The organism is Streptomyces ardesiacus, assembly GCF_003112575.1.
Lineage (GTDB): Bacteria > Actinomycetota > Actinomycetes > Streptomycetales > Streptomycetaceae > Streptomyces > Streptomyces ardesiacus.
The window spans coordinates 114899-172261 of record NZ_BEWC01000006.1 but is presented as its reverse complement, the minus strand read 5'-3'; the positions used below and the strand labels follow the sequence as shown (position 1 = coordinate 172261).

The window sequence follows — 57363 nt, the reverse complement described above, 5'->3', positions numbered from 1 at the left end:
TACGAGCGACCCCGCCGCCCTCGAGTCCGAGGGGTTCTGGGCCGTCTGCGTGGACTTCGAGGGCCGCCTGACCTGCGCACGCTTCGCCGACGTACGCACCGCACCGGTGCCCGCGCCCGTGCCCGGGGCGTGGCGGGGCCCGGCCGTCGGCGACTGGGCGTCCTCCCTCGACCGCGCCGCGTACACGGAGGGCGTACGGCGCATCCGCGCGCACATAGCCGCCGGCGAGGTCTACCAGGCCAACCTCTGCCGGGTGCTGTCGGCGCCGGTCGGCCCCGGCGCCGACGTGGACGCGCTCACCGCCCTGCTGGCGCGCGGCAACCCGGCGCCGTACGCGGGAACGATCCGGCTGCCCCGGCACGGCGTCGAGATCGCCACCGCCTCGCCCGAGCTGTTCCTGCGCCGGGACGGCCGGACGGTCGAGTCGGGCCCGATCAAGGGCACCGGGCGGACCGAGGCCGACCTGCTGGAGAAGGACCACGCCGAGAACGTCATGATCGTGGACCTGGTCCGCAACGACCTGGGGCGGGTCTGCGCCACGGGCACGGTCTCGGTGCCCGACCTGTGCGCCGTGGAGAAGCACCCCGGCCTGGTCCACCTGGTGTCCACCGTGCGCGGCGAGCTGCGCACGGACGCCGGCTGGCCGGAACTCCTGGCCGCCGCCTTCCCGCCCGGTTCCGTCACCGGCGCGCCCAAGGCGAGCGCCCTGCGGATCATCGACGCGCTGGAGACCGCGCCCCGGGGCACCTACTGCGGGGGCGTCGGCTGGGTCGACGCCGACCGGGGCACCGGCGAGCTGGCCGTCGGCATCCGCACCTTCTGGATCGACCGGGCCGCCGACGGTCCCGCCGCCCGGCTGCGCTTCGGCACCGGCGCCGGCATCACCTGGGGGTCCGACCCGGAGGGCGAGTGGCGGGAGACCGAACTGAAGGCTTCCCGGCTGCTCGCGGTAGCGTCGGGAGTGTACGAGGCGAACGTGAGTGGAGAGGCGCTGGCGACGTGAAGATCTGGCTCGACGGCGGATTGCAGGACACCGAGGGCGCCCGCGTCTCCGTGTTCGATCACGGGCTGACCGTGGGCGACGGCATCTTCGAGACGGTGAAGGCGGTGGACGGCAGGCCGTTCGCGCTGACCCGGCACCTGGACCGGCTGACCCGCTCGGCCCGCGGCCTCGGCCTGCCCGACCCGGACCTCGACGAGGTGCGCCGCGCCTGCGCCGCCGTCCTCGAGGCCAACCCGATGCCGCTCGGCCGGCTGCGCATCACCTACACCGGCGGCCACGGCCCCCTCGGCTCCGACCGCGGCGAGCAGGGCACCACCCTCGTCGTCGCCGTCGGCGGGACCGCCCGCCGCCCCGACTCCACCGCGGTGGTCACCGTGCCGTGGACCCGCAACGAACGCGGCGCGCTCACCGGCCTGAAGACCACCTCGTACGCCGAGAACGTCGTCGCCCTCGCCCGTGCCCGTGAACGGGGCGCCACCGAGGCGCTGTTCGGCAACACGGTGGGACGGCTCTGCGAGGGCACCGGGTCCAACGTCTTCGTCGTCCTCGACGGCGAGATCCACACCCCGCCGGTCGCCTCCGGCTGCCTCGCCGGCATCACCCGCGCCCTGGTGGTGGAGTGGACCGGGGCCCGCGAGACCGACCTCCCGCTGGACGTCCTGGACCGCGCCGACGAGGTGTTCCTGACCTCGACACTGCGCGACGTCCAGGCCGTGCACCGCGTCGACGACCGCGAACTGCCCGGCGCCCCCGGACCGGTGACCGCCAAGGCCATGCGCGTCTTCGAGGAGCGGTCCGGGGACGACCTGGACCCCTGATCCGGGCCCGGGTGACGCACCCGGCCCCGCGAAGTCGCCGATATTCGGCTGCCGTTCCGGTCGGCGGTGGGTAGAACTGCCGTGATGACAACGACCCTGCGGCCGACCGAGCCGCTCCAGCGCGCCGCCGACGGGACCCGTTCGCGCCACTACCGGGTGTGCGTGAACAGCCGCCCCGTCGGCGAACTGCACCTCGGCACCTCACGCGACCTCGGCGACACGGTGGCCGTGATCCACAAGCTGTGCGTCGACGGGCCGGACCGCCGGCGCGGCCGCGGCACGGTGGCCGCGCTCGCCGCCGAGGAGGTGGCACGCGGCTGGGGCTGCCGCGTGATGGAGGCGGCCGTCGCCGGTGAGGCCGAGGCGGGCACCGGCCTCGCGGCGGCGCTCGGCTACGTCCTGCGCAACCGCACCATGACCAAGCCGCTCGGCGACACCCCGCCCGGCCTGCCCGCGGGCAGCCGGGCGCGGTCCATGACACCGGAGGAGTTCACCGGCTGGCAGGCGTACGAGAGGGAGCACTACGCGCGGACCTGGATGGAGCGGGGCGTGCCCGAGGCCGACGCGCACGCCAAGGCCCGCCGCGATCACGAGGTGCTGCTCCCCCAGGGGCTGGACACCGAGGGCATGCTGTTCAGCGTGTTGGAACACGAGGGGGAGCGGGTCGGGATCCTGTGGCTGGCGCTGCGGGAGGACGGGGCCTTCGTCTTCGACGTCGAGGCCGACGCGGCCCACCGGGGCCGGGGGCACGGCCGCACCCTGATGCTGCTGGCCGAGGCCCAGGCGATCGCCGCTGGCCGCCCGCTCGTCGGCCTCAACGTGTTCGCGGGCAACACCCCGGCCGAGCGGCTCTACGAGTCGCTCGGCTACCGGACCACGCGGGCCAGCTACAGCAAACCGCTGCTGTGACGGGGGCGGCCGGTCCTCAGCCCCGCTGCTCCGCGAGGAGCCGGTCGGCGATCTCCTCGACGCGCTCGCGCAGCCCTTCCTGGCTCTTGCCGCCGTCGAGGCGTTCGCCGCCGATCACGTACGTGGGGGTGCCGGTCACACCGATCGCCTTGCCCTCGGCCTGGTCGGCGTCGACGATCAGGATGTGCCGGCCGTCGACGAGGGCCGTGTCGAACTCCTCGGCGTCCAGTCCCAGCTCCCGGGCCACCTCGACCAGGAAGGTCTCGCCCTTGCGGTCCAGCTCCGCGATCCGGTCCAGGACGGCCTCGACGTACGGCCGGCCCATGCCCTGGGCGACGGCCTCCTCGGCGGCCTGCGCGGCGGCGAAGGCGTGCTTGTGCTTCTCCAGCGGGAAGTGCCGCAGCCGCACCTCCAGGCGGTCGCCGTAGCGGGACCGCAGGGCGCGGAGGTCGTCCAGGGCGGTGCGGCAGTCGGGGCACTGGAGCTCGCACCAGAAGTCGAGGACGGGCGCGGCGGGACGGGCGGGGGAGGAGTCGCTCATGCCCCCATCCTCCCAGCCCCCGGTGCGCGGCCCCAACCGGCGTCGTGTGTCCCCCCCACCGGCACCTGCGGAGGAGCCGACCCCGAGCCGACCCCGAGATCTACCTGATCTCCGGCTCCCGGCATGGCCTCACGGCGGGCGGACGGTGCAGGATGGAAGGGACGAAGTACTCACGCCCGACCGAGCCCAGCCTGGAGGACCGGATGATTGCCGAGACCGTCTGCTCCGCGGTGTCCGCGGCGGGCCTGGGCATCGCGGCGGTCACCGCGTACCGCAGGCGTTTCCTCACCGCCGCCCGCATCGCCGCCTACTCGCTGGTCCCGATCGGCCTGGTGATGACCGGCGTCGTCGAGTGGCTCGCCGACACCGCCTTCAGCCCGGTGGCCTGGGCGGGCTTCGCAGTGCTGGGCGTGGCCTGGGTGCTCTTCATGACGACACGCGCCGTGGAGCGCCGCCGCGGTGGCACCCGCAAGGAGCGCAAGGCGGCCCGGGCCGCCGCACAGCGTGACGCGGTGGCTCCGGAGGCGTCCGCGCCCTCGCTCGGCCAGGCTTCCCGCCCGGCCGCCCGGCCGGAACCCGGGCCCGCCAAGGCGTCCCGGGGCGGCGACGACGACTTCAGCGACATCGAGGCCATCCTCAAGAAGCACGGGATATGACCGCCGGCCCGGGACGAGGGTCCTGGGACTGAAACGACACAGCGGTCGCAGCCCGACAGCGCGCGCTCCGGAATGATCACGATCCGACCGGACCCTGCGACATTCAACGAACACCCGGTCTCAGCTGGCGTGTTGATCGCGCGGACCAGGCCCGTTGCGTCATCATCGCGGCGAGATGCCGGACACCACTCGGCTGGAGCCCCAGCCGGACACGAGACAGAGCGAAACCGCGCGGACGCAGGACGAACCACGCGGCTGCCTCTTCGCCCTATCCCAGCCACCGCTCATGATCTTCCTTGCGGTGATCGGGTGTCTGCTGCTCATGGCTTCGTTGCACGACCTGCTGTTGCTGTGAGCCGTACCCGCGCTCCCCGGCGTCACCCGCCGGGGGCCGCGTCGCCGTCCGTGTCTCCGCCCCCTCTCGGGCCGAAGGCGGGAGGGTCAGCCCGCCGCCTCCTTGCGCCGCGCCCGGTAGGCGGCCACGTGCAAGCGGTTACCGCAGGTGCGGCTGTCGCAGTACCGCCGCGAGCGGTTCCGGGAGAGGTCGACGAAGGCGCGCCGGCAGTCGGGGGCCTCGCAGCGCCGCAGCCGCTCCTGCTCCCCGGCGACCACGAAGAACGCCAGGGCCATCCCGCAGTCGGCGGTGAGGTGGTCCGCGACGGAGGCGCCGGGCGCGAAGTAGTGGATGTGCCAGTCGTAGCCGTCGTGGTCGGTGAGCCGGGGCGTGGTGCCGGCCGCCGCGACCAGGTCGTTGATCAGTCCCGCCGCCGTGCGTGCGTCGGGGGCGGCGAAGACCGCCGCGAACCGCCCGCGGATCCTGCGCACGGCCGTGAGGTCCACGTCCGAGAGCACACCGACGTCGCTGATCTCGTGCGTTCCCACGAACTCCTGGAGGGCCGCGACGTCCGGCAGCCCGTCCGGGGCCGCTTCGTCCTCCGGCACCGTGTTCACCAGATCCACCACGGTGTCGAGCGCGCACCGGGTGTCGTGGGTGATCAGCACGTTTCGCTCCCTGGCCTGGGGGTCGGGCGGGCGCCCGCCGATGCTGGCCGATGGTAGTGGCTGGCGCGGCGGGCGAACCGGCCCTGATCCGGTCCCGGTCGTGGATTGCCCCGAAGACTGCCCCTACAACGGCGGCGGGCCCGCCTTCGTTCCCGGCGCCACCCGAGCCGCTGCGCCACGCACGCGGCGGCGCCGCCCCCGCGGAGGACCGCGGCGACGACGCCGGTGTGTGCCGTATGCGGTTGTCCTGGCCCGTGCCGTCACCCCGAGTCGACGGCGACGGGCGGCTTCACGCGGGGTCCCGCCCTAGCTTTCCGCCAGGATGTGCGAGAGCTCCTGATCGAGATCGAAGTGCCGGTGCTCCGTGCCGGGGGGCACGGCGGCGTCTGTGCGCTTCAGGAAGGACTCCAGGGCCCGCGCCGGGGCCTCGAGCAGCGCCTCGCCCTCCGGGGAGCTGAGAGCGATGCACACGACGCCCTGGCCGTGACTGCGCGACGGCCAGACACGGACGTCGCCGGTTCCGGTGGGGCGGTGGAGACCTTCGGCGAGGAGGTCGCGGGCGAACACCCACTCGACGGTCTCCTCGGCTCCGGTGTGGAAGGTGGCGTGCACGGCGTAGGGGTCGGCCGTGTCGTACCGCAGGCCTGCGGGGACAGGCAGGGAGGACTCGCTCGACACAACGAGGCGCAGGTGCAGCTCGCAGCTGACCGTGGTGTTCATAAGCGCCAGGGCCTTTCGCTCAGTGTGCGCTCGGGGATTCGCACGTCGGCGAAATCGACATGCCACCTACGGTGCCGTTGTAAACCCCTCTGCGTGTTTTGCGTGCGTTTACGTAACTCTTCCGGCCGAGAGATCGTTCGGGTCGTACACCCATTCCGGTGACAGGTTTCGCTCCGGTAGTGTTTGGCCGTATGAACACGGGGAGTAACAAGCCCGGCGAGGCGGCCGTGACGGCAGACCGTACGGGGACGGACGAGGTCACGGCCGGGGCCACGGACGAGCGGGCGCTCGGCTCCAGGGCGCCGGAATTCGTCAAGGCACGCCGTGCGCTGCACCTGAGCTGGCAGGTCGGCGTCTTCGTCGTCGGCCTCGCGGTCGTGGTGGCCGGCATCATCATGCTGCCGCTGCCCGGGCCGGGCTGGGTCGTGATCTTCGGCGGCATGGCGATCTGGGCGACCGAGTTCGTCTGGGCCCAGCTGGTGCTGCGCTGGACCAAGCGCAAGGTCACCGAGGCGGCCCAGCGTGCCCTCGACCCGAAGGTGCGGCGCCGCAACATCATCCTGACCTCCGTCGGCGTGGTGATCATCGCCGTGCTGGCCGGGATCTACCTGTGGAAGTTCGGCCTCGAGATGCCCTGGAAGATCAAGGACCAGTGATCGTCCGCGGGGGTGCGCCGTCGCGGCCCCCGTTGGTCACGGGCGCCTGTGACATGGGGTAATGTTCTTCCTGCGTCCGGGCGATTAGCTCAGTGGGAGAGCGCTTCGTTCACACCGAAGAGGTCACTGGTTCGAACCCAGTATCGCCCACCGGATCAGCAGGCGGCCCCGTTCACGATCGTGAGCGGGGCCGCCTTCGTGTGCGGTGCCCGCGGGCCCGCGGCCGCCCGGGTCCGGCCCGCCTTCACCCAACCGTGACCTTCCCCGGCGCCGCCCCCGACGGCCCGCCGCGCGTTCGGCCCGTCGGTCACGCCGCGCCGACCTGTGGGTTCTTCGCGGAAGTCGGCCGCCGCATTCCTGATGGCTGACAACTCCGTCCCCGTCGGTGCCCGTCAATTCCTGTCCGAATCATTGACGCGCCCCCGACCCCTCCGTACCTTGTGCCAGCAAGCGCTTACTTGAAACGATTCATGAGGCGGACGCGACGTCGCGGGGAGGCTCGTATGCAGCAGGGCGGGAATGTGGAGAGGCGCACGGTTCTCAAGGCGGCGGGGGCCTCGCTGGCCGTCGCGGGACTGGGGGCCACGGCCACCGCGTGCGGCGGCGGCAGCGGCTCGGGGGACGGGACGGTGACGATCCGTTACTCCTGGTGGGGCGCCGAGGACCGGGCGCAACGCATCAACAAGACCATCGCGCTCTTCGAGAAGAAGTACCCGAAGATCAAGGTCAAGACCGACTTCCAGCCGTACACCGACTTCTGGAAGAAGTTCAACACCCAGGCCTCCGGCGGCAATCCACCGGATGTCTTCCAGAATGCCATTGGATTCCTGCGCAAATACGACGCCAAGAATGTCCTGCTCGACCTGAGCGGACAGGTCGAGGCCGGAAATCTGTCCATGGACGGATTCCGCGCGGGGCTGGAGAAGTTCGGCGAGATCGACGGCAAACTCCTCGGTGTGCCCGTCGGTTCCAACTCGATGGCGCTGGTCATCGACAAGCCCGTCTACACCCGGGCCGGCGTCAAGCCCGAACAGGGCTGGACGTGGGACGACTTCGACGAGGCGATGACGAAGGTCCGGGACAGGACGGGCCGGGCCGGCGACAGCGGCATGTACGGCGTCATGTACCTCTACGACCTGTACCTGCGTCAGAACGGCAAGGCCTTCTTCACCGAGGACGGACTCGGCTTCACCGAGGCGGACCTGACCACCTGGTGGACCAAGGCGGAGAAGCAGGTGAAGTCCGGCCTGTTCGCCGATGCCAAGAAGGTCGCCCAGATCAAGCCCAAGTCCGCGCTCTCCGCCGAACTGGCCGGCAGCGAGTTCACCTGGGACAACTTCACCGTCCGCTACACCTCCGAGGGCAAGAGCGAGTACGGACTCGCGCCGATCCCCACCACCGACGGCAAGCGGACCGCCCAGTACCTCGGCTCGCTGATGCTCAGCGCCTCCAAGCGCACCCAGCACCCCAAGGAAGTCGCCCAGTTCATCGACTTCATGGTCCACGACCCCGAGGTCGCCAAGATCATGGGCTACGACCGCGGCGTCCCCACGACCCAGGCCCAGTACGACGCGTACAAGCCGGCCGACCCGGTCAACCAGGCCATCGCCGCCTACGAGGAGTCGCTCGTCGCGGCCGGCGTCCTGGAGAAGATCACCCCGCACCCGAACGGGGCCGACATCTGCGAGGCGGCCTTCCTGCGCATCGCGGAGGAGATGGCGCTCGGCTCGCGGTCCGTCGGGGAGGCCGTCAAGCAGTTCTTCACCGAGTCGAAGACGGCTCTCGCCGGCTGAGGAGAAGCGCCGTGACACACGCCCCCGCGATGGAGGGCCCGACGGTCTCCGAGCCGCGGCCCGACCCGGTGAAGCCCTCGCACCCCGCCGGACCGAAGCAGCGGGGCCGCCGGGAGAACCTGGCCGGATACCTCTTCATGTCCCCCTGGATCGCCGGATTCCTGCTGCTGACGGCGGGACCGATGGTCGCCTCCCTGTACTTCGCCTTCACCGACTACAACCTGTTCGACGCCCCGCGGTGGATCGGCCTGGACAACTTTTCCGAGATGTTCGGCGATCCGCGCTGGCGGCACTCGGTCCGCGTCACCCTGCGGTACGTCGTGATCGGCACGCCGATCAAGCTGCTCGCCGCGCTCGGCGTCGCGCTGCTGCTCGCCCAGAAGCGGCGCGGACAGGCCTTCTACCGGGCCGCCTTCTACGCCCCGTCGCTGATCGGCGCGAGCGTGTCCGTCGCCATCGTCTGGAAGGCCATCTTCTCGGACGACGCGGTCGTCGACCGTACCCAGCAGCTCTTCGGGATCAACGCCGGCGGCTGGACCGGCGATCCGGAGCTGATCATCTACAGCCTGGTGGCGCTCACCGTCTGGCAGTTCGGCGCCCCGATGGTCATCTTCCTGGCCGGCCTCAAGCAGGTGCCGCGCGAGCTGTACGAGGCGGCCGACGTGGACGGCGCGGGCAAGCTGCGCCAGTTCTGGAACATCACCCTGCCGATGATCTCCCCGGTCCTCTTCTTCAACGTCCTGCTGGAGACCATCCACTCCTTCCAGATCTTCAGCTCCGCCTACATCGTCGGCGGCGGCGCCGGCGGCAACGCCTGCGGCCCGGCCGACGGCACGATGGTCTACACCTGCTACCTGTACGTCCAGGGCTTCGAGAACAGCCGCATGGGCCTGGCCTCCGCCATGGCGTGGATGCTGCTGGTCGCCGTTGCCCTGGTCACCGCGGTGCTGTTCTGGTCCCAGAAGCGCTGGGTGCACTACGAGGAGGGCGGCCGATGAGCGCGCAGGCCACCGACATCACACCGGCCACCGATGTCCCACCGCCCCGGCCCGCCAGGGCGGCCGCGCTCCGGCGCGGGCTGCCCGGGTCGCTCGCCTGGCACCTCGGGTCACTGGCGATCCTCGCCGTGATCCTCTACCCGGTGCTCTGGGTCATCGGCGGCTCCTTCAAGGAGAGCGGCGACATCGTCGGCAGCCTGGACCTCTTCCCGGGCAACCCGATCACGGACAACTACACGAGCCTGGCCGACGGCATCGCGGACGTCTCGATCTCCACGTTCTTCGTCAACTCGCTCTTCCTGGCCGTCGGTTCCGTCCTCGGCATCGTCGTGTCGTGCTCGCTGACCGCCTACGCCTTCGCGAAAATCAGGTTCGCCGGCCGCAACCTGCTGTTCACCCTGATGATCGGCACGCTGCTGCTGCCCTACCACGTGCTGCTGATCCCGCAGTACGTGCTCTTCCGCAACCTGGACATGGTCAACACGTACACCCCGCTCCTGCTGGGGAAGTACCTGGCGACCGAGGCGTTCTTCGTCTTCCTGATGGTGCAGTTCATGCGCAACCTGCCCAGGGAACTGGACGAGGCCGCCCGCCTCGACGGCTGCGGGCACTTCCGGATCTACTGGTCGATCGTGCTCCCGCTGTGCCGGCCTGCGCTGATCACCAGTGCGATCTTCACCTTCATCAACTCCTGGAACGACTTCATGGGCCCGCTGATCTACCTCAACGAGCCCAGCAAGTACACGATCTCCCTCGGCCTGAAGATGTTCGTGGACCAGGAGGGCCTGGCGAACTACGGCGGCATGATCGCCATGTCGCTCGTCGCTCTGCTGCCGGTCCTCGCCTTCTTCCTGGCCTTCCAGCGCTACCTGATCGACGGCATGGCGACGTCCGGTCTGAAGGGCTGAGGGGGGAGTGCGATGACCGAAGCGCGTGCCAAGGCCCGTACGGAGCCGGGGGAGTCCCGGTTCGCCCAGGGCTTCGCCCTGTTCGCCGAATGCCTGCTCACCGGCGTGTGGATCGCCGTGGCGGCGCTGCCGCTGGTGACCGCTCCCGCCGCGTTCGCGGCCGGCGCGCGGCACCTCGGGCGCCGGCTGGCCCACGAGAGCGGCGGCTGGCGGGAGTTCGTCGCCGACTTCCGGGCGGCGGTGCGCCGCGGATGGCTCGTCGGGGTCGCCGGCTGGGTGGCCCTGGCGGTGGTCTGGGTCGACGTACGGGCCGTACGGGACGGTCTGCCCGGGGGGCCGCTGGTCGGCGCCGTCGGCGTCCTCGCCCTCATCGGCGCGGCCGTCGCCGGACTGCGCGCGGCGGCGGACTGGCGCCCCGGCGCCTCCTGGCGGTCGCTGCTGGCCCGGGCGGGCCGGCGCACCGTCCTCGACCCCGCCGGCTCCTTCCTGCTCGTCGGCGGGCTGGCCGTCGTGGTCTGCTCCGCCTGGTTCAGCGCCCCGCTGGCCGTCGCCGCCCTGGGCGCCGTCGCCGCGGCGGCCGTCGCGGTGGAGGAACGCCACCGGCGCCGCTGACCAGGCCCCTTCCCCGGGGGCGGCCCGTGCCGGAGCGGCCGCCCCCTCCCCGTCGAGGTCGGTGCCCGGCACCGCACCTCTGTCTGTCATGCCCTTGACACACCCTGCACCGTCGCACGGAAAGGAAAGGCCATGTCCCCCATCCCCCGCAGGTCCCTCCTCAAGGCGGCCGCCGTCGCCGGCGCCGCCGCGCAGTTCAGCTTCGCCCTCGGCACCACGAACGCCCAGGCCGCACCCGCCGCCCCGGCCGCCGACGACGGCCCCGTCACCCTGGCCTGGCTGGAAGGCGCAGGTCTCGGCGCCGCTCCCGGCTCGACCGTCGGCGTCCCCTGGCCCCGGGGCACCTTCCGGGAGGACCAGTCGTTCGCCGTCACCGACGCGGACGGCAAGGCCGTACCCGTACAGTCCTGGCCGCTCGCGTACTGGCCCGACGGCTCCCTCAAGTGGACCGCCCACGCCGTCGGTTCCGGGAACGGCAAGCTCACGCTCGCCCCCGGCGAGCCCGCCGCCCCCGCCAAGAAGGTCACCGTCGACCGGCACGGCGGCACCATCGACATATCGACCGGCGTCATCACCGCGCGGATCGGCACCTCCGGATCGACACTGATCAAGTCCGTCACGCGCGGCTCCACCGAGATCGCCAAGAACGGCCGCCTCGTCCTGCTGCGCCAGCCCGAGATCGAGGACGGCGACCAGGCAACCGTGAAGTACGAGCGCTTCGACGGCGCCGTCGACGCGGTGAAGGTCGAACAGGACGGCCCGGTCCGCGCCGTCGTCCGCATCGACGGCAAGCACCGCAAGGGCAACCGCGGCTGGCTCCCCTTCTCCATCCGCCTCTACTTCTACGCGGGCGCCGACTCCTTCCGCATGGTGCACACCGTCACCTTCGACGGGAAACAGGAACCCGGAAAGGCCGGCGGCGACTTCATCCGCGGCCTCGGCGTCCGCTTCACCGTCCCGATGCGCGACGCCGCCCACGACCGCCACATCCGCATCGGCGGCGAGGGCACGGGTCTGCTCCGCGAAGCCGTCAAGGGCATCACCGGCCTGCGCCGCGACCCGGGAGCCGCCGTCCAGGCCGCGCAGTTCGCCGGCGAGAAACTGCCCGACCCCGCCACCTGGGACCAACGGGTCACCACCCGCCTCCAGTACATCCCCGAATGGGGCGACTACACGCTCTCCCAGCTCTCCGCCGACGGCTTCACCCTGCGCAAGCGCACCAAGAAGGGCCACGGCTGGATCGGCGCCGGCGGCGGACGGCGCGCCTCCGGCTTCGGCTACGTGGGAGGCGCGAGCGGCGGGCTCTCCTTCGGCCTGCGCGACTTCTGGGAGAAGTACCCCGCCCAGCTCGACATCCGCGACGCCCAGACCGACGCGGCCGAGGTCACCCTGTGGCTCTGGTCGCCCGAGGCCCAGCCCATGGACCTGCGCTTCTACCACGACGGCATGGGCCAGGACACCTTCCCCGAGCAGGTCGAGGGCCTCAACATCACCTACGAGGACTACGAACCGGGGTTCGGCACCCCCTACGGCATCGCCCGCACCTCCGAACTCCTCTTCTGGGCCAACGCGGCCACCCCCAGCGCCGGGCAGCTCGCCGCACAGGTCGAAGCCGTACGCGTCCTGCCGCAACTGGCCGCCCCGCCCAAGCAGCTCATCAAGGCCGGCGTGTTCGGCCCCGGCCTCTACTCCGAGCCCGACCGCTCCACCCCCGCCAAGTCCAAGATCGAGGACCACCTCGACTTCCTCTTCACCTACTACAAGGACCAGGTGGAGCAGCGCCGCTGGTACGGCTTCTGGGACTACGGCGACATCATGCACACCTACGACGCCGCCCGGCACACCTGGCGCTACGACATCGGCGGCTACGCCTGGGACAACTCCGAACTCTCCCCGGACCTCTGGCTCTGGTACGCCTACCTGCGCTCCGGCCGCGCCGACATCTTCCGCTTCGCCGAGGCCATGACCCGGCACACCGGCGAGGTCGACGTCTACCACCTCGGCGCATGGGCCGGCCTCGGCACCCGGCACGGCGTCCAGCACTACGCCGACAGCGCCAAGCAGCAGCGCATCGCCAACACCACCTACCGGCGCTTCTACTACTTCCTCACCGCCGACGAACGCGTCGGCGACCTCATGCGCGCCAACGTCGACTCCGACGAGACCTTCCTCGCCCTCGACCCCCTCCGCAAGATCCGCACCGAGCCCTACACCCCCGACCGCAACGCCCTGTCCATCGGCTTCGGCACCGACTGGAGCGGACTGGTCTCGGCCTGGCTCACCGAGTGGGAACGCAAGGGCCCCCAGTGGAAGAAGGCCCGCGACCGCGTCCTGTCCACCATGGAGACCATCGCCGCCCAGCCCAACGGCTTCGTCCAGGGCAGCGGCCTGTACGACCTGGACACCGGCAAGTTCGCCGTCGCCGACACCCCGAAGGTCGAGGTCTCCCACCTGTCCGCCGTCTTCGGCCTCAACGAACTGTGCGCCGAACTCATCGACCTCGTCGACATGCCGAAGTTCGAGGAGGCGTACTACGACTACTGCCGCTACTTCAACGCGAGCAAGACGGAACAGGCCGCACGCTACGGCGCCAACTTCGGCAGCCTCATCCTCTTCCAGGGCCACTCGCGCCTCGACGCCTACGCGGCCGTACGCACCGGCGACGACCAGCTCGCCACGCGCGCGTGGCAGAAGTTCTACGACTCCGACGGCTACAAGGAGTCCGCGCCCTGGACGACGGAGAAGCTGAGCGGCCCCGCCGCCCTGGTCCCCGGCAGCGAGGCGAGCTGGGTCTCCACCAACGACACCGCCCTCTACGGACTCGCCGCCATCGAGAACCTCGCACTCCTGGGCGACAGGATGCCGTAGCGGACCCCTGCCGGGCGCGGGCGCGGGCACACTGCACGGGTGGACTGGAACCATTACCGATTCCGCAGCCTGTGGCCGCTGCCCGCGCCCGCCCCGGACGTCTACCGCGCCCTGGAACGCATCGAGGACTACGCCCGCTGGTGGCCGCAGGTGCGCGAGGTCACCCGGCTCGACGACACCAGCGGCGTCCTGACGGTCCGCTCCCTTCTCCCGTACGACCTGATGACGACCCTGCGGGACGGGCACCGCGACCCCGCCGCCGGAGTGCTGGACGTCGTGATGGCCGGCGACCTGGAGGGCTGGGCCCGCTGGACGGTCACCGCACGGGGCTCCGGCAGCCTCGCCCGCTACGACCAGCAGGTCGTCGTACGCAAGCCGCTGCTGCGCCGCCTCGCCGTGCCGGGACGGCCCCTGTTCCGGGCCAACCACCGCCTCATGATGCGGGCCGGACGGCGGGGCCTCGCCGCCCACCTGGCGGAGAGGAGGCGGGCGGTTTGATGGAAACGCGGAGCGCCCTGTATGGTTCAGTGCGTTCCCGGGCGATTAGCTCAGTGGGAGAGCGCTTCGTTCACACCGAAGAGGTCACTGGTTCGAACCCAGTATCGCCCACCCTCACGACAGCGACGCGGGTCCGCAGAAACGCGGACCGCGTCGCTGTCGTCATGTCCGGTGTCCGGGGACGAAGAATCAGGCAGCCGTCGGCAGTTCCGGGCGCAGCGGCCAGGCCGGGTCCGCCTCCTCCTCGGTGCCGTTGAGCGCGAACCACGCCTGCGGCCCGCGTATCTGACCCGCGTGCCACACCGCCTGCAGCGTGTGCAGTTCGGCGGGGGACAGGCGCTCCAGCCGCCCCCGGAAGCGGCGCCCCACCGCCCGCACGACCTCCAGCGCGGCCGTGGCGTCGGCCGCCGCGTCGTGCGCGCGCTCCAACTCCACGCCGTAGTGCGCGCACAGGTCGGTGAGGGCGCGGGGGCCCTTGCGGTACCGGTCCAGGTGCCGGTCCAGCACCCGTGGGTCCAGCACGTGCAGCGACGTCCGCTCCAGCCAGCGGCCGAGCGACGAGGCGCGGTGCCGGCGCAACTCCCGGTCCAGCAGGGTGAGGTCGAACGGGGCGTTCATCACCACCAGCGGACGCCCCGCGCGGGCCTGCTCGCTCAGCGCCTCCGCCATCTCGTACATCACCGGCGCCGGCCACCGTCCGTTCCGCTCCACGTGCTCCTGGGTCAGCCCGTGCACCGCCGTCGCCGCCCGAGGCACCGGCACGCCCGGGTTCACCAGCCACCGGGTCACCCGCGGCCGCAGCCCCGGTGCGTCCTGGACGACGAGGGCCGCCGACACGATCCGGTCGGTCTCGGTGTCCACACCCGTGGTCTCCGTGTCGAAGGCGGCCAGCGGCCCCTCGAACCAGCTCGTCATAGGGCACTCAACTCCTCGTCCCAGCACGGCAACTGACGTGCCGTCCCTTGTCCCGGTTCGGTGATACCCGGGCTGTTTGCGGCGTACGCCGCCAGGAGGCACATGGAGACCCTCGCCGGCCGGCCGCCGCCCCGCGGAGCCCCACCCGTCAGGAGCATGCCAAGGCCGCCTCCGGCCCCGTGGAGACCCACGGGGACCCGCGGGGACGGAGGCGGCCGCCGGTACGGGTTTCGCGGTGGGCGGGCCCGGGTCGGTACGATCGGCCCCATGCGTGCGCTCCGGTATGGCGCCGCAGCCCCACCTTCAGTCAGGAGAGACCGGTGTCAGACGTCCGTGTGATCATCCAACGCGATTCGGATCAGGAAGAACGCGTGGTGACGACGGGCACTACGGCCGCGGAGCTCTTCGCCGGCCAGCGCTCGATCATCGCGGCGCGCGTGGCCGGTGAGCTCAAGGACCTCGCCTACGAGGTCCAGGACGGCGAGACCGTCGAGGGCGTCGAGATCTCCTCCGAGGACGGCCTCGACATCCTGCGCCACTCCACCGCGCACGTCATGGCCCAGGCCGTGCAGGAGCTGTTCCCGGAGGCCAAGCTGGGCATCGGGCCGCCGGTCAAGGACGGCTTCTACTACGACTTCGACGTCGAGAAGCCCTTCCACCCCGATGACCTCAAGGCCATCGAGAAGAAGATGCAGGAGATCCAGAAGCGCGGGCAGAGGTTCTCCCGCCGCGTGGTCACCGACGACGCCGCCCGCGAGGAGCTGGCCGACGAGCCGTACAAGCTGGAGCTGATCGGCCTCAAGGGCTCCGCGTCCCACGACGACGGCGCGGACGTGGAGGTCGGCGCCGGTGAGCTGACGATCTACGACAACCTCGACGCCAAGACCGGCGAGCTGTGCTGGAAGGACCTCTGCCGAGGCCCCCACCTGCCCAGCACCCGGAACATCCCGGCCTTCAAGCTGATGCGCAACGCCGCCGCCTACTGGCGCGGCAGCGAGAAGAACCCCATGCTCCAGCGCATCTACGGCACCGCCTGGCCCACCAAGGACGAGCTGAAGGCGCACCTGGAGTTCCTCGCCGAGGCCGAGAAGCGCGACCACCGCAAGCTCGGCAGCGAGCTGGACCTCTTCTCCATCCCGGAGCAGATCGGCTCCGGCCTCGCCGTCTTCCACCCCAAGGGCGGCATCATCCGCCGGGTCATGGAGGACTACTCGCGGCGACGTCACGAGGAGGAGGGCTACGAGTTCGTCTACACCCCGCACGCGACCAAGGGGAAGCTCTTCGAGACCTCGGGCCACCTGGACTGGTACGCCGACGGCATGTACCCGCCCATGCAGCTCGACGAGGGCGTGGACTACTACCTGAAGCCCATGAACTGCCCGATGCACAACCTGATCTTCGACGCGCGCGGCCGCTCCTACCGTGAGCTGCCCCTGCGCCTGTTCGAGTTCGGCACCGTGTACCGGTACGAGAAGTCGGGCGTCGTGCACGGCCTGACCCGGGCCCGCGGCTTCACCCAGGACGACGCGCACATCTACTGCACCCGCGAGCAGATGGCGGAGGAGCTGGACAAGACCCTCACCTTCGTCCTGAACCTGCTGCGCGACTACGGCCTGACCGACTTCTACCTGGAGCTGTCCACCAAGGACCCCGAGAAGTTCGTCGGCACCGACGAGGCCTGGGAAGAGGCCACCGAGACGCTGCGCCAGGTCGCCGAGAAGCAGAACCTCAAGCTCGTGGCCGATCCGGGCGGTGCCGCCTTCTACGGCCCGAAGATCTCTGTCCAGGCCAAGGACGCCATCGGGCGCACCTGGCAGATGTCGACCATCCAGCTCGACTTCAACCTGCCCGAGCGCTTCGGCCTGGAGTACACGGCGGCGGACGGCACCAAGACCCGTCCGGTCATGATCCACCGTGCGCTGTTCGGCTCCATCGAGCGGTTCTTCGCGGTGCTCCTGGAGCACTACGCGGGCGCCTTCCCGGCGTGGCTCGCGCCGGTGCAGGCGGTGGGCATCCCGGTGGGGGACGCGCACGTGCAGTACCTGGAGGAGTTCGCGGCCGAGGCACGGCGCAAGGGGCTGCGCGTCGACGTCGACTCCTCCTCGGACCGGATGCAGAAGAAGATCCGTACGCACCAGAAGCAGAAGGTCCCGTTCATGATCATCGTCGGCGACGAGGACATGCACGGGGGAACCGTGTCGTTCCGCTACCGCGACGGGTCGCAGGAGAACGGCATTCCGCGTGACCAGGCGCTGGCGAAGCTCGTCGATGTGGTGGAGCGCCGCGTTCAGGTGTGACGTGGTCGCTGTGACGTGGTCCCCGCGCACGCGGGGACCCGGAAGGCCCCCGGGGCGAAGACCCTGGGGGCCTTCTCGTCCGCCACGCACGACGCCATATGCTGCACGCATGACGAGTGAGCCGGAACAGCAGCTGGGAGTGGGGACGCCGGACGCGTTCCAGCGTCTGTGGACGCCCCACCGGATGGCCTACATCCAGGGTGAGAACAAGCCGAGCGGCCCCGGTGCCGACGACGGCTGCCCCTTCTGCTCGATTCCGGCCAAGTCCGACGAGGACGGCCTGATCGTCCGGCGCGGCGAGCACGTGTACGCGGTGCTCAACCTCTACCCGTACAACGGCGGCCACCTGATGACCGTGCCGTACCGCCATGTCGCCGACTACACCGAGCTGAACGCCGTGGAGACCGCCGAGCTGGCCGAGCTGACCAAGCAGGCGATGACGGCTCTGCGCACGGCGTCCGGGGCCCAGGGGTTCAACCTGGGGATGAACCAGGGCGCGGTGGCGGGCGCGGGCATCGCCGCTCACCTGCACCAGCACGTGGTGCCGCGCTGGGGCGGCGACACGAACTTCATGCCGGCGATCGGCCACACGAAGGTGCTGCCCCAGCTCCTGGGCGACACCCGCAAGATGCTCGCCGAGGCCTGGCCGACGGCCTGACCGTCCAGCCCGTCCGGCGTCCGAGTCCGGCGTCCGAGGACGAGGCGGCCGTCCAGACCGAAGCGGGGGCCGGGGCGGCAGCACCCAGGGGACGCCCACCCCACACCCCCGCCGAGCGCCGGAGGCCTACGCGTCGTAGACGTCGGCCTTCTTCGGTACCGCCTCCTGCACCGCCCCGCTCAGGCCACCCGCGCGGGCGCCGAACTTCTCCGTGTCCACGCCGTTCTCCTGCAGCACCTTGATCGCCGCCGAGTGCACCGCCCGCAGCACCGGGGTGGCCGCGCGCAGGGCGTCGTCGGCCATGAAACGGTGCCGCCACGGCCGGTCCGCCCAGGCGTGCCGCACGCCGAAGGGCTCGGGCAGGGTGAGCTTGCCGCCCAGCCAGTACAGCAGCGGGGGATACCAGGTCAGCGGGGCCCGCGCGGCCAGCCGTACCACCTCGTCGGTGTCGACCAGCGGGAGCTTCACCGTGCGGGTCTCCCAGAACTTGACCGACTTCTGGACCGTCTTCTCCTTGGCCGCGGGCTTGCTGGTGAACAGGGAGTGCACCGGTCCCAGGGCGTGCCCGGTGACCTCGATGCGCAGCGTTTCGTGCAGCACGGTCACCGTGATCAGCATCGAGATGACCAGCTGGCCGTCCCACAGGGTCCACTGCACGCCGAGGTAGTGCCGGTCGCCCGCGCCGAACTGCTGCTTGTCGCAGATCTCCTGTATGGCGTGCTGCTTGACCTGGTACGCCTCGACGTCCGTGCCCTCGGGCCGGGACACCGCGTCGGCGTTCTCGCCGATCGGGGTCACGATCCAGTGCCGCACGGTCGGCTTGGGGAAGCCGCCGGTGTGCAGCGGACCGCGCTCCAGCATGCGCAGCCGGTCGTGGATGGCCTTGATGACGTCCCAGCTCCGGAACGGGTTGATCTCCCGGTCGGGGTCGGCGGGGACCAGTTCCTCGGCGAGCTGCCAGTTGCCCCAGCGGGTGCCCATGCCGAGGATGCCCTTGGGACCGGCGTAGAAGACGGAGTTGGACTGCTGCTCGGCGCTGAGCCGGGCCAGCGACTGGCGCAGCTCCTCGGCGGCGGTCTCGCCGGGGCTGCTCGGCACGGCCTCGGGCACCTTGGCGCCCACGCCGGCACCGGACAGGAGGCCGCTCCAGCGGTCCCGGAGGTCACGTGCCGTGCGCTCGCAGATCCGCTTGGCCCAGAACCAGCCGATCACCGGGGCGACGACGCAGGCGCGCGCGTACCAGGCCCAGAAGCCGCTGAAGGGCATCTTGAGCAGGAAGAGCACGGCGAGGACGGCCATCGCGAGGAGCAGCGCGGTGGCGAGGGCGCCGGCCCGCTTGTCCTCGCGCCGGGCGACGGTGGTGCGGATCTGGAAGACCAGGAGCCAGATGAGCAACCCGGGCAGGAACAGCAGCCCGCACAGCACCATGACGGCGGTGAGCCAGTTGTCCCGGTCCCGGCGTATGCGGTGGGCGGCGAGGCTGTGCTCGACGACGACCTGGGGCTGGGTGCCGAAGGACTGGATGAGCGGGGCCCGCTTGGGGCCCAGCATCCGGTCGATGATCGCCCGGGAGTACGCCTCGCCGAGATTGGGCCGGAAGAGCTTGATCCGCGGTTTGCTCACGGACGACTTGTGCCACTCGCTGTTGGCCTTGAGTATGTCGTCGGCCTCGGTGTCCCGGTAGGCGGCCGAGGCCAGCGCGAAGGTGGCCGTCTGGCCGCCGTCGTCCGTGCGCGGCACCTGCGGCCCGAAGAAGTCCGCGTAACCGCCGTCAACGGTCATTACCGCCCCCGATCGCCACCACTGTTGCTCCTGCGGCCTTCCCGACTTCCCTGCCCCGCACACCTGTTGATCTGGTCATCAGCGTATCCGCCGCCGCCGTCGCGCGTCACGGGACGCCCAAACGCGCCCCCACGCGCGCGGGTTGACGGCCCGGTGCGCCGTCGTACGCCGGGGCAGGCCCCCTTCGGGGCGGGGGTGGGGGCCGGGGAGCGGGACCCGGTGCGGCGAACTGCACCGGGCCTCCGGACCCCGCACCGGAACCGCCCCGGGTCGCCCGGCCCTGCTAGGACGCCGCCGCCCCCACCTCCTCGCGCAGCCGGTCCGCGACCTGGGCCGGCATCGGTTCGTGCCGGGCGTAGCGGCGGTCGAAGCGGGCGGTGCCGTGGGAGAGGGAGCGCAGGTCGACGGCGTAGCGGCCGATCTCGATCTCGGGCACCTCGGCCCTGATCAGGGTCCGGCCGCCGCTGGTCTGCTCGGTGCCGAGCACCTTGCCGCGCCGTCCGGACAGGTCGCTCATCACGGCGCCCACGTAGTCGTCGCCGACCAGGACGCTCACCTCGGCGACCGGCTCCAGCAGGTTGATCCGCGCCTCGGCCGCGGCCTCCCTGAGCGCCAGCGCGCCGGCCGTCTGGAAGGCGGCGTCGGAGGAGTCGACCGAGTGCGCCTTGCCGTCCAGCAGCGTGATCCGCACGTCGATCAGCGGGTGGCCCGCGGCGACGCCCTTGGCGGCCTGTGCGCGCACGCCCTTCTCGACGGACGGGATGAACTGCCGGGGCACGGCCCCGCCGACGACCTTGTCCACGAACTCGATGCCCGAGCCGCCCGGCAGCGGCTCCACCTCGATCTCGCAGATGGCGTACTGTCCGTGCCCGCCGGACTGCTTGACGTGCCGGCCGCGTCCGGCCGCCCGGCCGGCGAACGTCTCGCGCAGGGGCACCCGGTGGGGCACGACGTCGACCTGGACGCCGTAGCGGCCGCGCAGCCGTTCCAGCGCCACGTCGGCGTGCGCCTCACCCAGGCACCACAGGACCACCTGGTGGGTGTCCTGGTTGTGCTCCAGGCGCATCGTCGGGTCCTCGGCGACCAGCCGGGCCAGCCCCTGGGAGAGCTTGTCCTCGTCGGGTTTGCTGTGCGCCTCGATGGCGAGCGGCAGCAGCGGGTCGGGCATCTCCCAGGGAGCCATCAGCAGCGGGTCGTCCTTGGCCGAGAGCGTGTCCCCGGTCTCCGCGCGGCTCAGCCTGGCCACGCAGGCGAGGTCGCCCGCGATCACGTGCGTGACCGGCCGCTGCTGCTTGCCGAACGGCGTCGACAGGGCGCCGATCCGCTCGTCGACGTCGTGGTCCTCGTGCCCGCGGTCGGTCATGCCGTGCCCGGACACGTGCACCGTCTGGTCGGCGCGCAGGGTGCCGGAGAAGACGCGGACCATGGAGATCCGGCCGACGTACGGGTCCGAGGAGGTCTTGACGACCTCCGCGACCAGCGACTCCCCGGGATCGCACATCCGCAGCTCGCGCCCGGCGCCCTCAGGGGTGGTGACCCGGGGCGCCGCGCGTTCCAGGGGGGTCGGGAACCCGCGCGTGATCAGGTCCAGCAGTTCGACCGTGCCCAGCCCCTGCCGGGCGCCCTCGGCGGCCGGTGCGGCGGCCAGGACGGGGAAGAAGACCCCGCGCGCCACGGCCCGCTCCAGGTCCTCGACGAGCGTCTTGACGTCGACCTGCTCGCCGCCGAGATAGCGCTCCATCAGGGTCTCGTCCTCGCTCTCCGAGATGATCCCCTCGATGAGCAGGGAGCGGGCCTCGTCGAGCTGCGGCAGGTCCGCCTCGCCCGGTTCCGACACCACGCGCTCGCCGGACGCGTAGTCGACGAGCTTGCGGGAGAGCAGCCCCACGAGCCCCGTCACGGGCGCGTGTCCGTCGGGGGCGGGCGGACCGTGCAGCGGGAGGTACAGCGGCAGTACGGCGTCGGGGTCGTCGCCGCCGAAGGCCTCCGCGCAGATCCGTGTCATCTCCTCGAAGTCGGCGCGGGCGGCCTCCAGGTGCGTGACCACGATGGCGCGCGGCATGCCGACGGCGGCGCACTCCTCCCAGACCATGCGGGTCGCGCCGTCCACGCCGTCGGAGGCCGAGACGACGAAGAGGGCCGCGTCCGCCGCGCGCAGACCGGCCCTCAGCTCACCGACGAAGTCGGCGTACCCGGGGGTGTCCAGCAGGTTGATCTTGATGCCGTCCCATTCGACCGGCACCAGGGAGAGCTGCACGGAGCGCTGCCGGCGGTGCTCCATGTCGTCGTAGTCCGAGACGCAGCCGCCGTCCTCCACGCGGCCCGCCCGGTTCACCGCCCCCGTCGTCAGCGCGAGAGCTTCCACCAGGGTCGTCTTGCCCGATCCGGAGTGGCCGACCAGCACCACGTTCCGTACGGACGCGGGATGGTCGGCCGCCGTTGCCCTTCCGGCGGCTCCGGGGTGGCTGTGTGCCTTGTCGCCCATGTCCTCTGCCTCCCGTGCACGGTGAGGTCGTTGTGGGCGCGGACACGCGGGACCGCGTGCTGCGGCGGCTCCGGCGACGCCCGCGGTCCTTCGAGCTTTCCACTCCCGTCACGCCGCGTCCATACGAAGGACCCGATCCCGCCGCCCCGGGCGCCCCGGGCGCCCCGGGGCGGCTCAGGGTGCCCGGCCACCGCCCACGCGCGCGCGTGACTACGATGGGCCAGCCGGTGGCCAGCAAGGGCCGCGGCGCCACACCGACCGTCGGGAAGGCCATGCTGAACAAGTACGCGCGTGCATTTTTTACGCGTGTCCTCACACCGTTCGCCGCGTTTCTCATCCGCCGGGGCGTCAGCCCGGACACGGTCACGCTCCTCGGCACCGCCGGTGTGGTCGCGGGCGCGCTGGTCTTCTACCCCAGGGGTGAGTTCTTCTGGGGCACGGTGGTGATCACGCTCTTCGTCTTCTCCGACCTGGTCGACGGCAACATGGCCCGCCAGCTCGGCCGCTCCAGCCGCTGGGGCGCGTTCCTGGACTCCACCCTCGACCGGGTCGCCGACGGCGCGATCTTCGGCGGTCTGGCGCTGTGGTACGCGGGGTCGGGCGACGACAACGTCCTGTGCGCGGTGGCGATCTTCTGCCTGGCCAGCGGCCAGGTGGTGTCGTACACCAAGGCGCGCGGCGAGGCGATCGGGCTGCCGGTGGCCGTCAACGGGCTGGTCGAGCGCGCCGAGCGCCTCGTCATCTCGCTGGTCGCCGCCGGATTCGCCGGGCTGCACAAGTTCGGTGTGCCCGGCATCCAGTACCTGCTGCCGATCGCCCTGTGGATCGTCGCCGTCGGCAGCCTCGTCACACTGGTCCAGCGCGTCGTCACGGTCCGCCGGGAGGCCGCCGAGGCGGACGAGGCCGCGCAGGAGAGCCAGGGCACCGAGGCGGCCAAGTGAGCGCTCGGGACCGGCTGGCCGACGGTCTGTACGGCGCCGGCTGGAGCACCGTGAAGAAGCTCCCCGAGCCCGCCGCCGTGCGCCTCGGCCGGACCGTCGCCGACGTCGCCTGGAAGCGGCGCGGGGCGGGGGTGCGGCGCCTGGAGAGCAACTACGCGCGCGTGGTGCCCGGCGCGAGTCCCGAGCGGCTGGCGGCGCTCTCGCGCGCGGGCATGCGTTCGTACCTGCGCTACTGGATGGAGTCCTTCCGGCTCCCGGCGTGGAGCAGGGAGCGCATCGAGGGCGGCTTCGCCCCCGAGGACCTGCACCACCTCACCGACGGCATGGCCGCCGGCAAGGGCGTGATACTCGCCCTGCCGCACCTGGCCAACTGGGACCTCGCGGGCGCCTGGGTCACCACGAAGCTCGGCATCCCGTTCACCACGGTCGCCGAGCGCCTCAAGCCGGAGACGCTGTACGACCGCTTCGTCGCCTACCGCGAGGGCCTCGGCATGGAGGTCCTGCCGCACAGCGGCGGCAGCGCCTTCGGCACGCTGGCCCGGCGGCTGCGCGACGGCGGCCTGGTCTGCCTCGTCGCCGACCGCGACCTCTCCGCCTCCGGCGTGGAGGTCGACTTCTTCGGGGAGACGGCCCGGATGCCGGCCGGCCCCGCCCTGCTCGCCCAGCAGACGGGGGCGCTGCTGCTGCCGGTGACGCTCTGGTACGACGACTCGCCGGTGATGCGGGGCCGCGTCCACCCGCCCGTCGAGGTGCCCGGGACGGGCACCCGGGCCGAGAAGACGTCCGTCATGACACAGGCGCTGGCCGACGCCTTCGCCACGGGCATCGCCGACCACCCGGAGGACTGGCACATGCTGCAGCGCCTGTGGCTGAAGGACCTCGACCCCGCCAAGGCGCCGGGGGCCGGCGGGCGGGGCGCCCGGTGAGGATCGGCATCGTCTGCCCGTACTCCTGGGACGTGCCGGGCGGCGTCCAGTTCCACATCCGGGACCTCGCCGAGTACTTCGTCCGGCTCGGTCACGAGGTGTCCGTCCTCGCCCCCGCCGACGACGACACGCCGCTGCCGCCGTACGTCGTCTCCGCGGGCCGCGCGGTGCCGGTGCCGTACAACGGCTCGGTGGCCCGGCTGAACTTCGGCTTCCTGTCGGCGGCGCGGGTGCGGCGCTGGCTGCACGAGGGCGCCTTCGACGTCATCCACATCCACGAACCGACCTCGCCGTCGCTGGGCCTGCTCACCTGCTGGGCGGCGCAGGGGCCGATCGTGGCGACCTTCCACACCTCCAACCCGCGCTCCCGCGCGATGATCGCCGCGTACGCGATCCTCCAGGCCGCCCTGGAGAAGATCAGCGCGCGGATCGCCGTGAGCGAGTACGCCCGCCGCACGCTCGTCGAGCACCTGGGCGGCGACGCGGTCGTCATCCCCAACGGCGTCGACGTCGACTTCTTCGCCCGCGCCGAGCCCAGGCCCGAGTGGCAGGGCGACACGATCGGCTTCATAGGGCGCATCGACGAACCCCGCAAGGGCCTGCCGGTCCTCATGCGGGCCCTGCCGAAGATCCTCGCCGCCCGCCCGCGGACCCGGCTCCTGGTCGCGGGCCGCGGAGACGAGGAGGAGGCGGTCGAGAGCCTGCCCAGGGAACTGCGCTCCCGCGTGGAGTTCCTCGGCATGATCAGCGACGAGGACAAGGCCCGCTTCCTGCGCAGCGTCGACCTGTACGTGGCGCCCAACACCGGAGGCGAGAGCTTCGGCATCATCCTCGTCGAGGCCATGTCGGCGGGCGCCCCCGTCCTCGCCTCCGACCTGGACGCCTTCGCCCAGGTCCTCGACCAGGGCGCGGCCGGCGAGCTCTTCCCCAACGAGGACGCCGACGCCCTGGCCGGGGCGGCCGTACGCCTGCTGGCCGACCCGGAGCGCCGCGCCGTCCTGCGGGAGCGGGGCAGCGCGCACGTACGGCGCTTCGACTGGTCCACGGTCGGCGCCGACATCCTGTCCGTCTACGAGACGGTCACGGCGGGAGCGGCGGCGGTGGCGACGGACGACCGCGCGACGGGCCTGCGGGCCCGCTTCGGCCTGACGAGGGACTGACCGGCCGGACGCACGCCCACGCACACGTGCCGGAGGCCACCGCCGGCCGCGTGCCCCACCGGGCGCGTCCCGTCCGCGCGGCCCACCGATAGGGTTGCGGCCCGTGACCGCAACCCTCATCTGGATCCTGGTCGTCCTCGTCGCCGTCGGCCTGTACCTGAGCTGGACCGCGGGCCGCCTGGACCGGCTGCACGCCCGGATCGACGCCGCCCGCGCCGCCCTGGACGCGCAGTTGCTGCGCAGGGCGTCCGTGGCCCAGGAACTCGCCACCGCCGGCGTGCTGGACCCGGCGGCCTCCATGGTGCTGTACGAGGCCGCGCACGCCGCCCGGCAGGCCGAGGAGGAGCAGCGGGAGGTCGCGGAGAGCGAGCTGAGCCAGGCGCTGCGCGCCGTGTTCGCCGACGCCCACCAGGTGGACGCGCTGCGCGAGGCGCCCGGGGGAGAGGCGGCGGCCCGCGAACTGGCCGAGGCGGTACGGCGGGTGCCGATGGCCCGGCGCTTCCACAACGACGCGGTGGGCGCCGCCCGCAGACTGCGCGAGCACCGCAAGGTCCGCTGGTTTCGTCTGGCCGGACACGCGCCGTTCCCGCTGGCCTTCGAGATGGACGACGAGTCACCGGCCGCCCTGGTGGAGCGGGCCGCGTAGCGCGGCGGCGTCGAAAACGATCCACCGCCTTCCCATTGGCCCTTGCTGTGGCCTGCTCGCCTCGCGTTTCCTCGGTCCGGCAGAGACTCCTTCCCCTCAGCGAGGTACCCGTGTCCAGCACGCTCCCCGAAAACCAGGCACCCGAGACCGGCACCGCGCGCGTGAAGCGCGGCATGGCCGAGCAGCTCAAGGGCGGCGTCATCATGGACGTCGTCACGCCGGAGCAGGCGAAGATCGCCGAGGACGCGGGCGCCGTGGCCGTCATGGCCCTGGAGCGCGTCCCGGCCGACATCCGCAAGGACGGCGGCGTGGCCCGGATGTCCGACCCGGACATGATCGAGGGCATCATCGGCGCCGTCTCCATCCCCGTGATGGCCAAGTCCCGCATCGGCCACTTCGTGGAGGCCCAGGTCCTGCAGTCCCTCGGCGTCGACTACATCGACGAGTCCGAGGTCCTCACCCCGGCCGACGAGGTCAACCACAGCGACAAGTTCGCCTTCACCACCCCCTTCGTGTGCGGCGCCACCAACCTCGGCGAGGCCCTGCGCCGCATCGCCGAGGGCGCCGCGATGATCCGCTCCAAGGGCGAGGCCGGTACGGGCAACGTCGTGGAGGCGGTGCGCCACCTGCGCCAGATCAAGGGCGAGATCGCGAAGCTGCGCGGCTGCGACAACAACGAGCTGTACGCCGCCGCCAAGGAACTGCGCGCCCCGTACGAGCTGGTCAAGGAGGTCAGCGAGCTGGGCAGGCTCCCGGTGGTGCTGTTCTCCGCGGGCGGCGTGGCCACCCCGGCGGACGCCGCGCTGATGCGCCAGCTCGGCGCCGAGGGCGTCTTCGTCGGCTCGGGCATCTTCAAGTCCGGCGACCCGGCCAAGCGCGCCGCCGCCATCGTGAAGGCGACCACCTTCTACGACGACCCGAAGATCATCGCGGACGCGTCCCGCAACCTCGGCGAGGCCATGGTCGGCATCAACTGCGACACCCTCCCCGAGACCGAGCGCTACGCCAACCGCGGCTGGTAAGGCACCCACCCATGAGTGACACCCCCGTCATCGGCGTCCTGGCCCTCCAGGGCGACGTACGGGAGCACCTCGTCGCCCTGGCCGTGGCCGACGCCGTGGCCAGGCCGGTGAGGCGCCCCGAGGAACTCGCCGAGGTGGACGGCCTGGTCGTCCCCGGCGGCGAGTCCACCACCATCTCCAAGCTCGCCGTCCTCTTCGGCGTCATGGAACCCCTCCGCGCGCGCGTGCGGGACGGCATGCCCGTCTACGGCACCTGCGCGGGCATGATCATGCTGGCGGACAAGATCCTCGACCCGCGCTCCGGGCAGGAGACGATCGGCGGCATCGACATGATCGTGCGCCGCAACGCCTTCGGGCGGCAGAACGAGTCCTTCGAGGCCGCCGTCGACGTCAGGGGCGTCGAGGGCGGTCCCGTGGAGGGCGTCTTCATCCGCGCCCCCTGGGTCGAGTCCGTGGGCGCCGCCGTCGAGGTGCTCGCCGAGCACGACGGCCACGTCGTCGCCGTCCGCCAGGGCAACGCGCTGGCCACCTCGTTCCACCCGGAGCTGACGGGCGACCACCGCGTGCACCGCCTCTTCGCCGACATGGTGCGCGCGAACGGGGCGGCCCGGTCCTTGTAGGATTCCTGCGTTCAGTTGCAGAAGATGGGTTACGCGAAGGAGACAGGCAGATGTCCGGCCACTCTAAATGGGCTACGACGAAGCACAAGAAGGCCGTGATCGACGCCAAGCGCGGCAAGCTCTTCGCGAAGCTGATCAAGAACATCGAGGTCGCGGCCCGCATGGGTGGTGCCGACATCGACGGCAACCCGACTCTTTACGACGCCATTCAGAAGGCGAAGAAGCAGTCGGTGCCGAACAAGAACATCGACTCCGCGGTCAAGCGCGGCGCCGGCCTGGAGGCCGGTGGCGCCGACTACGAGACGATCATGTACGAGGGCTACGGCCCCAACGGCGTCGCGGTGCTCATCGAGTGCCTCACCGACAACCGCAACCGCGCCGCCTCCGACGTCCGCGTCGCCATGACCCGCAACGGCGGCTCCATGGCCGACCCCGGCTCGGTGTCGTACCTGTTCAACCGCAAGGGCGTCGTGATCGTGCCCAAGGGCGACCTGGGCGAGGACGACGTCCTCGGCGCCGTCCTGGACGCGGGCGCGGAGGAGGTCAACGACCTCGGCGAGTCCTTCGAGGTGCTCAGCGAGGCCACCGACCTGGTCGCGGTCCGCACCGCCCTCCAGGAGGCCGGCATCGACTACGAGTCCGCCGACGCCAACTTCGTCCCCACCATGCAGATCGAGCTGGACGAGGAGGGCGCGCGGAAGATCTTCCGGCTCATCGACGCGCTGGAGGACAGCGACGACGTGCAGAACGTCTTCGCCAACTTCGACGTGAGCGACGAGATCATGGAGAAGGTCGACGCGTAACGCGTCCCGTGCGCAGCGGGCCGACGGGGACACCACCCGTCGGCCCGTCGCTTTGTCGGTGGCACCCGATAGCCTGCACAAACAGGTGATCGACGAGAGGGGCCGGGCGCGTGCGCGTACTGGGGGTGGACCCGGGGCTGACCCGGTGCGGGGTCGGCGTCGTGGAGGGCGTCGCGGGCCGGCCGCTCACCATGGCCGGCGTCGGTGTCGTGCGCACGCCCGCGGACGCCGACCTCGGCCGCCGCCTCGTCGCCGTCGAGCAGGGCATCGAGCGGTGGCTGGACGAGCACCGGCCGGAGTTCGTCGCCGTGGAGCGCGTCTTCAGCCAGCACAACGTCCGCACCGTGATGGGCACCGCCCAGGCCAGCGCCGTCGCGATCCTGTGCGCCTCCCGCCGCGGCATCCCGGTCGCCCTGCACACGCCCAGCGAGGTCAAGGCCGCCGTCACCGGCAGCGGACGCGCCGACAAGGCGCAGGTCGGCGCCATGGTGACGCGTCTGCTGCGGCTCGACGCACCGCCCAGGCCCGCCGACGCCGCCGACGCCCTCGCGCTCGCCATCTGCCACATCTGGCGCGCCCCCGCGCACCACCGCCTCCAGCAGGCCGTGGCCCGGCACACCTCCCGGGGCGCGCGCCGCCCGCAGACTCCCGACCCGTCGAAAGGCCGCCCCGCATGATCGCCTTCGTCAGCGGCACCGTCGCCGCCCTCGCCCCCGACGCCGCGGTGGTGGAGGTCGGCGGCGTCGGCATGGCCGTCCAGTGCACGCCGAACACGCTCTCCACCCTGCGCCTCGGCAAGCCCGCCCGGCTGGCCACCTCCCTCGTCGTGCGCGAGGACTCGCTCACGCTTTACGGCTTCGCCGACGACGACGAGCGCCAGGTCTTCGAACTGCTCCAGACCGCCAGCGGCGTCGGCCCCCGCCTCGCCCAGGCCATGCTCGCCGTGCACCAGCCCGACGCCCTGCGCAGGGCCGTCTCCACCGGTGACGAGAAGGCGCTCACCGCCGTCCCCGGCATCGGCAAGAAGGGCGCGCAGAAGCTGCTCCTGGAACTGAAGGACCGGCTCGGCGAACCGATCGGCGCCCCCGCCGTCGGCGCCCCGGTCAGCACCGGCTGGCGGGACCAGCTGCACGCCGCCCTGATCGGCCTCGGGTACGCCACCCGCGAGGCCGACGAGGCCGTCACCGCCGTGACGCCGCAGGCCGAGGCCGCCGGGGGCACCCTGCAGGTCGGCGCACTGCTCAAGGCCGCCCTGCAGACGCTGAACCGCGCCCGCTGACCACGCCCGCCACCACCGACCCGGTGCGCCACGGCAAGGAGAACGAAGTGAACTGGGACGACACGACCGACGCGGAAGCCGCCGCCGAGCGGCTGGTGGGTGCCGTCGCCGACGGCGAGGACCAGGCCGTGGAGGCCGCCCTGCGCCCCAAGGACCTGGGCGAGTTCATCGGCCAGGAGAAGGTCCGCGAGCAGCTCGACCTGGTGCTGCGTGCCGCACGCGCGCGGGGGGCCACCGCCGACCACGTGCTCCTCTCCGGCGCCCCCGGCCTCGGCAAGACCACGCTGTCGATGATCATCGCGGCCGAGATGGAAGCCCCCATCCGCATCACCTCGGGCCCCGCCATCCAGCACGCGGGCGACCTCGCGGCGATCCTCTCCTCGCTCCAGGAGGGCGAGGTCCTCTTCCTCGACGAGATCCACCGCATGTCGCGGCCCGCCGAGGAGATGCTCTACATGGCGATGGAGGACTTCCGCGTCGACGTCGTCGTCGGCAAGGGCCCCGGCGCCACCGCCATCCCCCTGGAGCTGCCCCCCTTCACCCTGGTCGGCGCCACCACGCGCGCGGGGCTGCTGCCGCCCCCCTTGCGCGACCGCTTCGGCTTCACCGCCCACATGGAGTTCTACGGCCCGGCCGAGCTGGAGCGCGTGATCCACCGCTCCGCCGGCCTGCTCGACGTCGGGATCGACACCACCGGCGCCGCCGAGATCGCCGGCCGCTCCCGCGGCACCCCCCGCATCGCCAACCGCCTGCTGCGCCGGGTCCGCGACTACGCCCAGGTCAAGGCCGACGGCAGGATCACCCAGGAGATCGCCGCCGCCGCCCTCGCGGTCTACGAGGTCGACGCCCGGGGTCTGGACCGGCTCGACCGGGGAGTGCTGGAGGCCCTCCTCAAGCTGTTCGGCGGCGGACCGGTCGGCCTGTCCACGCTCGCCGTAGCCGTGGGGGAGGAGCGTGAGACAGTGGAAGAGGTCGCCGAACCCTTCCTCGTACGGGAGGGTCTGCTCGCCCGCACCCCACGCGGGCGGGTGGCCACTCCGGCCGCGTGGGCGCACCTCGGACTCACCCCGCCGCGTCCGCAGAGTTCAGGAAACGGACAACCGGACTTGTTCGGGGCGTGACGACCCGCTCACGCGGGGCACATTCGCCGGAGCAGGAACCCCGGTGCCATGCTGGGCGTTGTTCCATGCGCGCGGACTCGCCTAGACTCCGCCGATGCCGCCCTTGCCGGTGGCGTACACACCCCCAACCATCAGGCCGCTCCCCAGCGCGGTCGTGTGAAGGAAGTACCGACCCGTGAGTCTCGTGACCCTCCTCCCGTTCATCGTGCTCATCGGGGCCATGTTCCTGATGACCCGGTCGGCGAAGAAGAAGCAGCAGCAGGCCGCCAACATGCGGAACGAGATGCAGCCCGGAACCGGTGTCCGCACCATCGGGGGCATGTACGCCACGGTCAAGGAGGTCAACGAGGACACGGTCCTCCTCGACGCCGGCCCGGGTGTGGAACTGCTCTTCGCCAAGAACGCGATCGGTGCCGTCCTCTCCGACGACGAGTACAACCGCATCGTCCACGGCATCGAGCACGACCTGAAGTCCGACATGGACGTCGTCCCCGACGACGCCTCCTCCCTCACCGAGACCGACGCCCCCGCCGACGCCGCCTCCGACGACAAGTCCGTCGACCTCGGCAAGAAGGCCGCCGAGCCCGCCGACGAGACGACCGACGAGCCGGCGGCCGACGCCGCGCCCGCCGAGGCGCAGACCGACGAGAAGGCGAAGAAGTCCGACGGCGGTTCCGAGGCGAAGTAAGCCGTGCCCCGGGGTGCGCGGGACGGGTTCCCGCGCACCCCGCGCGATGCGCGGCTCGCACGGACCCGGACACCATGTGATGGCCGCCGGTGACGCCTTCTGGGCGCCAAGCGGCCCGAGAGGGAGTACACCAAGGTGGTAGCACCTAAAAAGGGAAAGAATGCGAGCGCTCAGAGCAAGCCCGGGCGCTCGCTGGCCCTGATCCTGATCGCCATCGTGGCGCTCACCGCAGGCATGTTCGCCTCCGGGCACAAGACTCCGCGTCTCGGCATCGACCTGGCGGGCGGCACGAGCATCACGCTCCGGGCCGTACCGGAGGCGGGCCAGGAGTCCGCGATCAACAAGACCAACATGGACACCGCGGTCGAGATCATGGAGCGCCGTGTCAACGGACTGGGTGTCTCCGAGGCCGAGGTCCAGACCCAGGGCGACCGGAACATCATCGTCAACATCCCCAAGGGGATGAACTCGAAGGAAGCCCGGCAGCAGGTCGGCACCACCGCCAAGCTGTACTTCCGTCCGGTCCTCGCCACCGAACTCTCCGGCGCCGACGCGACCGGCAGCCCCTCGCCGAGCGCGAGCGGCGGCGCCACGGACAAGGCGACCGACAAGGCGACCGACAAGGCCACGGACGGTGACAAGGCGACCGGCGGTGACAAGGCCACCGACGGCAGCACGCCGAGCAGCGGCACGCCGTCCGACCCGGCCTCGGCCAGCGCCACCACCCAGGGCCGCGCCGCGAGCGACGCCCTGAAGGCCGACCCCAGCCCGACCGCGAAGAGCTCCGACGGCGCCTCTCCGTCCCCGAGAGCCAGCGCCTCCGGCGACGACGCGACCGCCAAGCTGCAGCAGCAGTACGCGGCCCTGGACTGCACCGACGCCAACGCCCGTGCCGAGGCCGGCAAGGGCGCCAAGCCGGCCGACTCCACCGTGGCCTGCGGCCAGAACGCGCAGGGCCAGTGGCAGAAGTACATCCTCGGCCCCGCCGCGGTCGACGGCACCGAGGTCGACAAGGCCGACGCCGTCTACAACACGCAGACCGCCGCCGGCTGGACCGTGACGATGAAGTTCACGGACAAGGGCAGCAAGAAGTTCGCGGACATCACCGGCCAGCTGGCCCAGAAGCAGTCCCCGCAGAACCAGTTCGCCATCGTCCTGGACAACGAGGTCGTCTCCGACCCGTACGTCAGCCAGGAGCTGACCGGCGGCAACGCGGAGATCTCCGGCAGCTTCGACCAGGAGGAGGCCCAGGGCCTCGCCAACATGCTGTCCTACGGCGCGCTGCCGCTGACCTTCAAGGAGGACAGCGTCACCACCGTCACCGCCGCGCTCGGCGGTGAGCAGCTCCACGCCGGTCTGATCGCGGGCGCGATCGGCCTCGCCCTGGTCGTCCTCTACCTGCTGTTCTACTACCGCGGCCTGTCGTTCATCGCCGTCGCCTCGCTGGGCGTCTCCGCGGGCCTCACGTACGTGATCATGTCGCTGCTCGGCCCGACGATCGGCTTCGCGCTGAACCTGCCGGCCGTGTGCGGTGCCATCGTCGCCATCGGCATCACCGCGGACTCGTTCATCGTGTACTTCGAACGCGTCCGCGACGAGATCCGCGAGGGCCGCACGCTGCGTCCCGCCGTCGAGCGGGCCTGGCCGCGTGCCCGGCGCACCATCCTCGTCTCCGACTTCGTGTCCTTCCTCGCCGCGGCGGTGCTCTTCATCGTCACCGTCGGCAAGGTGCAGGGCTTCGCGTTCACGCTCGGTCTGACGACCCTGCTCGACGTGGTGGTGGTCTTCCTCTTCACCAAGCCGCTGCTGACGCTGATGGCCCGGCGGAAGTTCTTCGCCAGCGGTCACAAGTGGTCCGGCCTGGACCCGAAGGCCCTGGGTGCCAAGCCCCCGCTGCGCCGCACCCGCCGCCCCTCCCGTCCTGCCGCCGGCCCTGTCGACCCGAAGGAGGCGTGAGAGATGTCGAAGCTCGGCACACTCGGCGCCCGACTGCACCACGGCGAGGTCGGCTACGACTTCGTCAAGAACCGCAAGATCTGGTACGGCATCTCGATCCTCATCACCATCACGGCCATCGTCGGCCTGGCGGTGCGCGGCCTGCACATGGGCATCGAGTTCCAGGGCGGTGCGGTCTTCACCACCCCGAAGCACATGAGCGCCTCGGTCGCCCAGGCCGAGACCTGGGCGGAGGACTCCTCCGGCCACGACGCGATCGTCCAGAAGCTCGGCGACGGCAGCCTCCGCATCCAGATCTCGGGCACCGACACCCAGCAGTCGGACCAGATCAAGGACGACCTCTCCCAGAAGCTGGACGTCCCGGCCGACAAGATCAACGCCGACCTGGTCGGCCCGAGCTGGGGCGACCAGATCGCGAACAAGGCCTGGCAGGGCCTCGGGATCTTCATGGTCCTCGTCGTGATCTACCTGGCGATCGCGTTCGAGTGGCGAATGGCAGTGGCCGCGTTCGTCGCCCTGGTGCACGACATCACCATCACGGTCGGTGTCTACGCGCTCGTCGGCTTCGAGGTCACACCCGGCACGGTGATCGGTCTGCTGACGATCCTCGGCTACTCGCTCTACGACACGGTCGTCGTCTTCGACAGTCTCAAGGAGCAGACGAAGGACATCACCAAGCAGACCCGCTGGACCTACTCGGAGGTCGCCAACCGCTCGATCAACGGCACCCTGGTGCGCTCCATCAACACCACGGTGGTCGCACTGCTGCCGGTGGCGGGCCTGCTCTTCATCGGCGGCGGCGTCCTCGGCGCCGGCATGCTCAACGACATCTCGCTGTCGCTGTTCGTCGGCCTCGCCGCGGGAGCCTACTCGTCGATCTTCATCGCCACGCCGCTCGTCGCCGACCTCAAGGAGGCCGAGCCGCAGATGAAGGCCCTCAAGAAGCGGGTCCTGGCCAAGCGCGCCCAGGCGGCGGCCAAGGGCGAGACCGCGGACTCCGTGTCCGGCGAGGGGGCCTACGAGGCCGACGAGCCGGACGACGCCGCGCCCGCGGTCGTCGGTCCCCGCAACCAGCCCGCCTCCCGCGGCAGGGGACGCGGCCGGCCCTCGGGGAAGCGCCGATGACCGAGACGACCGACCTCACGGAACTGCTCCTCAGCCGCATCCGGGACGTGGCCGACTACCCGGAGCCGGGCGTGGTGTTCAAGGACATCACCCCGCTCCTGGCGGACCCGGCGGCGTTCGCCGCCCTGACCGACGCCCTCGCCGAGGTCGCCGGGCACACCGGCGCCACCAAGGTCGTCGGCCTGGAGGCCCGCGGCTTCATCCTGGGCGCCCCGGTGGCCCTGCGGGCGGGCCTCGGCTTCATCCCCGTGCGCAAGGCGGGCAAGCTCCCCGGAGCCACGCTCAGCCAGTCCTACGACCTGGAGTACGGCTCCGCCGAGATCGAGGTGCACGCCGAGGACCTGAGCGCGGGAGACCGCGTGCTGGTCGTCGACGACGTCCTCGCCACCGGCGGCACCGCCGAGGCCTCGCTGGAGCTGATCCGCCGGGCCGGTGCCGAGGTCGCGGGCCTCGCCGTCCTGATGGAGCTGGGCTTCCTCGGCGGACGGGCCCGGCTGGAGCCGCACCTGGCCGGGGCACCGCTGAAGGCGCTGCTCACGGTCTGAGGCACGCGCACCGCAGCACCTGGGGCGGGCCCGGAGGAATCCGGCGCCCGCCCCAGGCGTTGCACGAGTCGACGGCCCTCACATTGGCCTGAAGGCGATCCTGGAGCGCAGGATCGCTACCATGGGGTATCCGGAGCCTGACCGGGGGACCCGGATCGCGCACGAGGAGTCCTCTTGCCAGACGAGGCCCAGCCACTGACCGCCGCAAAGCCCGAGTCCGCCTCGGCGTCCGCGGCGAAGCCCGCGCCGAGCGCGCCCCAGGCGAAGAACGACACGCACGGGCCGATCCAGCACGCCCCGTCCGCGCCGGTCGACAAGCCCGCCGAGCAGCAGCCGCGCCCCAAGCCGCTGCCCTCCGAGCGCCCGAAGAACGCGCCCGTGGTCCGCACCCCCGCCGGCCAGCCCGCCCGTTCCGGCTCCTCCAACCGCGTCCGCGCCCGCCTCGCCCGCCTCGGCGTGCAGCGCGCCAACCCGTACAACCCGGTCCTGGAGCCGCTGCTGCGCATAGTGCGCGGCAACGACCCCAAGATCGAGACGGCGACCCTGCGCCAGATCGAACGCGCCTACCAGGTCGCCGAACGCTGGCACCGCGGCCAGAAGCGCAAGAGCGGCGACCCGTACATCACGCACCCGCTCGCCGTCACCACCATCCTGGCCGAGCTGGGCATGGACCCGGCGACGCTGATGGCCGGGCTGCTGCACGACACCGTCGAGGACACCGAGTACGGCCTGGAGGACCTGCGCCGCGACTTCGGCGACGTGGTCACCCTGCTCGTCGACGGCGTCACCAAGCTGGACAAGGTCAAGTTCGGCGAGGCCGCACAGGCCGAGACCGTGCGCAAGATGGTCGTCGCCATGGCCAAGGACCCGCGCGTCCTGGTCATCAAGCTCGCCGACCGCCTGCACAACATGCGCACCATGCGCTACCTCAAGCGCGAGAAGCAGGAGAAGAAGGCGCGCGAGACCCTGGAGATCTACGCGCCGCTCGCCCACCGCCTGGGCATGAACACCATCAAGTGGGAACTGGAGGACCTCGCCTTCGCGATCCTCTATCCCAAGATGTACGACGAGATCGTCCGCCTGGTCGCCGAGCGCGCCCCCAAGCGCGACGAGTACCTCGCCGTCGTCACCGACGAGGTCCAGCAGGACCTGCGCGCGGCCCGCATCAAGGCGACCGTCACCGGCCGCCCCAAGCACTACTACAGCGTCTACCAGAAGATGATCGTCCGCGGCCGGGACTTCGCGGAGATCTACGACCTGGTGGGCATCCGCGTCCTGGTGGACACCGTCCGCGACTGCTACGCGGCGCTCGGCACGGTCCACGCCCGCTGGAACCCGGTTCCCGGGCGGTTCAAGGACTACATCGCGATGCCCAAGTTCAACATGTACCAGTCGCTGCACACGACGGTCATCGGGCCCGGCGGCAAGCCGGTCGAGCTGCAGATCCGCACCTTCGACATGCACCGCCGCGCGGAGTACGGCATCGCCGCGCACTGGAAGTACAAGCAGGAGGCCGTCGCGGGCGCCTCCAAGGTGCGCACCGACGCCCCCAGGTCGTCCGGCAAGAGCAAGGACGACCACCTCAACGACATGGCGTGGCTGCGCCAGCTCCTGGACTGGCAGAAGGAGACGGAGGACCCCGGCGAGTTCCTGGAGTCCCTGCGCTTCGACCTCTCGCGCAACGAGGTCTTCGTCTTCACCCCCAAGGGCGACGTCATAGCGCTCCCCGCCGGCGCCACCCCCGTGGACTTCGCCTACGCCGTGCACACCGAGGTCGGCCACCGCACCATTGGGGCACGGGTCAACGGGCGGCTGGTGCCGCTGGAGTCCACCCTCGACAACGGCGACCTCGTGGAGGTCTTCACCTCCAAGGCGGCCGGCGCGGGTCCCTCCCGCGACTGGCTCGGCTTCGTGAAGTCGCCGCGCGCCCGCAACAAGATCCGTGCCTGGTTCTCCAAGGAGCGCCGGGACGAGGCGATCGAGCAGGGCAAGGACGCCATCGTCCGCGCCATGCGCAAGCAGAACCTGCCGATCCAGCGCATCCTCACCGGCGACTCCCTCGTCACGCTCGCGCACGAGATGCGCTACTCGGACATCTCCGCGCTGTACGCGGCGATCGGCGAGGGCCACGTCTCCGCGCCGAACATCGTGCAGAAGCTCGTCCAGGCGCTCGGCGGCGAGGAGGCGGCCACCGAGGAGATCGACGAGTCGGTCCCGCCGTCCCGCGGCCGGGGCCGCAAGCGCCGGGCCAACGCCGACCCGGGCGTGGTCGTCAAGGGCGTCGAGGACGTGTGGGTCAAGCTGGCCCGCTGCTGCACGCCCGTGCCCGGCGATCCGATCATCGGTTTCGTCACCCGCGGCAGCGGCGTGTCCGTCCACCGCAGCGACTGCGTCAACGTGGACTCGCTCTCCCGGGAGCCCGAGCGCATCCTCGAGGTCGAGTGGGCACCCACGCAGTCCTCGGTCTTCCTGGTCGCCATCCAGGTGGAGGCCCTGGACCGCTCCCGGCTCCTGTCGGACGTCACCCGGGTCCTGTCCGACCAGCACGTCAACATCCTCTCGGCCGCCGTCCAGACCTCCCGCGACCGGGTGGCCACCTCCCGCTTCACCTTCGAGATGGGCGACCCCAAGCACCTGGGCCACGTCCTGAAGGCCGTGCGCGGGGTGGAGGGCGTCTACGACGTGTACCGGGTCACGTCGGCACGCAGGCCGTCCTGAGGCCGCGAGGGAGCGCGCACATGCGCGAGGGGCTTCCGTACGCACCGTACGGAAGCCCCTCGCGCATGCGGTCCGCGACCGTCAGCCGCCGAACTCGTGCAGCCCCTTGAGCGCCTGGTCCAGGAGTGCCTGGCGGCCCTCCAGCTCACGCGCGAGCTTGTCGGCCCTCGCGTCGTTGCCCTGGGCGCGGGCCTGCTCGATCTGGGAGCGCAGCTTGTCCACGGCGGCCTGGAGCTGACCGGTCAGACCCTCGGCACGCGCGCGTGCCTCCGGGTTGGTCCGGCGCCACTCGGCCTCCTCGGCCTCCTGCAGGGCCCGCTCGACGGCGTGCATCCGCCCCTCGACCTTCGGCCGGGCGTCGCGGGGCACGTGGCCGACGGCCTCCCAGCGCTCGTTCACCGCACGGAACGCGGCACGGGCCGCCTTGAGGTCGGTGACCGGAAGGAGCTTCTCGGCCTCCCCGGCCAGCTCCTCCTTCAGCTTCAGGTTCTCCGCCTGCTCGGCGTCCCGCTCGGCGAAGACCGAGCTGCGGGCGGCGAAGAACACGTCCTGGGCGCCGCGGAAGCGGTTCCACAGGTCGTCCTCGTGCTCGCGCTGGGCGCGGCCGGCGGCCTTCCACTCGGACATCAGGTCGCGGTAGCGCGCGGCCGTCGGTCCCCAGTCCGTCGAGTTCGACAGCGCCTCGGCCTCGGCGACCAGCCGTTCCTTGGTCCGGCGGGCCTCCTCGCGCTGCGCGTCGAGCTGGGCGAAGTGCTGCTTGCGGCGCTTGGAGAACGCCGAGCGCGCGTGCGAGAAGCGGTGCCACAGCTCGTCGTCGGACTTGCGGTCCAGCCGCGGCAGGCCCTTCCAGGTGTCGACCAGCGACCGCAGCCGCTCGCCGGCCGCCCGCCACTGGTCCGAGCGCGCCAGCTCCTCGGCCTCGGCGACCAGGGCCTCCTTGGCGCCGCGCGCCTCGTCGGACTGCTTGGCCCGCTGCGCCTTGCGCTCCTCGCGCCGGGTCTCCACCAGCGCGACGAGCTTGTCCAGCCGGGCCCGCAGTGCGTCCAGGTCCCCGACCGCGTGGTGCGCGTCCACCTGCTCGCGCAGGTGGTCGACGGCGGTCTGGGCGTCCTTGGCCGACAGGTCGGTGGTCTTCACCCGCTTCTCGAGGAGGCCGATCTCCACAACCAGGCCTTCGTACTTGCGCTCGAAGTAGGCCAGTGCCTCCTCGGGGGAGCCTGCCTGCCAGGATCCGACGACCTTCTCGCCGTCGGCCGTACGCACGTACACGGTCCCCGTCTCGTCGACGCGGCCCCACGGGTCGCTGCTCACAGCGCCTCCTCCACATGATGCCTGCGGAGGGCTTCGCCACCCCCGGGCATCGTCCACAGTTTCGTCACGGCCAACATAGGCGACCGGCGGGTGGCCTGTCCGCATCCCGCACGACCGAACTTTCGCTGATGAGGGTCAGGATTTCGTGACCGTGGCCTTGTTGATCACGACCGTCGCGTTCGGCGCGGTGTTGCCGGTCGTCGGGTCCGCGGGCTGGGCGCCCGCGGCGGCGATCTTCTTCAGGACCGCCATGCCCTCCTCGGAGACGGTGCCGAACGGGGTGTAGCTCGGGGGCAGCTGGCTGTTCTGGTACACGAGGAAGAACTGGCTGCCGCCGGAGTCCGGCTGACCGGTGTTCGCCATCGCCACCGTGCCCGCCGGGTACATGTTGTCCTTGAGGCTCGTGTCCTTCAGGTTCTCGTCCGGGATGTTGTAGCCCGGGCCGCCGTTGCCCTGGGCGGTGGGGTCGCCGCACTGGAGCACGTAGATGCCCTCGGTGGTGAGCCGGTGGCACTTCGTGTGGTCGAAGTAGCCCTTGCCCGCCAGGAAGTCGAACGAGTTGACCGTGTGCGGTGCCGCCTTCGCCTTCAGCGCGATGTCTATGTCACCGCACGTGGTCTCCAGCTTCATCGTGTACTTCGCCGACTTGTCGACGCTCAGCCCGGGTTCCTTCTTCCAGGTCTGCGTCTTGGCCTTGCCCTCGGCCGGCTTGTCGCACGGGTCCGGCGCCTTGCTGGTCGCCGAGGCGCTCGGCGTGACCTCCGCGCTCGCGTTCGTCTTGTCGTCGTCGTCCCCGAGGACCACCCCGGTCGTGTACAGCGCGACACTGCCGATCAGAATCACGCCGAGCACCGACGCGATCGCGGCGTTGCGCATGCGCGCCTTGCGTCGCGCGGTGGTACGTCGCTGCTGCTGCCGCAAGAACTTCTCCCGGGCGAGCTGACGCCGCCGCTGCTCCTGGCTGACCACCGGGTTCTCTCCTCATGCGTCTTCGTGTGCCGACCGGTACGCGTGGGTGCGATGAGCCGACCGTGGGCGTGTAGCCCCGTACCGTATATGGGTTCGCTGAGGAATCGGCACCGCCGGTAGGCTCTGACCATGGGCGCGACCCGTTCGCAAGCCCGCCCGAACCGACCCAAACGAAGGACGATCGTGCTCATTGCCGGGTTCCCCGCCGGGGCCTGGGGGACGAACTGTTACCTCGTCGCCCCCGCCGCCGGTGAGGAGTGCGTGATCATCGACCCGGGCCACCAGGCGGCCCCCGGCGTCGAGGACGCGATCCGCAGACATCGGCTCAAGCCCGTCGCCGTCGTCCTCACCCACGGCCACATCGACCACGTCGCCTCGGTCGTCCCGGTGTGCGGCGCCCACGACGTGCCCGCCTGGATCCACCCCGAGGACCGCTACATGATGAGCGATCCCGAGAAGGGCATCGGCCGCGCCATCGGCATGCCGCTCATGGGCGAGCTGACCGTGGGGGAGCCGGACGACGTCAAGGAGCTGACCGACGGCGCGAAGCTGGCGCTGGCGGGCCTGGAGCTGACCGTCGCGCACGCCCCGGGCCATACCAAGGGGTCGGTGACCTTCGGCATGCCCGAGGCGGCGGACGTCCCGCCGGTCATGTTCTCGGGCGACCTGCTGTTCGCCGGCTCCATCGGACGCACCGACCTCCCCGGCGGCTCCATGGACGACATGCTCGAGTCCCTGGCACGCGTGTGCCTGCCGCTCGACGACTCGACCGTGGTGCTGTCCGGACACGGCCCCCAGACGACCATCGGCCAGGAGCGCGCCACCAATCCGTATCTGCGGCAAGTGGCCGCAGGCCGCCAAGGGAACAGCGCTTTTGACGCGCCCCGACGAGGAATGTGACGAGACCTTCCGTGAGCACCTTCAAGGCCCCCAAGGGCACGTACGACCTGCTGCCGCCCGACTCCGCCAAGTTCCTGGCCGTCCGCGAGGCGATCGCCGCGCCGCTGCGCAACTCCGGCTACGGCTACATCGAGACGCCCGGTTTCGAGAACGTCGAGCTGTTCGCGCGCGGCGTCGGTGAGTCGACCGACATCGTGACCAAGGAGATGTACGTCTTCGAGACCAAGGGCGGCGACCGCCTCGCCCTGCGCCCGGAGACCACCGCGCCCGTGCTGCGCGCGGTCCTGGAGGCCAACCTGCACAAGGCCGGCAACCTGCCGGTGAAGGTCTGGTACTCGGGCTCGCAGTACCGCTACGAGCGTCCCCAGAAGGGCCGTTACCGTCACTTCTCCCAGGTCGGCGCCGAAGCGATCGGTGCCGAGGACCCGGCCCTGGACGCCGAACTGATCATCCTGGCCGACCAGTCGTACCGCGCGCTCGGCCTGCGGAACTTCCGCATCCTGCTCAACTCCCTGGGCGACAAGGAGTGCCGCCCCGTCTACCGGGCCGCGCTCCAGGACTTCCTGCGCGGTCTCGACCTCGACGAGGACACCCTGCGCCGCGCCGAGATCAACCCGCTGCGCGTCCTGGACGACAAGCGCCCCGAGGTCCAGAAGCAGCTGACCGACGCCCCGCTGCTGCGCGACTACCTGTGCGACGCCTGCAAGGCGTACCACGAGGAGGTGCGCGAGCTGATCACGGCGGCGGGCGTGGTCTTCGAGGACGACCCGAAGCTGGTCCGCGGCCTGGACTACTACACCCGCACGACCTTCGAGTTCGTCCACGACGGCCTCGGCTCCCAGTCCGCGGTGGGCGGCGGCGGCCGCTACGACGGCCTGTCCGAGATGATCGGCGGCCCCTCCCTGCCCTCGGTCGGCTGGGCCCTCGGCGTCGACCGCACCGTCCTCGCCCTGGAGGCGGAGGGCATCGAACCGGACATCCCGTCCGCGACCTCCGTCTTCGCGGTCCCGCTGGGCGAGGAGGCCCGCCGGATCCTCTTCGCCAAGATCACGGAGCTGCGCAAGAACGGCGTCGCCGCCGACTTCTCCTACGGCGGCAAGGGGCTGAAGGCCGCGATGAAGGCCGCCAACCGCTCGGGCGCCCGCTACACCCTGGTCCTGGGCGAGCGCGACCTCGCCGAGGGCGTCGTCCAGCTCAAGGACATGGAGTCCGGCGAGCAGACCGCGATCGGCGTCAACGAGATCGTCGCGGAGCTGGAGTCCAGGCTCGGCTAGGACGGGCGCCGGTACACCGGAACCCTCGCGGGGCACGCGCGTTCGCTCACGCGTGCCCCCGGGGAACGGGTGGTGGCCGGAACACGCCACCACGGAGTGACCGCCGTCCCTTTCATAGGCTCATCGAACGGTGCCCCTACAGGCTTGTGCGGCACAATGGCCCCTGCCCGAAGCAGGTCCCACTCTCCAGTGACGGAATCGGCGTGATGAGCAAGACGACAGTGAAGGACGTCTCCACCGTGGCAGAGCCCGCGCCGGACAGCGGCACCCGCACCCCGCGCACCGAGGGCGGCAGCCGCGCCCTCGCCCTGCTGCTGGTGATCACGGGCGCCGCCGGACTGCTCGCCGCCTGGGTCATCACGATCGACAAGCAGAAGATCCTCGAGGCGAAGCTCGCCGGCACCACGTTCACACCCGGCTGCAGCCTCAACCCGGTCGTCTCCTGCGGCAACATCATGGAGAGCGACCAGGCCTCCGCCTTCGGCTTCCCCAACCCGATGCTCGGCCTCGTCGCCTACGGCATCGTCATCTGCGTCGGCATGAGCCTGCTCGCCCGTGCCACCTACCCGCGCTGGTACTGGCTCACCTTCAACGCCGGCTGCCTCTTCGGTGTCGGGTTCGTCTCCTGGCTGCAGTTCCAGTCGCTGTACCGGATCAACTCGCTGTGCCTGTGGTGCTGCCTGGCCTGGGTCGCCACGATCCTGATGTTCTGGTACGTGACGTCCTTCAACGTCCGCAAGGGCTTCCTGCCCGCGCCGACCTGGCTGCGCGGCTTCTTCGGCGAGTTCACGTGGGTCCTGCCGGTGCTGCACATCGGCATCGTCGGCATGATGATCCTCACCCGCTGGTGGGACTTCTGGACGAGCTGACCGTCCTGCCGCCAGGGCGGGCCCACCGGGCCCGCCGCGTTGTCGGTGCGGTCCTTTAGGGTTCAAGGCGTGGAGCCCGATCTGTTCACCGCCGCAGCCGAAGAACGCCAGGAGAAGGACCCGACCGGCAGCCCCCTCGCCGTGCGGATGCGCCCGCGCACCCTCGACGAGGTCGTCGGCCAGCAGCACCTGCTCAAGCCCGGATCCCCCCTGCGCCGCCTGGTCGGCGAGGGCGCGTCCGGCCCCGCGGGGCCGTCCTCGGTCATCCTCTGGGGCCCGCCGGGCACCGGCAAGACCACGCTGGCCTACGTCGTCTCCAAGGCCACCAACAAGCGGTTCGTGGAGCTGTCGGCGATCACCGCGGGCGTCAAGGAGGTCCGCGCGGTCATCGACGGCGCCCGCCGCGCGGTCGGCGGGTACGGCAAGGAGACCGTCCTCTTCCTCGACGAGATCCACCGTTTCAGCAAGGCCCAGCAGGACTCCCTCCTCCCGGCCGTGGAGAACCGCTGGGTCACCCTGATCGCCGCCACCACCGAGAACCCGTACTTCTCGGTGATCTCCCCGCTGCTCTCCCGCTCCCTCCTGCTCACCCTCGAGCCCCTCACCGACGACGACATCCGGGACCTGCTCCGCCGCGCCCTGGGCGACGAGCGCGGCCTCAAGGGCGCCCTGGCCCTCCCCGAGGACACCGAGGACCACCTGCTGCGCATCGCCGGCGGCGACGCCCGCCGCGCGCTCACCGCCCTGGAGGCCGCCGCCGGGGCCGCGCTCGACAAGGGCGAGGCGGAGATCGGCCTGACCACGCTGGAGGAGACGGTCGACCGCGCCGCGGTGAAGTACGACCGCGACGGCGACCAGCACTACGACGTCGCCAGCGCCCTGATCAAGTCCATCCGCGGCTCCGACGTCGACGCCGCCCTGCACTACCTGGCCCGCATGATCGAGGCCGGCGAGGACCCCCGCTTCATCGCGCGGCGCCTGATGATCTCCGCCAGCGAGGACATCGGCCTCGCCGACCCGAACGCGCTGCCGATCGCCGTCGCCGCCGCCCAGGCCGTCGCCATGATCGGTTTCCCCGAGGCGTCCCTCACCCTCAGCCACGCCACCATCGCCCTGGCCCTGGCCCCCAAGTCCAACGCCGCGACCACCGCCATCGGCGCCGCCCTGGACGACGTGCGCAAGGGCCACGCCGGCCCCGTCCCCGCGCACCTGCGGGACAGCCACTACAAGGGCGCCGGCAAGCTGGGGCACGGCCAGGGGTACGTGTACCCGCACGACCTGCCCGAGGGCATCGCCGCCCAGCAGTACGCCCCGGACGGACTGAAGGACCGCACGTACTACACGCCGACCCGGCACGGCGCCGAGGCCCGCTACGCGGACGCGGTGGAGTGGACCCGCGGGCACCTCGGTCGCAAGCCCTCCTGAGCAGCCTGTAGACTCGCCCGGAGTGCCGCGTCCCGTGCTGTCAGAACGGGACAGCCGGCCGGAACCCCCAGCGGGTTCCAGGAGCGTCGCGCACCGTCGATCGGTGTCGCGGGCAGCCCACCACCACCCGGGTTCCGGGAGCGGTCGGTGGGCCACTCGCGTGCTGCACGTATGTGCCCAGACCAGGGGAGCGGCTGCCCGGCAGGTCCCGAGCGGACCCGGCGGGATTCCCCGGCTGCGGATTGCGACCTCCCTCAACCCCTGACAAGCCGGAAACTAGAGAAGAGACACAGACAGTGGCGAACCAGCCCCGCCCCAAGGTCAAGAAGTCGCGTGCCCTCGGCATCGCGCTGACCCCGAAGGCCGTCAAGTACTTCGAGGCCCGCCCCTACCCGCCGGGTGAGCACGGCCGCGGCCGCAAGCAGAACTCGGACTACAAGGTCCGTCTGCTCGAGAAGCAGCGTCTGCGCGCGCAGTACGACCTCAGCGAGCGCCAGCTCGTCCGCGCCTACGAGCGTGCCTCCAAGACCAACATGAAGACCGGCGAGGCCCTGGTCATCGAGCTCGAGCGCCGTCTCGACGCGCTGGTCCTGCGTTCGGGCATCGCCCGCACCATCTACCAGGCCCGCCAGATGGTCGTCCACGGCCACATCCAGGTCAACGGCCAGAAGGTCGACAAGCCGTCCTTCCGCGTCCGCCCGGACGACGTGGTGCAGGTGCGCGAGCGCTCCAAGGAGAAGACGCTCTTCACCATCGCCCGCGAGGGCGGCTTCGCCCCCGACGGCGAGACCCCGCGCTACCTCCAGGTGAACCTCAAGGCCCTGGCGTTCCGCCTGGACCGCGAGCCGAACCGCAAGGAGATCCCGGTGATCTGCGACGAGCAGCTCGTCGTCGAGTACTACGCCCGCTGATCCAGCACACTCGCTGAACCACGCAGGCGCAGTACCCACCCGCGGTACCTCAGCCCGCCGTCTCCCCGCCCCTCCGGGTGGGCGAGGCGGCGGGCTTCGCCGTGCGGGCGCCCGCCACGGACCGCCCCCCGGGCGCCGTGCGCGGCGCCGGCAGCGAGGCCGGCGAGCCGGGCCGGCGCAGCGCCCGTGCCACCGCCTCCCGGCGGCCCAGCCGCGCCCCGTGCCGTACGCACTGCTCGTACCGCTCGTCGCCCAACTGCTCCCGGGCCGCCGCCTCGCACAGCTCGTGCGGCGCGTTGTAGTGCGCCGAGCCGAACAGCGGCAGACCCACCGACGGCCACATCCGCCCCGCCGCCCCCTGCAGCACCGCCGCCTCCGCCGCGTCGCCCTCCGCCGCCGTGACCAGGGCGAGCAGCTCCACCGCCAGCACCGAGCCGAGCTGGTCGCGGAAGCGGTGCGCACCGCCCAGGCAGTCGGCCAGCAGCTCCCGGGCGCGCACCGGGTCGCCCTCGCTCCAGGCCGCGTACGCCAGCACGTACAGGGCGTACCCCCGGGCCCAGCGCTCGCCGTGGTCCTCGCAGACCCGGCGCACGTCCTCGCACAGGCGCACCGCGTCCGGCAGATCGCCCTGGAACGCCCGCGCCATCGCCAGCTCCACCTGGCCCATCAGCACGTTGCTGTTCAGCTCGCCGATCTCCCGGTAGCGGCGCAGCGCGGAGCGCAACAGCGCCTCCGCGCGCGGCAGGTCGTCCGTCACCAGCGCCAGGCAGCCGCTGCGGTGCTCCGCGTACGCCACCGCCGTCGGGTTCGCCGAGCGCTCCGCCTCCTCTCGGCACTCCTTGAGCGCCGCCAGCGCGGGCACCGTGTCGCCCTGGAGGATCGCCACGTACGCGAGCACCCACAGCGCCTTCAGCCGGGACTGCTCGCCCGCCGTCGGCTCCGCCTCCAGCCGTACCGCCTGCTCCAGCCAGTGCCGCCCCTCCGACAGCCGCCCGCAGCCGACCCAGTGGAACCACAGGGCGCCCGCCAGGTACTGGCCCAGGTGGGCGCCGTCGGGCTCGTTGAGGCAGTGCTCCAGGGCGCTGCGCAGATTCGGCAGCTCCGCGTCCACCCGTGCCGCGACCTCCGCCTGGCGCGGCGAGAACCACTCCAGCTCGCACCAGGTCGCCAGGCCCACGTACCAGTCCCGGTGCCGCCGCCGCAGCCGGTCCGCGTCGCCCGTGGCCGCCAGCCAGCCGGCGCCGTAGGCCCGGACCGTGTCGAGCATCCGGTAGCGCACCCCGGCCGGGGACTCCTCGCGGGTCAGCACGGACTGGGCGAGCAGTGCGGAGACCACGTCGAGCACCTCGTCGGCCGCCAGCCCGTCCCCGCTGCACACGTACTCGGCGGCCTCCAGGTCGAACGGCCCGGTGAACACCGAAAGCCGCGCCCACAGCAGCCGCTCCGGCGGTGTGCACAGCTCGTGGCTCCAGCCGATCGCCGTGCGCAGCGTCCGGTGCCGGGGCAGCGCGGTGCGGTCCCCACCCGTCAGCAGCCGGAACCGGTCGTCGAGGCGGCGCAGCACCTGCCCCGGCGACAGCGTGCCGAGCCGCCCCGCCGCCAGCTCGATCGCCAGCGGGATCCCGTCCAGGCGCCGGCACAGCTCGCGCACCTCCCGCTGGTCCGCGTCGGGCCCGGCCGCGTAGCCGCAGGTGACGTGCCGCTGCCCGGCCCGGACCGTCAGCAGCTCCACCGCCTCCTCCGTGCCCAGCGGCGCCAGCGGAACCAGCAGCTCCCCGGCCACGTCCAGCGGTCTGCGCCCCACCGCCAGCACCCGGAGCCCGGGGGCCCGGCCCAGCAGCTCGGTCACCAGCGAGGCGCAGGCGTCCGCCAGGTGCTCCACCCCGTCCAGGACCAGCAGCAGCTCCCGTTCGGCCAGGTGCGCGAGCAGCGTCTCGCGCGGCAGCCGGGTGGTGTGGTCGGTCAGGCCCAGCGCCTCCACGACCGCGTAGTCGACGAACTCCTCGTCGCGCACGGGCGCCAGTTGCACCCGCCACACCCCGTCCCGGGGCGAGCGGCGTCGGGCCGCGCGCGCGGCCAGCCGCGACTTGCCGACCCCGCCGGCCCCGGTGACGGTCACCAGCCGGGCCGAGTCCAGTGCCGCGGCCAGCTCCGCGAGCTCGGTCGCCCTGCCCACGAACACGTCGAGTTCCAGAGGTAGATTGCCGTGCGGGACGCCGTCGCGCCGAAGGTCTCGCATGAGACACGGAGCGTACTGAACCGTATTCACTCCGTACAATCGCCTTGCGCGGCCCGGTCGAAGCGCGCCGCGCGCGGCGGGGAATCCGGTACGGAGCCCCGCGCCCGGCGCGATAGGCTCGGTGCACGACTTTCCCGATGTTCAGGCACGTCTTTGAGGGAGCGGGTGCACACAGTGTCCGGTGGCGAGGTGGCCGGGATCCTGGTGGCCGTCTTCTGGGCGATCCTGGTCTCCTTCCTCGCCGTCGCACTGGCGAGGCTGGCCCAGACGCTCAGGACGACCACCAAGCTCGTGGCGGACGTGACCGACCAGGCCGTTCCGCTGCTGGCCGACGCCTCGGCGGCGGTGCGCAGCGCGCAGACCCAGATCGACCGGGTCGACGCGATCGCCTCCGACGTCCAGGAGGTCACCTCGAACGCCTCCGCGCTGTCCACCACCGTGGCCTCCACCTTCGGCGGCCCGCTGGTCAAGGTCGCGGCGTTCGGATACGGCGTGCGCCGGGCACTCGGCGGTCGCAAGGAGGACATGTCCGCCCCGGCCGCCCGGGCGCGGCGCACCGTGATCGTGGGCCGTACGCTCCCGGCGGCGCGGCGGACGAAGCGGAAGAAGGGCTGACCGAGCGATGTTCCGCCGTACGTTCTGGTTCGGCACCGGCGTGGCCGCCGGTGTGTGGGCCACCACCAGGGTCAACCGGAAGCTCAAGCAGCTCACCCCCGACAGCCTCGCCGCCACCGCGGCGAACAAGGCACTCGACGTGGGCACCCGGGTCAAGGACCGCGCGGTGGGCTTCGCGCTCGACGTCCGCGACAACATGGCCCAGCGGGAGGCCGAACTGGACGACGCGCTGGGCCTGAACGCCCCCGTCGACCCCGAACTCCCCGCCCCCCGGCGCCGCCACGCCATCGAGAACCACCACAGCAGCAACCCGCAGCACGTCGTCGACGACACCTCGACGTACACGACGTACTCGTACAACCGGAATGAGGACCACTGATGGAGTCGGCCGAGATTCGTCGCCGCTGGTTGAGCTTCTTCGAGGAGCGCGGTCACACCGTCGTCCCTTCGGCGTCGCTCATCGCGGACGACCCGACTCTGCTCCTCGTCCCGGCCGGCATGGTGCCCTTCAAGCCCTACTTCCTGGGTGAGGTCAAGCCGCCCTTCGACCGCGCCACCAGCGTGCAGAAGTGCGTGCGCACCCCGGACATCGAAGAGGTCGGCAAGACCACCCGCCACGGCACGTTCTTCCAGATGTGCGGCAACTTCTCCTTCGGCGACTACTTCAAGGAAGGCGCCATCACCTACGCCTGGGAGCTGCTGACCAGCCCCCAGGACAAGGGCGGTTACGGACTCGACCCCGAGCGCCTGTGGATCACCGTCTACCAGGACGACGACGAGGCCGAGCGCATCTGGCACGACGTCGTGGGCGTCCCCTCCGAGCGCATCCAGCGCCTGGGCAAGAAGGACAACTACTGGTCCATGGGCGTCCCCGGCCCCTGCGGCCCCTGCTCCGAGATCAACTACGACCGCGGCCCCGAGTTCGGCGCCGAGGGCGGCCCCGCCGTCAACGACGAGCGGTACGTGGAGATCTGGAACCTGGTCTTCATGCAGTACGAGCGGGGCGAGGGCATCGGCAAGGAGGAGTTCGAGATCCTCGGCGAACTGCCGAGCAAGAACATCGACACCGGTCTCGGCCTGGAACGGCTCGCCATGATTCTGCAGGGCGTGCAGAACATGTACGAGATCGACACCTCCATGGCCGTCATCAAGAAGGCCACCGAACTGACCGGCGTGGCCTACGGCGACGCCCAGGCCTCGGACGTCTCCCTGCGCGTGGTCACCGACCACATGCGCACCTCCGTGATGCTCATCGGCGACGGCGTCACCCCCGGCAACGAGGGCCGCGGCTACGTGCTGCGCCGCATCATGCGCCGCGCGATCCGCAACATGCGCCTGCTCGGTGCCACCGGGCCGGTCGTCAAGGACCTCATCGACGTCGTGATCGGCATGATGGGCCAGCAGTACCCCGAGCTGATCACCGACCGCGAGCGGATCGAGAAGGTCGCCCTCGCCGAGGAGAACGCCTTCCTCAAGACGCTGAAGGCCGGCACCAACATCCTGGACACCGCCGTCAGCGACACCAAGGCCGCCGGCGGCACCGTCCTCGCCGGTGACAAGGCGTTCCTGCTCCACGACACCTGGGGCTTCCCGATCGACCTCACCCTGGAGATGGCCGCCGAGCAGGGGCTGTCCGTGGACGAGGACGGCTTCCGGCGCCTGATGAAGGAGCAGCGGGAGCGCGCCAAGGCCGACGCCCAGGCCAAGAAGACCGGCCACGCGGGCGCAGGTGCCTACCGGGAGATCGCCGACAAGGCCGGTGCCACCGACTTCGTCGGCTACACCGACACCGAGAGCGAGTCCACGATCGTCGGCATCCTCGTCGACGGCGCCTCCTCCCCGGCCGCCACCGAGGGCGACGAGGTCGAGATCGTCCTGGACCGCACCCCGTTCTACGCCGAGGGCGGCGGCCAGATCGGCGACACCGGCCGGATCCGGGTCGACACCGGCGCCGTCATCGAGATCCGCGACTGCCAGAAGCCGGTGCCGGGCGTGTACGTCCACAAGGGCGTCGTCCAGGTCGGCGAGGTCACCGTCGGCGCCAAGGCCCAGGCCTCCATCGACGACCGCCGCCGCAAGGCCATCGCCCGCGCCCACTCGGCCACCCACCTCACCCACCAGGCCCTGCGCGACGCCCTCGGCCCGACGGCCGCGCAGGCCGGTTCCGAGAACCAGCCCGGCCGCTTCCGCTTCGACTTCGGCTCGCCGTCCGCCGTGCCGACCGCCGTGATGACGGACGTCGAGCAGAAGATCAACGAGGTGCTCGCCCGCGACCTCGACGTGCGCGCCGACGTCATGGGCATCGACGAGGCCAAGAAGCAGGGCGCCATCGCCGAGTTCGGCGAGAAGTACGGCGAGCGCGTGCGCGTCGTCACCATCGGCGACTTCTCCAAGGAGCTGTGCGGCGGCACCCACGTGCACAACACCGCCCAGCTCGGCCTGGTCAAGCTGCTCGGCGAGTCGTCCATCGGCTCGGGCGTGCGCCGCATCGAGGCCCTGGTGGGCGTGGACGCCTACAACTTCCTCGCCCGCGAGCACACGGTCGTGGCCCAGCTCCAGGAGCTGATCAAGGGCCGTCCGGAGGAGCTGCCGGAGAAGGTCTCCGCGATGCTCGGCAAGCTCAAGGACGCCGAGAAGGAGATCGAGAAGTTCCGCGCGGAGAAGGTTCTCCAGGCGGCCGGGTCGCTCGCCGACTCCGCCAAGGACGTCCGCGGCGTGGCCCTCGTCACCGGTCAGGTCCCGGACGGCACCACCGCGGACGACCTGCGCAAGCTGGTCCTCGACGTGCGCGGCCGGATCCAGGGCGGGCGGGCCGCCGTCGTGGCCCTGTTCACCACGGTCAACGGCAAGCCCCTCACGGTCATCGCCACCAACGAGGCCGCCCGCGAGCGCGGCCTCAAGGCCGGTGACCTGGTGCGCACCGCCGCCAAGACCCTCGGCGGCGGCGGGGGCGGCAAGCCGGACGTCGCCCAGGGCGGCGGCCAGAACCCGGCCGCCATCGGCGACGCCGTCGACGCCGTCGAGCGCCTCGTGGCGGAATCCGCCAAGTGAGCACGCCCGCGAACGACCAGGCGGACGGCCCGGTGATGCGCCGCGGCCGCCGCCTGGCGATCGACGTCGGCGACGCCCGTATCGGGGTCGCGTCCTGCGACCCCGACGGCATCCTCGCCACCCCGGTGGAGACCGTCCCCGGCCGCGACGTGCCGGCGGCGCACCGCCGCCTGCGGCAGTTGGTCGCGGAGTACGAGCCGATCGAGGTCGTCGTCGGCCTTCCCCGCTCCCTCAAGGGGGGCGAGGGCCCGGCCGCGGCCAAGGTCAGGAGCTTCACCCAGGAGCTGGCCAAGGGCATCGCGCCCGTACCGGTCCGGCTGGTGGACGAACGGATGACGACGGTCACCGCCAGCCAGAGCCTGCGCGCCTCCGGGGTGAGGTCCAAGAAGGGCCGGTCCGTCATCGACCAGGCCGCCGCTGTGATCATCCTCCAGCAGGCACTGGAATCCGAACGGGTGTCAGGCAGGCCCCCCGGCGAGGGCGTCGAAGTGGTCATCTGATCGCGGTACGGTAACGTTCCGCGCGATGCGGAGGCATTCGAACAGCCACCGCACAGCAAGAGGCGGAACGGAAGCGGGCCCTTCGGCACAGGCCACGTCCCCCGTCGCCTCGCGGCCCTAGGGGATCGATGACTGAGTATGGCCGGGGCCCAGGCTCCGAACCGTGGCATCCCGAGGACCCGTTGTACGGGGACGGTGGATGGGGCGGACAGCAGGCCCACGCGGGCATGCAGTCCCCCTACGGCGGCCAGCCGCAGCAGTACCCGGAGCAGCAGGCGCAGCAGCAGTACGGCGACTGGAGCAACGGCGGCCAGCCCCAGTACGACCAGTACGGGCACCAGCAGCACCCCGAGCCGCAGCACGACCAGTACGGTCATCAGTACGACCAGCAGCAGTACCAGCAGCAGTACGGTCAGCACCAGTACGACCAGCAGTACGCGCCGCAGGCCCAGCCGCAGCAGGGGTACGACAACGGCGGCTGGGACGGCGGCACCCACCCCCAGGCGCACTACCCGGCGGACCCGTCCGACCCCTACGGACAGCAGCCCGGCCCATACGGCGCCGAACAGCCCGACTACTACGGCACCCCCGAGGCGTACCCGCCGCCGGAGCCGCCCACCCGCCGGCGCGCCGAGCCCGAGCCCGAGCCGCAGCGCACCGACTGGGACCCCGGACCCGACGAGGGGGAGCACGCCTTCTTCGCGGGAGGGGGCGGCGACGAGGACGACGACGCGGCGGACGGGAGCCGTGCGGACCGCGGGGACCGCAGGTCCCGGGGCGGGGGAAAGCCCAAGAAACGCCGCAGCGGATGCGCCTGCCTGGTGGTCTGTGTGGTGCTCGGCGGCGGCGTGGCGGGCATCGGGTATTTCGGCTACCAGTTCTACCAGGATCGTTTCGGCGCGGCCCCGGACTTCGCGGGCGCCGGCAACGGCGAGCAGGTGACCGTCACCATCCCCAAGGGCGCCGGCGGCTCCACGATCGGCCAGGAACTCAAACGCCAGGGCGTGGTGAAGAGCGTCGACGCCTTCATCGCCGCGCAGCAGAGCAACCCGCGCGGCAAGAGCATCCAGGACGGCGTGTACACGCTGCAGAAGGAGATGTCCGCCGAGAGCGCGGTCGAACTCCTGCTCAGCCCGAAGAGCCGCAGCAACCTGATCATCGCCGAGGGCAAGCGCAACGCCGCCGTCTACGAGCTCATCGACAAACGCCTCGGAGTGAAGGCGGGCACCACCGCCAAGGTCGCCAAGTCCGAGTACAAGAACCTCGGCCTGCCCGAGTGGGCGCTGAACCACAAGGACGTCAAGGACCCCCTGGAGGGCTTCCTCTACCCGTCCAGCTATTCGGCGGCCAAGGGGCAGAAGCCCGAGGACGTGCTCAAGCAGATGGTGGCACGTGCCAACGAGCAGTACGACAAGCTCGGCCTCGAACAGAAGGCGACGGGCCTCGGCCTCAAGGATCCGTGGGAGCTGCTCACCGCCGCGAGCCTGGTGCAGGCGGAGGGCAAGACGCACGACGACTTCCGCAAGATGGCCGAGGTCATCTACAACCGGCTCAAGGAGTCCAACACCGAGACGAACCAGAAGCTCCAGTTCGACTCGACGTTCAACTACCTGATGGGCCAGAGCAAGATCCACATCAGCGAGTCCGAGATCAACAGCAACATGGACCCGTACAACACCTACACCAACCGGGGCCTGCCGCCCGGTCCCATCGGCAACCCGGGCGACGAGGCCCTGCAAGCGGCGCTCGACCCGACCGAGGAGGGCTGGATCTACTTCGTGGCCACCGACGGCGTGGACAAGACCGAGTTCGCCAAGACCCACGACGAGTTCCTGAAGCTGAAGGACAAGTTCGATGCCAGCCACGGCAACTGACCGGCGCCGGGCCGCGGTGCTCGGCTCCCCGATCGCCCACTCCCTCTCCCCGGTGCTGCACCGCGCCGCCTACGCGGAGCTGGGCCTCACGGACTGGGCGTACGACCGCTTCGACGTCGACGAAGCGGCGCTGCCCGGCTTCTTCGAGGAGCTGGGGCCCGAGTGGGCGGGGCTGTCGCTGACCATGCCGCTCAAACGGGCGGTCATCCCGCTGCTCGACTCGGTCAGCGAGACCGCGGCCTCCGTCGACGCGGTGAACACCGTGGTGTTCGGCGAGGACGGGCGCAGGGCCGGCGACAACACCGACATCCCCGGCATCGTCGCCGCCCTGCGCGAGCACGGCATCGAGAAGGTCGAGACCGCCGCGGTCCTCGGCGCCGGCGCCACCGCGTCCTCCGCGCTGGCCGCACTGGCCCGGATCTGCTCCGGCGAGGTCGCCGTCTACGTGCGCAGCGCGGCACGCGCCGCCGAGATGCGGGGCTGGGCGGAACGGCTGGACGTCGACGTGCGCATCGCCGACTGGGCCGACGCCGAGGAGGCGCTGCACGCGCCGCTGGTCGTGGCCACCACACCGGCCGGTGCCACCGACGCGCTCGCCGCCGCCGTCCCCGGGATGCCGGCCACCCTCTTCGACGTGCTCTACGACCCGTGGCCCACCGCACTCGCCGCCCGCTGGTCGGCCCACGGCGGAGCCGTCGTCAGCGGCCTGGACCTGCTGCTCCACCAGGCGGTGCTCCAGGTGGAGCAGATGACCGGCTGTGCTCCCGCGCCGCTGGCCGCCATGCGAAAAGCGGGGGAGCAGGCGCTCGCGGATCGCTAGTGTCCCGTCCGGTTCCGCAGGGGGTGGAACCGGAGGGGAACACGGTCCATGAACACAGGCCCGCGGCCTGCCTCGGCCAAGAGCCAGATCTTCGAGGCCGTCCCGGGCTTCCTGCCCGACCGGGTGCAGAACACGGTGCTCGCGCCGGTCGTGCGTGCCCTCGTCGGGAGCGGGGCGGCCAGGGCGAAGCGCGCGCTCGCCCGGCGGCGTGCGAGGCGCACGGGCCGGGCACTGCCGGATGCGGCCCACCCCGGGCAGGGCACCGGCGCCGACCACCTGGGACCCTGGGCGCCCCCGCGACACGGGGGAGCGCGGCGCCGACTTCCTCGGCCCCGTGCCCCGGCGCGGCGGCAGGAGCGCGGCGCGGACCTCCTCGGTCCCCACGCTCCTCCGCGGCAGCAGGGCAGCCCTCCCGCCCGATGCCGCCGGTGTCCCGCCCGCCCGTCCGGCAGATGGACCGGCGACCGGGTCCCGCCGCCGGACGTGGGAGGATCGGAGGCGGCGGACCGGGGCCGCGCACCCGGTCGGACCGTCGCGTACACGGAGAAGACGCGTACGCGGGGCATACCGGGGCGCGAGCACTGAGGAGCACCGTTGAGCAGGTTGCGCTGGCTGACCGCGGGGGAGTCCCACGGTCCCGCACTCGTCGCGACGCTGGAGGGACTGCCCGCCGGCGTGCCGATCACCACCGACATGGTGGCGGACCACCTCGCGCGGCGGCGGCTCGGCTACGGGCGCGGCGCGCGGATGAAGTTCGAGCGCGACGAGGTCACCTTCCTCGGCGGCGTCCGGCACGGCCTGACGATGGGCTCCCCCGTCGCCGTCATGGTCGGCAACACCGAGTGGCCCAAGTGGGAGCAGGTCATGGCGGCCGACCCGGTGGACCCGGAGGTGCTGGCCGGCCTCGCGCGCAACGCCCCGCTGACCCGGCCGCGCCCCGGCCACGCGGACCTGGCCGGCATGCAGAAGTACGGCTTCGACGAGGCCCGTCCGGTGCTGGAGCGCGCCTCGGCCCGGGAGACGGCGGCGCGTGTCGCGCTGGGCGCGGTGGCCCGCTCGTACCTCAAGGAGACGACCGGGATCGAGATCGTCAGCCATGTCGTCGAGCTGGCCTCGGCGAAGGCGCCGCACGGCGTGTACCCGACGCCGGACGACGTCGAGCGGCTGGACGCCGACCCGGTGCGCTGTCTGGACGCCGAGGCGTCCGAGGCGATGGTCGCCGAGATCGACCAGGCCCACAAGGACGGCGACACCCTCGGCGGCGTCGTCGAGATCCTCGCCTACGGCGTGCCGGTGGGCCTCGGCTCGCACGTCCACTGGGACCGCAAGCTCGACGCGCGGCTCGCGGGCGCGCTCATGGGCATCCAGGCGATCAAGGGCGTCGAGATCGGCGACGGCTTCGAGCTGGCCCGTGTGCCCGGTTCCCTGGCACACGACGAGATCGTGGGCACGCCCGACGGCATCCGCCGGGTCTCCGGCCGCTCCGGCGGCACCGAGGGCGGCCTCACCACCGGTGAGCTGCTGCGGGTGCGCGCCGCGATGAAGCCGATCGCGACCGTGCCGCGCGCCCTGAGGACCGTGGACGTGACCACCGGCGAGGCCGCGCAGGCCCACCACCAGCGCTCCGACGTGTCCGCGGTCCCCGCCGCCGGCATCGTCGCCGAGGCGATGGTGGCCCTGGTCCTCGCCGACGCCGTGGCGGAGAAGTTCGGCGGCGACAGCGTCACCGAGACCCGCCGCAACGTGCGCTCCTACCTCGACCACCTGGCCATCCGGTGAGCGCGCCGCTGATCGTCCTCGTCGGACCGATGGGCGTCGGCAAGTCCACCGTCGGGCAACTGCTCGCCGAGCGGCTGGGCACCGGGTACCGGGACACGGACGAGGACATCGTCACCGCCCAGGGACGGGCCATCGCCGAGATCTTCGTGGACGAGGGCGAGGGCGCCTTCCGGGCCCTGGAGAAGGAAGCGGTGCGCAGCGCGCTCGCCGAGCACGACGGCGTCCTCGCCCTCGGCGGCGGCGCCGTCCTGGACGCCGACACGCGCGCGCTGCTCGCCGGGCAGCGGGTCGTCTACCTCTCGATGGACGTCGAGGAGGCCGTCAGGCGCACCGGCCTGAACGCGGCGCGCCCGCTGCTCGCGGTCAACCCGCGCAAGCAGTGGCGCGAGCTGATGGAGGCCCGCAGGCACCTCTACGAGGAGGTCGCCACGGTCGTCGTGGCCACGGACGGCCGCACGCCGGAAGAAGTCACCCAAGCCGCCCTGGAAGCAGTGGAGTTGAAGGACGTATGAGCGAGGCAGTCACCCGGATCCAGGTCGGCGGCACCGCCGGGTCCGACCCCTACGAGGTCCTGGTGGGCCGTCAGCTCCTGGGCGAGCTGGCCGACCTGATCGGTGCCAGGGCCAAGCGGGTCGCGGTGATCCACCCCGAGGCGCTCGCCGAGACCGGTGACGCGCTGCGCGCCGACCTCGCCGAGCAGGGCTACGAGGCGATCGCCGTCCAGGTGCCCAACGCCGAGGAGGCCAAGACCGCCGAGGTCGCCGCGTACTGCTGGAAGGCGCTCGGCCAGTCCGGGTTCACCCGCACCGACGTCATCGTCGGGGTCGGCGGCGGCGCCACCACCGACCTGGCCGGATTCGTGGCCGCGACCTGGCTGCGCGGGGTGCGCTGGATCGCCGTCCCCACCACCGTGCTGGCCATGGTGGACGCGGCCGTCGGCGGCAAGACCGGCATCAACACCGCCGAGGGCAAGAACCTCGTCGGCTCCTTCCACCCGCCGGCCGGAGTCCTGTGCGACCTGGCCGCCCTGGACTCGCTCCCGGTCAACGACTACGTCTCCGGGCTGGCCGAGGTCATCAAGGCCGGCTTCATCGCCGACCCGGCGATCCTGGACCTGATCGAGTCCGACCCGCAGGCCGCACGCACCCCCGGCGGTC

The 57363-nt window shown here is 71.6% G+C and carries 52 protein-coding genes and 2 tRNA genes (2 of these 54 only partly in view); 45 read left to right on the top strand and 9 right to left on the bottom strand.

Translation table 11 applies throughout. The annotated features are described in order from the left end of the window. The 3 genes from Sdi02f_RS20830 to Sdi02f_RS20820 form a co-directional block, all read left to right on the top strand. A protein-coding gene (locus Sdi02f_RS20830) for a chorismate-binding protein (RefSeq protein ID WP_108933822.1) crosses the window boundary here: on the top strand, positions 1-1003 show its 3' portion. It extends 62 nt beyond the left edge of the window; the window shows 1003 of its 1065 coding nt (coding positions 63-1065); the start codon falls outside the window, past its left edge; it ends in the stop codon at positions 1001-1003. Next, positions 1000-1821, top strand: coding sequence for an aminotransferase class IV (locus Sdi02f_RS20825; protein ID WP_030399114.1), 822 nt, complete (start codon positions 1000-1002; stop codon positions 1819-1821). Before Sdi02f_RS20830 ends, Sdi02f_RS20825 begins: the two co-directional genes overlap by 4 nt. Before the next feature lie 84 nt (positions 1822-1905). Continuing rightward, entirely contained in the window at positions 1906-2730 is an 825-nt protein-coding gene (locus Sdi02f_RS20820; protein WP_030399113.1) for a GNAT family N-acetyltransferase, read from the top strand. 16 nt (positions 2731-2746) lie between these two features. Here the strand turns inward: Sdi02f_RS20820 and Sdi02f_RS20815 are convergent, their stop codons facing one another. Beyond that, a complete protein-coding gene (locus Sdi02f_RS20815; RefSeq protein WP_030399112.1) occupies positions 2747-3271 on the bottom strand; it encodes a DsbA family protein in 525 nt (174 codons plus the stop codon). 203 nt (positions 3272-3474) lie between these two features. On the opposite strand from Sdi02f_RS20815, the gene Sdi02f_RS20810 reads away from it, so the two are divergent. After that, positions 3475-3927 (top strand): hypothetical protein, encoded by a 453-nt coding sequence (locus tag Sdi02f_RS20810; RefSeq protein WP_030399111.1) that lies wholly within the window; start codon positions 3475-3477, stop codon positions 3925-3927. A 175-nt stretch (positions 3928-4102) separates the two neighbouring features. Beyond that, positions 4103-4282 (top strand): hypothetical protein, encoded by a 180-nt coding sequence (locus tag Sdi02f_RS20805; RefSeq protein WP_030399110.1) that lies wholly within the window; start codon positions 4103-4105, stop codon positions 4280-4282. An 86-nt stretch (positions 4283-4368) separates the two neighbouring features. Here Sdi02f_RS20805 and Sdi02f_RS20800 read toward each other — a convergent pair whose 3' ends face one another. Both Sdi02f_RS20800 and Sdi02f_RS20795 read right to left on the bottom strand, forming a co-directional pair. After that, positions 4369-4929: a CGNR zinc finger domain-containing protein gene (locus Sdi02f_RS20800; RefSeq protein WP_030399109.1), complete on the bottom strand. Its 561-nt coding sequence runs from the start codon at positions 4927-4929 to the stop codon at positions 4369-4371. 306 nt (positions 4930-5235) lie between these two features. Next, complete coding sequence (locus Sdi02f_RS20795; RefSeq protein ID WP_004002642.1) at positions 5236-5649, bottom strand: SsgA family sporulation/cell division regulator; 414 nt, start codon at positions 5647-5649, stop codon at positions 5236-5238. A 191-nt stretch (positions 5650-5840) separates the two neighbouring features. On the opposite strand from Sdi02f_RS20795, the gene Sdi02f_RS20790 reads away from it, so the two are divergent. From Sdi02f_RS20790 to Sdi02f_RS20750, 9 genes are all read left to right on the top strand, one after another. Next, positions 5841-6305 carry a TIGR02611 family protein gene (locus Sdi02f_RS20790; protein WP_030399108.1) on the top strand — a complete coding sequence of 155 codons (465 nt, stop codon included), beginning with the start codon at positions 5841-5843 and terminating at the stop codon, positions 6303-6305. 78 nt (positions 6306-6383) lie between these two features. Next, a tRNA-Val gene (locus tag Sdi02f_RS20785) sits at positions 6384-6455 on the top strand. A gap of 353 nt (positions 6456-6808) precedes the next feature. Then, a complete protein-coding gene (locus Sdi02f_RS20780; RefSeq protein WP_030399107.1) occupies positions 6809-8098 on the top strand; it encodes an ABC transporter substrate-binding protein in 1290 nt (429 codons plus the stop codon). A 29-nt stretch (positions 8099-8127) separates the two neighbouring features. After that, positions 8128-9096, top strand: a complete 969-nt coding sequence (locus tag Sdi02f_RS20775; protein WP_174843379.1) for a carbohydrate ABC transporter permease — start codon at positions 8128-8130, stop codon at positions 9094-9096. After that, the gene (locus Sdi02f_RS20770; RefSeq protein WP_030399105.1) at positions 9093-10004 is read left to right on the top strand and encodes a carbohydrate ABC transporter permease; all 912 of its coding nucleotides are present in this window, start codon (positions 9093-9095) and stop codon (positions 10002-10004) included. The genes Sdi02f_RS20775 and Sdi02f_RS20770 overlap by 4 nt, the downstream gene beginning before the upstream one ends. A 12-nt stretch (positions 10005-10016) precedes the next feature. Next, on the top strand, positions 10017-10616 hold the full coding sequence (locus Sdi02f_RS20765) for a hypothetical protein (protein ID WP_108933819.1): 600 nt from the start codon (positions 10017-10019) through the stop codon (positions 10614-10616). A gap of 132 nt (positions 10617-10748) precedes the next feature. Next, complete coding sequence (locus tag Sdi02f_RS20760) at positions 10749-13484, top strand: exo-rhamnogalacturonan lyase family protein (protein ID WP_108933818.1); 2736 nt, start codon at positions 10749-10751, stop codon at positions 13482-13484. A gap of 39 nt (positions 13485-13523) precedes the next feature. Next, positions 13524-13982, top strand: coding sequence for an SRPBCC family protein (locus Sdi02f_RS20755; protein WP_030399102.1), 459 nt, complete (start codon positions 13524-13526; stop codon positions 13980-13982). 39 nt (positions 13983-14021) lie between these two features. Continuing rightward, a tRNA-Val gene (locus tag Sdi02f_RS20750) sits at positions 14022-14093 on the top strand. A gap of 78 nt (positions 14094-14171) precedes the next feature. On the opposite strand, the gene Sdi02f_RS20745 is transcribed toward Sdi02f_RS20750, so the two are convergent. Beyond that, entirely contained in the window at positions 14172-14897 is a 726-nt protein-coding gene (locus Sdi02f_RS20745; protein WP_108933817.1) for a 3'-5' exonuclease, read from the bottom strand. A gap of 320 nt (positions 14898-15217) precedes the next feature. Between Sdi02f_RS20745 and thrS the strand changes: the two genes are divergently transcribed. After that, positions 15218-17194 (top strand): threonine--tRNA ligase, encoded by a 1977-nt coding sequence (gene thrS, locus Sdi02f_RS20740; RefSeq protein ID WP_031082918.1) that lies wholly within the window; start codon positions 15218-15220, stop codon positions 17192-17194. A 109-nt stretch (positions 17195-17303) separates the two neighbouring features. After that, positions 17304-17852, top strand: a complete 549-nt coding sequence (locus Sdi02f_RS20735; RefSeq protein WP_031082916.1) for an HIT family protein — start codon at positions 17304-17306, stop codon at positions 17850-17852. A 126-nt stretch (positions 17853-17978) separates the two neighbouring features. Here the strand turns inward: Sdi02f_RS20735 and Sdi02f_RS20730 are convergent, their stop codons facing one another. After that, complete coding sequence (locus Sdi02f_RS20730) at positions 17979-19634, bottom strand: AbeC-like domain-containing protein (protein ID WP_030399098.1); 1656 nt, start codon at positions 19632-19634, stop codon at positions 17979-17981. Between the two features lie 283 nt (positions 19635-19917). Continuing rightward, the gene (locus tag Sdi02f_RS20725; RefSeq protein ID WP_108933816.1) at positions 19918-22119 is read right to left on the bottom strand and encodes an elongation factor G-like protein EF-G2; all 2202 of its coding nucleotides are present in this window, start codon (positions 22117-22119) and stop codon (positions 19918-19920) included. 215 nt (positions 22120-22334) lie between these two features. On the opposite strand from Sdi02f_RS20725, the gene pgsA reads away from it, so the two are divergent. The 15 genes from pgsA to relA all read left to right on the top strand — a co-directional run bounded on the left by pgsA (position 22335) and on the right by relA (position 37669). Further along, positions 22335-23060, top strand: coding sequence for a phosphatidylinositol phosphate synthase (gene pgsA / locus Sdi02f_RS20720; protein WP_030399096.1), 726 nt, complete (start codon positions 22335-22337; stop codon positions 23058-23060). Further along, positions 23057-23986 carry a phosphatidylinositol mannoside acyltransferase gene (locus tag Sdi02f_RS20715; protein WP_031184875.1) on the top strand — a complete coding sequence of 310 codons (930 nt, stop codon included), beginning with the start codon at positions 23057-23059 and terminating at the stop codon, positions 23984-23986. Before pgsA ends, Sdi02f_RS20715 begins: the two co-directional genes overlap by 4 nt. After that, complete coding sequence (locus tag Sdi02f_RS20710) at positions 23983-25146, top strand: glycosyltransferase family 4 protein (protein WP_108933815.1); 1164 nt, start codon at positions 23983-23985, stop codon at positions 25144-25146. The genes Sdi02f_RS20715 and Sdi02f_RS20710 overlap by 4 nt, the downstream gene beginning before the upstream one ends. Positions 25147-25249: 103 nt before the next feature. Then, positions 25250-25792 carry a LemA family protein gene (locus tag Sdi02f_RS20705; RefSeq protein ID WP_030399093.1) on the top strand — a complete coding sequence of 181 codons (543 nt, stop codon included), beginning with the start codon at positions 25250-25252 and terminating at the stop codon, positions 25790-25792. Between the two features lie 110 nt (positions 25793-25902). Then, entirely contained in the window at positions 25903-26814 is a 912-nt protein-coding gene (pdxS, locus tag Sdi02f_RS20700; protein WP_030399092.1) for a pyridoxal 5'-phosphate synthase lyase subunit PdxS, read from the top strand. Between the two features lie 11 nt (positions 26815-26825). Further along, entirely contained in the window at positions 26826-27434 is a 609-nt protein-coding gene (pdxT, locus tag Sdi02f_RS20695; RefSeq protein WP_030399091.1) for a pyridoxal 5'-phosphate synthase glutaminase subunit PdxT, read from the top strand. Positions 27435-27484: 50 nt separating this feature from the next. After that, positions 27485-28237: a YebC/PmpR family DNA-binding transcriptional regulator gene (locus Sdi02f_RS20690; protein WP_030399090.1), complete on the top strand. Its 753-nt coding sequence runs from the start codon at positions 27485-27487 to the stop codon at positions 28235-28237. A 110-nt stretch (positions 28238-28347) separates the two neighbouring features. After that, entirely contained in the window at positions 28348-28914 is a 567-nt protein-coding gene (gene ruvC, locus Sdi02f_RS20685; RefSeq protein ID WP_030399089.1) for a crossover junction endodeoxyribonuclease RuvC, read from the top strand. Further along, a complete protein-coding gene (ruvA, locus tag Sdi02f_RS20680) occupies positions 28911-29516 on the top strand; it encodes a Holliday junction branch migration protein RuvA (protein ID WP_108933814.1) in 606 nt (201 codons plus the stop codon). Before ruvC ends, ruvA begins: the two co-directional genes overlap by 4 nt. A 47-nt stretch (positions 29517-29563) precedes the next feature. Then, positions 29564-30637 (top strand): Holliday junction branch migration DNA helicase RuvB, encoded by a 1074-nt coding sequence (gene ruvB / locus Sdi02f_RS20675; RefSeq protein WP_030399087.1) that lies wholly within the window; start codon positions 29564-29566, stop codon positions 30635-30637. Positions 30638-30812: 175 nt separating this feature from the next. Continuing rightward, a complete protein-coding gene (yajC, locus tag Sdi02f_RS20670) occupies positions 30813-31325 on the top strand; it encodes a preprotein translocase subunit YajC (protein WP_030399086.1) in 513 nt (170 codons plus the stop codon). A gap of 135 nt (positions 31326-31460) precedes the next feature. Next, positions 31461-33281 carry a protein translocase subunit SecD gene (gene secD / locus Sdi02f_RS20665; RefSeq protein WP_167458217.1) on the top strand — a complete coding sequence of 607 codons (1821 nt, stop codon included), beginning with the start codon at positions 31461-31463 and terminating at the stop codon, positions 33279-33281. Positions 33282-33284: 3 nt separating this feature from the next. Then, a complete protein-coding gene (secF, locus tag Sdi02f_RS20660; protein WP_030399084.1) occupies positions 33285-34406 on the top strand; it encodes a protein translocase subunit SecF in 1122 nt (373 codons plus the stop codon). After that, the gene (locus tag Sdi02f_RS20655) at positions 34403-34951 is read left to right on the top strand and encodes an adenine phosphoribosyltransferase (protein ID WP_030399083.1); all 549 of its coding nucleotides are present in this window, start codon (positions 34403-34405) and stop codon (positions 34949-34951) included. Before secF ends, Sdi02f_RS20655 begins: the two co-directional genes overlap by 4 nt. A 174-nt stretch (positions 34952-35125) precedes the next feature. Beyond that, a complete protein-coding gene (gene relA / locus Sdi02f_RS20645) occupies positions 35126-37669 on the top strand; it encodes a GTP pyrophosphokinase (RefSeq protein WP_053638402.1) in 2544 nt (847 codons plus the stop codon). A gap of 81 nt (positions 37670-37750) precedes the next feature. Here the strand turns inward: relA and Sdi02f_RS20640 are convergent, their stop codons facing one another. Both Sdi02f_RS20640 and Sdi02f_RS20635 read right to left on the bottom strand, forming a co-directional pair. After that, positions 37751-38980, bottom strand: coding sequence for a DUF349 domain-containing protein (locus Sdi02f_RS20640; protein ID WP_030399081.1), 1230 nt, complete (start codon positions 38978-38980; stop codon positions 37751-37753). 135 nt (positions 38981-39115) lie between these two features. Then, positions 39116-39949: a peptidylprolyl isomerase gene (locus Sdi02f_RS20635; protein ID WP_030399080.1), complete on the bottom strand. Its 834-nt coding sequence runs from the start codon at positions 39947-39949 to the stop codon at positions 39116-39118. Positions 39950-40132: 183 nt separating this feature from the next. On the opposite strand from Sdi02f_RS20635, the gene Sdi02f_RS20630 reads away from it, so the two are divergent. The 5 genes from Sdi02f_RS20630 (at position 40133) to rpsD (ending at position 45328) form a co-directional block, all read left to right on the top strand. After that, a complete protein-coding gene (locus Sdi02f_RS20630) occupies positions 40133-40849 on the top strand; it encodes an MBL fold metallo-hydrolase (protein ID WP_030399079.1) in 717 nt (238 codons plus the stop codon). Positions 40850-40860: 11 nt separating this feature from the next. Beyond that, positions 40861-42123 carry a histidine--tRNA ligase gene (hisS, locus tag Sdi02f_RS20625; RefSeq protein WP_030399078.1) on the top strand — a complete coding sequence of 421 codons (1263 nt, stop codon included), beginning with the start codon at positions 40861-40863 and terminating at the stop codon, positions 42121-42123. A 206-nt stretch (positions 42124-42329) separates the two neighbouring features. Then, positions 42330-42992 (top strand): vitamin K epoxide reductase family protein, encoded by a 663-nt coding sequence (locus Sdi02f_RS20620; protein ID WP_167458216.1) that lies wholly within the window; start codon positions 42330-42332, stop codon positions 42990-42992. Positions 42993-43061: 69 nt separating this feature from the next. Beyond that, the gene (locus tag Sdi02f_RS20615; protein ID WP_030399076.1) at positions 43062-44417 is read left to right on the top strand and encodes a replication-associated recombination protein A; all 1356 of its coding nucleotides are present in this window, start codon (positions 43062-43064) and stop codon (positions 44415-44417) included. A 296-nt stretch (positions 44418-44713) separates the two neighbouring features. Next, complete coding sequence (gene rpsD, locus Sdi02f_RS20610) at positions 44714-45328, top strand: 30S ribosomal protein S4 (protein WP_003977321.1); 615 nt, start codon at positions 44714-44716, stop codon at positions 45326-45328. 49 nt (positions 45329-45377) lie between these two features. Here the strand turns inward: rpsD and Sdi02f_RS20605 are convergent, their stop codons facing one another. Next, on the bottom strand, positions 45378-47567 hold the full coding sequence (locus Sdi02f_RS20605) for an ATP-binding protein (RefSeq protein WP_030399075.1): 2190 nt from the start codon (positions 47565-47567) through the stop codon (positions 45378-45380). Positions 47568-47732: 165 nt separating this feature from the next. Between Sdi02f_RS20605 and Sdi02f_RS20600 the strand changes: the two genes are divergently transcribed. The 9 genes from Sdi02f_RS20600 to aroB all read left to right on the top strand — a co-directional run. Next, positions 47733-48182 carry a DUF948 domain-containing protein gene (locus Sdi02f_RS20600; RefSeq protein WP_107049433.1) on the top strand — a complete coding sequence of 150 codons (450 nt, stop codon included), beginning with the start codon at positions 47733-47735 and terminating at the stop codon, positions 48180-48182. Positions 48183-48189: 7 nt separating this feature from the next. Beyond that, on the top strand, positions 48190-48561 hold the full coding sequence (locus Sdi02f_RS20595) for a DUF6167 family protein (protein ID WP_108933812.1): 372 nt from the start codon (positions 48190-48192) through the stop codon (positions 48559-48561). Beyond that, entirely contained in the window at positions 48561-51233 is a 2673-nt protein-coding gene (alaS, locus tag Sdi02f_RS20590) for an alanine--tRNA ligase (RefSeq protein WP_030399072.1), read from the top strand. Before Sdi02f_RS20595 ends, alaS begins: the two co-directional genes overlap by 1 nt. Positions 51234-51268: 35 nt before the next feature. Beyond that, a complete protein-coding gene (gene ruvX / locus Sdi02f_RS20585; RefSeq protein ID WP_218030780.1) occupies positions 51269-51733 on the top strand; it encodes a Holliday junction resolvase RuvX in 465 nt (154 codons plus the stop codon). A 128-nt stretch (positions 51734-51861) separates the two neighbouring features. Continuing rightward, positions 51862-53607 carry an endolytic transglycosylase MltG gene (gene mltG, locus Sdi02f_RS20575; RefSeq protein ID WP_108933810.1) on the top strand — a complete coding sequence of 582 codons (1746 nt, stop codon included), beginning with the start codon at positions 51862-51864 and terminating at the stop codon, positions 53605-53607. Further along, a complete protein-coding gene (locus Sdi02f_RS20570; protein ID WP_030399069.1) occupies positions 53588-54427 on the top strand; it encodes a shikimate dehydrogenase in 840 nt (279 codons plus the stop codon). The genes mltG and Sdi02f_RS20570 overlap by 20 nt, the downstream gene beginning before the upstream one ends. A 594-nt stretch (positions 54428-55021) precedes the next feature. Then, complete coding sequence (gene aroC, locus Sdi02f_RS20560; protein ID WP_030399068.1) at positions 55022-56206, top strand: chorismate synthase; 1185 nt, start codon at positions 55022-55024, stop codon at positions 56204-56206. After that, positions 56203-56718, top strand: coding sequence for a shikimate kinase (locus Sdi02f_RS20555; protein WP_108933809.1), 516 nt, complete (start codon positions 56203-56205; stop codon positions 56716-56718). The genes aroC and Sdi02f_RS20555 overlap by 4 nt, the downstream gene beginning before the upstream one ends. Next, positions 56715-57363: the 5' portion of a 3-dehydroquinate synthase gene (aroB, locus tag Sdi02f_RS20550; RefSeq protein ID WP_030399066.1), read on the top strand. It continues 443 nt past the right edge of the window; the window shows 649 of its 1092 coding nt (coding positions 1-649); the start codon lies at positions 56715-56717; the stop codon falls past the right edge of the window. Before Sdi02f_RS20555 ends, aroB begins: the two co-directional genes overlap by 4 nt.

Coding starts and splice junctions, on each gene's coding strand:
- Sdi02f_RS20820 (WP_030399113.1), top strand. CDS start 1,906: ATGACAACGACCCTGCGGCCGACCGAGCCGCTCCAGCGCGCCGCCGAC.
- Sdi02f_RS20815 (WP_030399112.1), bottom strand. CDS start 3,271: ATGAGCGACTCCTCCCCCGCCCGTCCCGCCGCGCCCGTCCTCGACTTC.
- Sdi02f_RS20810 (WP_030399111.1), top strand. CDS start 3,475: ATGATTGCCGAGACCGTCTGCTCCGCGGTGTCCGCGGCGGGCCTGGGC.
- Sdi02f_RS20805 (WP_030399110.1), top strand. CDS start 4,103: ATGCCGGACACCACTCGGCTGGAGCCCCAGCCGGACACGAGACAGAGC.
- Sdi02f_RS20795 (WP_004002642.1), bottom strand. CDS start 5,649: ATGAACACCACGGTCAGCTGCGAGCTGCACCTGCGCCTCGTTGTGTCG.
- Sdi02f_RS20790 (WP_030399108.1), top strand. CDS start 5,841: ATGAACACGGGGAGTAACAAGCCCGGCGAGGCGGCCGTGACGGCAGAC.
- Sdi02f_RS20780 (WP_030399107.1), top strand. CDS start 6,809: ATGCAGCAGGGCGGGAATGTGGAGAGGCGCACGGTTCTCAAGGCGGCG.
- Sdi02f_RS20775 (WP_174843379.1), top strand. CDS start 8,128: ATGGAGGGCCCGACGGTCTCCGAGCCGCGGCCCGACCCGGTGAAGCCC.
- Sdi02f_RS20770 (WP_030399105.1), top strand. CDS start 9,093: ATGAGCGCGCAGGCCACCGACATCACACCGGCCACCGATGTCCCACCG.
- Sdi02f_RS20765 (WP_108933819.1), top strand. CDS start 10,017: ATGACCGAAGCGCGTGCCAAGGCCCGTACGGAGCCGGGGGAGTCCCGG.
- Sdi02f_RS20760 (WP_108933818.1), top strand. CDS start 10,749: ATGTCCCCCATCCCCCGCAGGTCCCTCCTCAAGGCGGCCGCCGTCGCC.
- Sdi02f_RS20745 (WP_108933817.1), bottom strand. CDS start 14,897: ATGACGAGCTGGTTCGAGGGGCCGCTGGCCGCCTTCGACACGGAGACC.
- Sdi02f_RS20735 (WP_031082916.1), top strand. CDS start 17,304: ATGACGAGTGAGCCGGAACAGCAGCTGGGAGTGGGGACGCCGGACGCG.
- Sdi02f_RS20730 (WP_030399098.1), bottom strand. CDS start 19,634: ATGACCGTTGACGGCGGTTACGCGGACTTCTTCGGGCCGCAGGTGCCG.
- Sdi02f_RS20725 (WP_108933816.1), bottom strand. CDS start 22,119: ATGGGCGACAAGGCACACAGCCACCCCGGAGCCGCCGGAAGGGCAACG.
- pgsA (WP_030399096.1), top strand. CDS start 22,335: ATGGGCCAGCCGGTGGCCAGCAAGGGCCGCGGCGCCACACCGACCGTC.
- pdxT (WP_030399091.1), top strand. CDS start 26,826: ATGAGTGACACCCCCGTCATCGGCGTCCTGGCCCTCCAGGGCGACGTA.
- Sdi02f_RS20690 (WP_030399090.1), top strand. CDS start 27,485: ATGTCCGGCCACTCTAAATGGGCTACGACGAAGCACAAGAAGGCCGTG.
- ruvA (WP_108933814.1), top strand. CDS start 28,911: ATGATCGCCTTCGTCAGCGGCACCGTCGCCGCCCTCGCCCCCGACGCC.
- secF (WP_030399084.1), top strand. CDS start 33,285: ATGTCGAAGCTCGGCACACTCGGCGCCCGACTGCACCACGGCGAGGTC.
- Sdi02f_RS20655 (WP_030399083.1), top strand. CDS start 34,403: ATGACCGAGACGACCGACCTCACGGAACTGCTCCTCAGCCGCATCCGG.
- Sdi02f_RS20620 (WP_167458216.1), top strand. CDS start 42,330: ATGAGCAAGACGACAGTGAAGGACGTCTCCACCGTGGCAGAGCCCGCG.
- Sdi02f_RS20605 (WP_030399075.1), bottom strand. CDS start 47,567: ATGCGAGACCTTCGGCGCGACGGCGTCCCGCACGGCAATCTACCTCTG.
- Sdi02f_RS20595 (WP_108933812.1), top strand. CDS start 48,190: ATGTTCCGCCGTACGTTCTGGTTCGGCACCGGCGTGGCCGCCGGTGTG.
- alaS (WP_030399072.1), top strand. CDS start 48,561: ATGGAGTCGGCCGAGATTCGTCGCCGCTGGTTGAGCTTCTTCGAGGAG.
- ruvX (WP_218030780.1), top strand. CDS start 51,269: ATGCGCCGCGGCCGCCGCCTGGCGATCGACGTCGGCGACGCCCGTATC.
- mltG (WP_108933810.1), top strand. CDS start 51,862: ATGACTGAGTATGGCCGGGGCCCAGGCTCCGAACCGTGGCATCCCGAG.
- Sdi02f_RS20570 (WP_030399069.1), top strand. CDS start 53,588: ATGCCAGCCACGGCAACTGACCGGCGCCGGGCCGCGGTGCTCGGCTCC.